At 64.2% G+C, this 57671-nt stretch carries 51 protein-coding genes and 2 pseudogenes (1 of these 53 running past the window's edge); 19 read left to right on the top strand and 34 right to left on the bottom strand.

All coding sequences use genetic code 11. From position 1 onward, the window contains the following. The 4 genes from BST28156_RS08315 to BST28156_RS08300 all read left to right on the top strand — a co-directional run. On the top strand, positions 1–5 hold the final stretch of the coding sequence (locus tag BST28156_RS08315; RefSeq protein ID WP_012217976.1) for a PRTRC system protein D. The gene continues 1000 nt to the left of window position 1, outside the view; the window shows 5 of its 1005 coding nt (coding positions 1001–1005); its start codon lies beyond the left edge, outside the window; its stop codon occupies positions 3–5. 9 nt (positions 6–14) lie between these two features. After that, positions 15–350 (top strand): hypothetical protein, encoded by a 336-nt coding sequence (locus BST28156_RS08310; RefSeq protein ID WP_012217975.1) that lies wholly within the window; start codon positions 15–17, stop codon positions 348–350. Positions 351–467: 117 nt separating this feature from the next. Then, a complete protein-coding gene (locus tag BST28156_RS08305) occupies positions 468–623 on the top strand; it encodes a hypothetical protein (protein WP_012217974.1) in 156 nt (51 codons plus the stop codon). Next, entirely contained in the window at positions 620–874 is a 255-nt protein-coding gene (locus BST28156_RS08300; RefSeq protein ID WP_038442103.1) for a hypothetical protein, read from the top strand. Before BST28156_RS08305 ends, BST28156_RS08300 begins: the two co-directional genes overlap by 4 nt. A gap of 45 nt (positions 875–919) precedes the next feature. On the opposite strand, the gene BST28156_RS08295 is transcribed toward BST28156_RS08300, so the two are convergent. From BST28156_RS08295 to BST28156_RS08270, 6 genes are all read right to left on the bottom strand, one after another. Then, a complete protein-coding gene (locus tag BST28156_RS08295) occupies positions 920–1123 on the bottom strand; it encodes a hypothetical protein (protein ID WP_232293954.1) in 204 nt (67 codons plus the stop codon). A gap of 116 nt (positions 1124–1239) precedes the next feature. Continuing rightward, entirely contained in the window at positions 1240–2382 is a 1143-nt protein-coding gene (locus BST28156_RS08290; RefSeq protein WP_012217972.1) for a DUF7146 domain-containing protein, read from the bottom strand. Positions 2383–2777: 395 nt separating this feature from the next. Then, positions 2778–3332 carry a single-stranded DNA-binding protein gene (locus BST28156_RS08285; protein WP_012217971.1) on the bottom strand — a complete coding sequence of 185 codons (555 nt, stop codon included), beginning with the start codon at positions 3330–3332 and terminating at the stop codon, positions 2778–2780. Positions 3333–3343: 11 nt separating this feature from the next. Next, the gene (locus tag BST28156_RS08280; RefSeq protein ID WP_012217970.1) at positions 3344–4177 is read right to left on the bottom strand and encodes a hypothetical protein; all 834 of its coding nucleotides are present in this window, start codon (positions 4175–4177) and stop codon (positions 3344–3346) included. Beyond that, positions 4165–4614 (bottom strand): hypothetical protein, encoded by a 450-nt coding sequence (locus BST28156_RS08275; RefSeq protein ID WP_012217969.1) that lies wholly within the window; start codon positions 4612–4614, stop codon positions 4165–4167. Before BST28156_RS08275 ends, BST28156_RS08280 begins: the two co-directional genes overlap by 13 nt. Positions 4615–4727: 113 nt before the next feature. Further along, positions 4728–5087 (bottom strand): hypothetical protein, encoded by a 360-nt coding sequence (locus BST28156_RS08270; RefSeq protein WP_012217968.1) that lies wholly within the window; start codon positions 5085–5087, stop codon positions 4728–4730. A 422-nt stretch (positions 5088–5509) separates the two neighbouring features. Between BST28156_RS08270 and BST28156_RS08265 the strand changes: the two genes are divergently transcribed. The 6 genes from BST28156_RS08265 to BST28156_RS08240 all read left to right on the top strand — a co-directional run bounded on the left by BST28156_RS08265 (position 5510) and on the right by BST28156_RS08240 (position 10729). After that, the gene (locus tag BST28156_RS08265) at positions 5510–6211 is read left to right on the top strand and encodes a nuclease-related domain-containing protein (protein ID WP_012217967.1); all 702 of its coding nucleotides are present in this window, start codon (positions 5510–5512) and stop codon (positions 6209–6211) included. Between the two features lie 229 nt (positions 6212–6440). After that, complete coding sequence (locus tag BST28156_RS08260; RefSeq protein ID WP_012217966.1) at positions 6441–7673, top strand: hypothetical protein; 1233 nt, start codon at positions 6441–6443, stop codon at positions 7671–7673. A gap of 52 nt (positions 7674–7725) precedes the next feature. Then, entirely contained in the window at positions 7726–8931 is a 1206-nt protein-coding gene (locus tag BST28156_RS08255) for a FlhC family transcriptional regulator (RefSeq protein WP_012217965.1), read from the top strand. Next, positions 8915–9109: a hypothetical protein gene (locus tag BST28156_RS08250; RefSeq protein WP_012217964.1), complete on the top strand. Its 195-nt coding sequence runs from the start codon at positions 8915–8917 to the stop codon at positions 9107–9109. The genes BST28156_RS08255 and BST28156_RS08250 overlap by 17 nt, the downstream gene beginning before the upstream one ends. Before the next feature lie 7 nt (positions 9110–9116). Next, positions 9117–9482 carry a hypothetical protein gene (locus BST28156_RS08245; protein WP_012217963.1) on the top strand — a complete coding sequence of 122 codons (366 nt, stop codon included), beginning with the start codon at positions 9117–9119 and terminating at the stop codon, positions 9480–9482. 224 nt (positions 9483–9706) lie between these two features. Next, entirely contained in the window at positions 9707–10729 is a 1023-nt protein-coding gene (locus tag BST28156_RS08240) for a CAP domain-containing protein (RefSeq protein WP_012217962.1), read from the top strand. Between the two features lie 66 nt (positions 10730–10795). Here BST28156_RS08240 and BST28156_RS08235 read toward each other — a convergent pair. From BST28156_RS08235 to BST28156_RS08165, 15 genes are all read right to left on the bottom strand, one after another. Beyond that, a protein-coding gene (locus tag BST28156_RS08235; RefSeq protein WP_088931535.1) for an IS3-like element ISBmu6 family transposase occupies positions 10796–12156 on the bottom strand; the annotation gives its coding sequence in 2 pieces (ribosomal slippage) (positions 10796–11694 and positions 11694–12156; 1362 coding nt in all). An 890-nt stretch (positions 12157–13046) separates the two neighbouring features. Next, positions 13047–14249, bottom strand: coding sequence for a hypothetical protein (locus tag BST28156_RS08230; protein WP_012217959.1), 1203 nt, complete (start codon positions 14247–14249; stop codon positions 13047–13049). A gap of 9 nt (positions 14250–14258) precedes the next feature. Next, entirely contained in the window at positions 14259–14852 is a 594-nt protein-coding gene (locus BST28156_RS08225; protein ID WP_012217958.1) for a type 4 pilus major pilin, read from the bottom strand. A gap of 11 nt (positions 14853–14863) precedes the next feature. After that, positions 14864–15997, bottom strand: a complete 1134-nt coding sequence (locus tag BST28156_RS08220) for a type II secretion system F family protein (RefSeq protein WP_012217957.1) — start codon at positions 15995–15997, stop codon at positions 14864–14866. Next, complete coding sequence (locus BST28156_RS08215; RefSeq protein ID WP_012217956.1) at positions 15994–18306, bottom strand: ATPase, T2SS/T4P/T4SS family; 2313 nt, start codon at positions 18304–18306, stop codon at positions 15994–15996. Before BST28156_RS08215 ends, BST28156_RS08220 begins: the two co-directional genes overlap by 4 nt. After that, entirely contained in the window at positions 18303–18884 is a 582-nt protein-coding gene (locus BST28156_RS08210) for a hypothetical protein (RefSeq protein ID WP_012217955.1), read from the bottom strand. Before BST28156_RS08210 ends, BST28156_RS08215 begins: the two co-directional genes overlap by 4 nt. Then, positions 18871–20199, bottom strand: coding sequence for a type IV pilus inner membrane component PilO (locus tag BST28156_RS08205; RefSeq protein WP_012217954.1), 1329 nt, complete (start codon positions 20197–20199; stop codon positions 18871–18873). The genes BST28156_RS08210 and BST28156_RS08205 overlap by 14 nt, the downstream gene beginning before the upstream one ends. A gap of 4 nt (positions 20200–20203) precedes the next feature. Continuing rightward, on the bottom strand, positions 20204–21808 hold the full coding sequence (locus BST28156_RS08200) for a secretin N-terminal domain-containing protein (protein WP_012217953.1): 1605 nt from the start codon (positions 21806–21808) through the stop codon (positions 20204–20206). 5 nt (positions 21809–21813) lie between these two features. After that, a complete protein-coding gene (locus BST28156_RS08195; protein WP_012217952.1) occupies positions 21814–22365 on the bottom strand; it encodes a toxin co-regulated pilus biosynthesis Q family protein in 552 nt (183 codons plus the stop codon). A gap of 2 nt (positions 22366–22367) precedes the next feature. Next, positions 22368–22793, bottom strand: coding sequence for a lytic transglycosylase domain-containing protein (locus BST28156_RS08190; RefSeq protein ID WP_012217951.1), 426 nt, complete (start codon positions 22791–22793; stop codon positions 22368–22370). Beyond that, positions 22790–24058, bottom strand: a complete 1269-nt coding sequence (locus BST28156_RS08185; protein WP_012217950.1) for a TrbG/VirB9 family P-type conjugative transfer protein — start codon at positions 24056–24058, stop codon at positions 22790–22792. The genes BST28156_RS08190 and BST28156_RS08185 overlap by 4 nt, the downstream gene beginning before the upstream one ends. Continuing rightward, a complete protein-coding gene (locus BST28156_RS08180) occupies positions 24055–24861 on the bottom strand; it encodes a transglycosylase SLT domain-containing protein (RefSeq protein WP_012217949.1) in 807 nt (268 codons plus the stop codon). The genes BST28156_RS08185 and BST28156_RS08180 overlap by 4 nt, the downstream gene beginning before the upstream one ends. Further along, complete coding sequence (locus tag BST28156_RS08175; protein WP_012217948.1) at positions 24858–26132, bottom strand: TraB/TrbI/VirB10 family type IV secretion system protein; 1275 nt, start codon at positions 26130–26132, stop codon at positions 24858–24860. The genes BST28156_RS08180 and BST28156_RS08175 overlap by 4 nt, the downstream gene beginning before the upstream one ends. 7 nt (positions 26133–26139) lie before the next feature. Beyond that, positions 26140–27015, bottom strand: coding sequence for a TrbG/VirB9 family P-type conjugative transfer protein (locus BST28156_RS08170; protein WP_012217947.1), 876 nt, complete (start codon positions 27013–27015; stop codon positions 26140–26142). Continuing rightward, a complete protein-coding gene (locus tag BST28156_RS08165; protein WP_012217946.1) occupies positions 27012–27728 on the bottom strand; it encodes a VirB8 family type IV secretion system protein in 717 nt (238 codons plus the stop codon). The genes BST28156_RS08170 and BST28156_RS08165 overlap by 4 nt, the downstream gene beginning before the upstream one ends. Before the next feature lie 401 nt (positions 27729–28129). Between BST28156_RS08165 and BST28156_RS08160 the strand changes: the two genes are divergently transcribed. Next, positions 28130–28768, top strand: a complete 639-nt coding sequence (locus tag BST28156_RS08160; protein WP_012217945.1) for a hypothetical protein — start codon at positions 28130–28132, stop codon at positions 28766–28768. A 412-nt stretch (positions 28769–29180) separates the two neighbouring features. Here BST28156_RS08160 and BST28156_RS08155 read toward each other — a convergent pair whose 3' ends face one another. The 4 genes from BST28156_RS08155 to BST28156_RS08140 all read right to left on the bottom strand — a co-directional run bounded on the left by BST28156_RS08155 (position 29181) and on the right by BST28156_RS08140 (position 38058). Beyond that, on the bottom strand, positions 29181–29510 hold the full coding sequence (locus tag BST28156_RS08155) for a hypothetical protein (RefSeq protein ID WP_174901967.1): 330 nt from the start codon (positions 29508–29510) through the stop codon (positions 29181–29183). Between the two features lie 1037 nt (positions 29511–30547). Continuing rightward, the gene (uvrA, locus tag BST28156_RS08150; protein WP_012217942.1) at positions 30548–36472 is read right to left on the bottom strand and encodes an excinuclease ABC subunit UvrA; all 5925 of its coding nucleotides are present in this window, start codon (positions 36470–36472) and stop codon (positions 30548–30550) included. Between the two features lie 171 nt (positions 36473–36643). Continuing rightward, a complete protein-coding gene (locus BST28156_RS08145) occupies positions 36644–37645 on the bottom strand; it encodes an SDR family oxidoreductase (protein ID WP_012217941.1) in 1002 nt (333 codons plus the stop codon). Positions 37646–37767: 122 nt separating this feature from the next. Then, positions 37768–38058, bottom strand: coding sequence for a hypothetical protein (locus BST28156_RS08140; RefSeq protein ID WP_012464936.1), 291 nt, complete (start codon positions 38056–38058; stop codon positions 37768–37770). 525 nt (positions 38059–38583) lie between these two features. On the opposite strand from BST28156_RS08140, the gene BST28156_RS08135 reads away from it, so the two are divergent. Both BST28156_RS08135 and BST28156_RS34980 read left to right on the top strand, forming a co-directional pair. After that, complete coding sequence (locus tag BST28156_RS08135) at positions 38584–40866, top strand: hybrid sensor histidine kinase/response regulator (RefSeq protein WP_012217939.1); 2283 nt, start codon at positions 38584–38586, stop codon at positions 40864–40866. 113 nt (positions 40867–40979) lie between these two features. After that, on the top strand, positions 40980–41108 hold the full coding sequence (locus BST28156_RS34980) for a hypothetical protein (RefSeq protein WP_006413432.1): 129 nt from the start codon (positions 40980–40982) through the stop codon (positions 41106–41108). 137 nt (positions 41109–41245) lie between these two features. Here the strand turns inward: BST28156_RS34980 and BST28156_RS08130 are convergent, their stop codons facing one another. From BST28156_RS08130 to BST28156_RS08115, 4 genes are all read right to left on the bottom strand, one after another. Beyond that, positions 41246–41410 (bottom strand): zinc ribbon-containing protein, encoded by a 165-nt coding sequence (locus BST28156_RS08130; RefSeq protein ID WP_006413433.1) that lies wholly within the window; start codon positions 41408–41410, stop codon positions 41246–41248. 67 nt (positions 41411–41477) lie between these two features. Beyond that, positions 41478–41813: a DUF2934 domain-containing protein gene (locus tag BST28156_RS08125; protein ID WP_012217938.1), complete on the bottom strand. Its 336-nt coding sequence runs from the start codon at positions 41811–41813 to the stop codon at positions 41478–41480. Then, the gene (locus BST28156_RS08120; RefSeq protein ID WP_012217937.1) at positions 41813–42238 is read right to left on the bottom strand and encodes a CBS domain-containing protein; all 426 of its coding nucleotides are present in this window, start codon (positions 42236–42238) and stop codon (positions 41813–41815) included. Before BST28156_RS08120 ends, BST28156_RS08125 begins: the two co-directional genes overlap by 1 nt. A gap of 92 nt (positions 42239–42330) precedes the next feature. Then, positions 42331–43041, bottom strand: coding sequence for an MgtC/SapB family protein (locus tag BST28156_RS08115; RefSeq protein WP_012217936.1), 711 nt, complete (start codon positions 43039–43041; stop codon positions 42331–42333). Between the two features lie 448 nt (positions 43042–43489). On the opposite strand from BST28156_RS08115, the gene BST28156_RS08110 reads away from it, so the two are divergent. The 5 genes from BST28156_RS08110 to BST28156_RS08090 all read left to right on the top strand — a co-directional run bounded on the left by BST28156_RS08110 (position 43490) and on the right by BST28156_RS08090 (position 49900). Beyond that, positions 43490–44599 carry a glycosyltransferase family 9 protein gene (locus BST28156_RS08110; RefSeq protein WP_012217935.1) on the top strand — a complete coding sequence of 370 codons (1110 nt, stop codon included), beginning with the start codon at positions 43490–43492 and terminating at the stop codon, positions 44597–44599. A gap of 33 nt (positions 44600–44632) precedes the next feature. Continuing rightward, complete coding sequence (locus BST28156_RS08105) at positions 44633–46411, top strand: DUF4254 domain-containing protein (protein ID WP_012217934.1); 1779 nt, start codon at positions 44633–44635, stop codon at positions 46409–46411. Then, entirely contained in the window at positions 46398–47477 is a 1080-nt protein-coding gene (locus BST28156_RS08100; protein ID WP_012217933.1) for a glycosyltransferase family 9 protein, read from the top strand. The genes BST28156_RS08105 and BST28156_RS08100 overlap by 14 nt, the downstream gene beginning before the upstream one ends. Positions 47478–47528: 51 nt before the next feature. Then, positions 47529–48740, top strand: coding sequence for an NO-inducible flavohemoprotein (gene hmpA, locus BST28156_RS08095; RefSeq protein WP_012217932.1), 1212 nt, complete (start codon positions 47529–47531; stop codon positions 48738–48740). 476 nt (positions 48741–49216) lie between these two features. Then, positions 49217–49900 carry a type 1 glutamine amidotransferase domain-containing protein gene (locus BST28156_RS08090; protein ID WP_006415147.1) on the top strand — a complete coding sequence of 228 codons (684 nt, stop codon included), beginning with the start codon at positions 49217–49219 and terminating at the stop codon, positions 49898–49900. 140 nt (positions 49901–50040) lie between these two features. On the opposite strand, the gene BST28156_RS08085 is transcribed toward BST28156_RS08090, so the two are convergent. From BST28156_RS08085 to BST28156_RS08075, 3 genes and pseudogenes are all read right to left on the bottom strand, one after another. Further along, on the bottom strand, positions 50041–51282 hold the full coding sequence (locus BST28156_RS08085) for a saccharopine dehydrogenase family protein (RefSeq protein ID WP_012217931.1): 1242 nt from the start codon (positions 51280–51282) through the stop codon (positions 50041–50043). Between the two features lie 20 nt (positions 51283–51302). Next, a pseudogene (locus BST28156_RS08080) lies at positions 51303–51581 on the bottom strand (hypothetical protein); the annotation flags it as partial. A gap of 337 nt (positions 51582–51918) precedes the next feature. Beyond that, positions 51919–52062 (bottom strand): annotated as a pseudogene (locus BST28156_RS08075) (peptide transporter); the annotation flags it as partial. A 1238-nt stretch (positions 52063–53300) separates the two neighbouring features. Between BST28156_RS08075 and gcvA the strand changes: the two are divergent. Beyond that, a complete protein-coding gene (gene gcvA, locus BST28156_RS08065) occupies positions 53301–54221 on the top strand; it encodes a transcriptional regulator GcvA (protein ID WP_038442094.1) in 921 nt (306 codons plus the stop codon). Between the two features lie 42 nt (positions 54222–54263). On the opposite strand, the gene BST28156_RS08060 is transcribed toward gcvA, so the two are convergent. Then, positions 54264–55160 carry a DMT family transporter gene (locus tag BST28156_RS08060; protein WP_012217926.1) on the bottom strand — a complete coding sequence of 299 codons (897 nt, stop codon included), beginning with the start codon at positions 55158–55160 and terminating at the stop codon, positions 54264–54266. An 882-nt stretch (positions 55161–56042) separates the two neighbouring features. After that, positions 56043–57671 (bottom strand): efflux transporter outer membrane subunit (locus tag BST28156_RS08055; RefSeq protein WP_174901966.1); only part of this gene is annotated, 1629 nt, incomplete at its 5' end.

Genomic DNA, 57671 nt, shown 5'->3' with positions numbered 1-57671 from the left:
GCTAAGGAGCCGGCATGAGCGACAAGATCGAGATGACCATCACGATCAACGAGCTCGTGTCGCCGCTGCTGTTCGAGCGGCTGAGCGCGTGTTCGTCAGCGCGCCGGCGCGCGGCCCTGCTTAAAGCGCTGGCGGAATCAGCGTTGCGTCACGAAATGACCGGGCGCTTCGTTGCCGCGCCGACGACAGCCGGGCGGGTTGCTGAGCTCGCCTCCCGACAGGACACGCCGGCTCGCAGCCTCAGCGCGGTCGAGAACGATGAGTTTAAGGTGCTCAGCGTCGGCGACGGCAGCGACGACAGAACGACCTTCGATGAGGCCCTGCACGACCAGCTTGGGGCGTGGATGTGATTCGCGGCCAGCGCGCTAGATCGCGACTTGCTTTTCGCGCGGACCTGAGAAAATGGCAGTACTAGGCGGGTGTCACAACGCACTCGGCGTCCTACACCGAACAATACGGAGAAGAACATGCTGGAACTCATCGGCTGGATTCGCAACGGAGAATTGATCCACAAGCTCGCCTCCCCCTACTTCTGGCTCGCTATGGCGGCCACCGCGATCGCCGCTGAATATTGCGTCGCAGCGTGGCAGACCTACATGGTCAACGCCAAGGAGGATCAATGAACGCTATTAGCACCACCGCATCTGCCGTGGTTGTCGGATTCCGGGCCCTTCCGTCTTTTTTGCGCCGCATTCTCCTCGTCTTTGGGTTCTCGTCGGCGTTTGCCGCCGGTGCCTTCATGCACAACCATGGCGCAGGCGACCTCGCCTCTCTGTTTCTCCTCGTTGGCGGAATCGGTACCTTGTGGGCGAGCGGCGCATGGCGGATCGTCAAATTCGGGCTTCTGCTGGCCCTGATCGTCTCGCGCGATTGACCAAAAAAAAAGCGGCTTCCCGAAGGAAGCCGCTTGTCGTCAGTTTTAGTGCTTTTTGCTCTTCGCCTTTTCGTCGAGCCACGCAATACAGAAATCGACCGCCGGCTGAAATGCCTCATCCCGCAGGATATAGCGATCGTCGCCCTCCAACAGCCGATCGATGACGTCGAAGCGCGGCCCCTCGCAAAGGTCCGCTGCACCCTCAGGCACGGCTGCAGCCGCTACCTCGACCACTTCAAACTCATCCAATACAAGTCGAAACGAGCCCATCGTTCACCCCGTGATGTGGCCCGGCGCAATACGGCCCGGGGGGACGTATCCCCACCGGGTAAGAAAAAAGGTGCCGGCGAAAGCCGGCGTCAAAATTACAATGCTGCAGTCATCGCGCTCCCGCGGATGCGCGCCAGGTTGCGTTTGCGCGCTTCTTCGCGCGCCAGTTGCCTGGCCCGCAGTCGGTCGCGCTGTTGCGCTCGCCGCTGGTACTGCAGCTTCCAGACGTCGCAGAAATCGACGCCGTCGACCACAGACTTTACGATCGAAACGCGCTTGCCGTGTCCGCGGATGCGATCCGCGAGCAACTGCGCATGGTGTTCGCCCGGCCTGAAACCGCGCCGGCTGTCCACCTTGTCACGATCAGCGTAGATGATCACGCGGTCGTAGTCGTTCCAGTTGATATCGGCATGCTCGAGGCCGCCGCAATTCAGCAAGCAGCGGACCTCGATGCGATTCTCGTAGCGCGCAACAACCGCGAATCCAGTCTCGGCACCCTCCACCACCGCCAGCGTGCGAGAACGCGTCGTGTTGAGCAGAACCGACGATCCGAAACTGCCGGCCGGCGCGCTCATCTCCAACTTCGCGCGCGACTTCCCTTTCTTCGTGAGAAAAGGAACCTTCTCGCCAGCGGCCGTGAGAAAGGTCCGATGGACCCGTCGGGGCTTACCTGCCTGCGACCGCGCGCGCAGAAGCATGACCGGAAACCTGCCCTGCTTCTTTCCGAATGCGTCCACGTACTCCATGCCCGGGTGGCAGCGCACATCGCGGCCAATCCATTCGGACCGAAGGCCCGGAATCCGCGTAGACAGGTATGTCCAGACCGGCGAGCCGACCGTCACCGGAGCGGCACTGTCCCACGCGGCCTGCATCTCGCGACATTTCTGCTCGTCGCTTTTCTCAGGCCGGACCGGGACAGGTTTCGCCTTGAGCGCCACCGCGGCGGGGATCCTCCCGTTGTAGTTGCCGGTCTCGAGCTCGTAGTAAATCTCGCGATAGGGCTTGCCCGTCACCTCGTGGATCAGCTGCACGCCCGTACCACCCTTCAGACAGCGGGCGCAATGCCAGCCACCGCTGCGGTCCTTCTCGGCCGGAAACAGCCGGAAGGTTTCCTCGCCATCGCAAAGCGGACAGGTCCACCACCGCCCCTTTCCACTCAAAAATCGGGTGTCGATGTAGTGCGGAAATATGTTCGTCCAGTCCAGGTTCGAGAGAACCAGTTTTTTCAGCTCACGCATGATTCGTCCTCCTTTCGCCCGACGGCGGAAACGCGCGCATTCGCCATCACACGGATAGCCAGCGCAGATGGATCACCAAAGCATTCGTCCGCAGTCTTCAACGTCGCGTCGAATCGACGCGACACGGAGATACTCGAGCTGGACGAAAGCCGAAAGCACTTCACGTTCACGATTTTCTCCAGTTGGACTGCGGGTTTTTCGATGCCTGAGACAGGCGCAGAAACGCTTGCTCAACGAAGCCGCGCGCGGTGCGTCGGCTTGGTTCAGCAACGTCAGCGAAACAGGGAAATGCAGGAGAAAAGAAAGACGGCGTGTGGCGCGCCAAGGCGCACGCCACACGCTAAAGGTGAGAAAAAACGGGAGTGAAAATCGGGATGGTGAGCTCTTACGGGAAGTCAGAACGGAATATCGTCATCCATCTCGTCGAAGCCACCACCACCGCCATACGACTGCGTCTGTGCCGGCCGCGGCGCCGAGTGCTGCGTTTGCGCACGGGTATTTGCGGGCGGTTGGCCGGATGCTTGGCGCGCGGCCGGGGCGGTAGCCTGTCGCCGGGAGCCCTGCTCGAAATCGCCGTCACCGCCGTGACCGTCGCTGTCCCCGCGGCCGCCGCTGTTGCGGCCACCGAGCATCTGCATCTGGTCCGCGACAATCTCGGTCGAGTAGCGATCCTGACCGTCCTGTCCTTGCCATTTGCGGGTGCGGATCTTACCTTCGACGTAGATCGAGCTGCCCTTCCTCAGGTATTCACTCACGATCTCAGCCAACCGACCGAAGAATGAAACGCGATGCCACTCGGTGGTTTCCTTGTACTCGCCGGTCGCCTTGTCCTTATAGCGATCGGTCGTCGCCACACGGGCGTTGGCGACTGCGTCGCCACTGGGCAGGTATCGCACTTCCGGATCGGCGCCGAGATTGCCGACGATGATCACTTTGTTGACAGATGCCATCTAGAACTCCTTCATTTGGTAATCGACCATAGCCACTTGTCCCACATGACCTGCTGGCCGTCTTTGTAAATCGGTGAGCCATCTTCCTTGCGGAAGGCCGGCACCTTGATCTTGCGAAGGCGCTTCACCGAGACGATATCGCCGACACAGCAGCCACACTCGTTAATCGCTTCCTTCAGGCCTTCGCCCTGTAACACCTGCTCTCCATCTCGCGTCTCGAGGCGAAGCGCGAACGAACGATAGGAGCCCGACTTGCCCGGTCGGCGGTCCGGGAAGGTTTCTTCGCCCCAACCGGTGATCGAGCCTTCCACCACGGACGAACGTGACGAGTCGTCGCGGCGACCACGCTGATACTGAGTCCGGCTGGATTGCGGTGTCGGTGACAGGCCACGTCCATCGTCTTCATCGTGCGATCGCGCTTTCGGCACGTCCGCCGGCTGCAGGGTCCATAGGTCCGCCGCATCAGGGGCCGAAGCCGTATTCAACGCGGGCGATGCAGGCACACTTTCGCGGCGGATCGCAGCTGCGATCGCGTCCTTCAGCGAGGCCGAGTACTCGTGCGCGAGCGCCCAATGTGGCGCCAGCGCCGGCAGAATCTTCGTGCCGAACATCGTGTCGCCGGGAGCATCGTCGAAGGCGGGTACGAATTCGACGACGCAGTCGCCTTCATCCACGAACAGATGTGCGATTCCGTCGATAGTCACGAACGTCTCGTTGGACGCGCCGGTGCCCACCGTTCGTTCAGCTTGTCGAGACGTCGACGGCGGATCTGCCGTCGACACTCGGGCGCCACCCGGGAATGCCTGCGCGAGTATGCGCGTGAAAAACATTGCTACGCCACCCATTGCGCCTCCAGCGACAGTTGACCGCTGCACCAGCGGTTGAGTCGGTTGAAATCGTAGTTGAGCAACGGAATGTCTCGAATCGCGTCCTGCATGGCGCGCGGACGCACCCGGCCAAGAGCACAGACGACCTGGTACGGGATCGCGCCCGTCCAAAGTTCCATGATCCAGCCGAGCGTTGCGTAGTAGTCGCCCTTGTCGACCGGGCGATTGCACAGCCGTTGATGCAGCATCTCGGCGCAGTCAATCAGGGCTTCGGGGACGTTGTCGCTATGTCTGCTGTCAAGGGCGAAAAATACGACTGCTTCGGCGAGCTTTTCTCGTACGTGCGGCTCCCAAAGCTCGGGATCTGGCAATGGGTCTGGCTTAGGACGGGTGACGAGAATCGGCGACGCGCTGCCGAAGATGTCGAGCTGCCAAGCAGCCACTTGCTGTTCCATGAGCGTGCTCCGGGTAACGACCGGGCACCTCATTCCCCTTACCGGGAACGTGGTTCCCGGTGGGAGATAGGGGCGACCGTGCGAATTGCTTCGCACGGACGGAAAGGGCCGATTTACTTCGTGCCTGTCTTCATAGTTTCGACGGCCGGGTTTATCGCCGGCTTCAGGGGAATGACAACAGCCGACTTCGCGTACTGACGTTGCGGAGTCGTCGATGCCTTCACGTCGGACCGCGCTGCGGTGGCTTGGGCGCGATTCGCATGCTGCGGATTCTCGTCGCGATCGTGACGGATCGCAGCGTCGCGCTCCGCGTCACGACGCGCAGTCTTCGCAGCGTTCTTGAAGTAGTGGAAACCTGCGATCGCCAGGAAGACGGACACGAGAATCGAGTGTGCCGCGAGATAGACCGCGAAACACAAAGCGAGGAACTTGCCGGGCGATTTAAACGCGCCGCCGATCAGGGACTGCAACATGTTTCTCTCCAGAGAAATTTGAACAAGGGGATATCGGGACAATGCCCGGTGGTTTCGATGCTCGGGACGAGCAAGGAAAACGGCGCGAAGCGCTTTCGTCCGCGACCACGAGGTCGGCGCACAAAATCGCTCAGGGCAGGTGAAGGGAAATCGCGGGCGTGCCGCGAGATGGGGGAGCCGGTAGGCTCAGGAGGGTCGATGCGTCAGGAACGCTTGATAGAGGTAGGGTACGCCGTGCGGATGAGAGGGTCCCGCTGAATGCTCGCCAAACCCGTACAGCTTAGGCCACATAGCCTCGACGCAACCGGTTGAGGGACCAAACCGAAAATGCTCCAGAAAATCGTATAGCTTTCACCGGAACTTGACTTCGAAAAATCCGAGGCAAACTGGACACGTCACTTCAACAAACGAGGCGTATCCACATGATCTTGACAATCATCCTTCTCTGCGGCGCCTGGGCGTTGTACAAGCAGTACGCCGATTCGCACCGCGGTCAGAGATCCACACGTCCGGTGACACGGAGCCAAGCATCGGGCGATGCCGGAGAAGCACGCGTGAATGCGGAGCTGCGCCGCGTCCTTGCTCACCTCTGTGGAAGCGACTTTTACGTCCACCCCACTGCGCTCTTGCTACTTCATGCGCCCGGTACCGAGTTCCCGACGGCGGAGGTCGACCATCTCGTCGTCACGCCATTCGGCATTTTCGTGATCGAGACGAAGAACTGGGCCGGCACGATCCTCCCCGGCCAGACTGCCGATCAGCTGGTTTGCCACCTTCCGAGCGGCAGGTTGGAGGAACGTCGCTCGCCCATCAGCCAGAATCGCGCGAAGGTCGCATTCCTGCGCGGCACGCTGCCGGCGACGTGGAACGTGCAGGGACTCGGTGTCTTTTCTCACGACGCCTGCACCCTATCCGCCGGGCTACCGCTCGCTCTCGTCAACCTTCGCGACCTCGGCTACTGGTTGCGGACCCAACGAGATCGCCATGCCGAATCCGGAAATCCCAACATCAACGTCTCGGCTGCGTGGGATGTCGTGCGTCGCCTGAGCGTCGACGATCCGACCGGATCGGCTATATCCGCACATCGTCATAAAGTTGCACGAAATTCATCCGTAAACATATGACCACCGGATTACATTTTATTACATTCTGTAACGTCTAGTTTCAGGTTATCGGCGAGCCACGTTCCACGAAAGACACATTGTTTCGTGCAGCTTTCGGCCTTTGACGCCGAAATGCGCCGCGTAAGCTGGTGCACAGCCCCAAGTCTCGCTTGCGTCCGATGGGTACACCCCGATCGAACCAGCAGCCGCAACCCGTGCCAGGGAAGGCCACTTAAAACTGGAGAGGATTTTGTCCAAGAAGCCGCAGAAGCAATCCCAAGTTGAAAGCTTCAACCCGACTGTTCCGGATCATCCGACGTCGGAAGCCGATGCAGTCGACTTGCCCGCCACCTTCGCGCACGTTCCAGACAAGCTCGAACTCAGCACGACCGCACGTGAGATGTTCGGCGACCTGCCTGAGAACCTGATTCGGAACATCATCCACGAGACCGAAGAGGTCGCGCACTCTACCCGCAAGATTCTGCAGGAGCATATGCGGATCGGCGGCAACTTCGCGCACATCCACGCCGCCGTCATCGGGCACTACGTCAGTACGCAAGGCGACACCCGACAGGTCAGGAATACGGCCGCAGAGCTTGTCTACTCGTTTCTCACGAAGCTGTTTCGGAAATCGAAGTCATCGGTCAGTCTTTACATCCGGTGCTACAACAAATTCTCGAACAATATCGGCGCGGTCGAAATGCTGACGATCAGCGACATGTCACTGCTGGTCCACAACAACATCAGCGACGAGATTGTCGAGAAGGTGATCGATGCGAAACGCGAGGATCCCACCCTCACTAAAAGCCAAGTTACCGCTTTGATCAATTCCCTCAAGGAGCAGATCGCAGGAAAGGACAACAGTATCGAGGAGGCGACTTCCCAGCTCACTACCGCCGTCGGCAAACTCGACGACGCCCAACGGGAAATCGACCGCCTTTCGGCTGAACTGGCCAACGTCCGTCAGGAGCAAGCTCGGGAGAAAACCAAAGCGCAGGAAACTCAGGTTTCGCTTGCCTCGGCCGGCAAGCAGGTGAGCACGTTGCAACACACAATCGCAGGCAAGGAGCGCGAGGTTGAGCAGCTCACGGCTGAAATCGCGAAACTGAAAGCGAACCCGACCAAGGTCGAGGTAGAGGTACCGACCGTGCCATCTTCCTACGCAACCCTTGAAGATGCCGTGGCGGCAAAACTGGCCGAACACACTGCCGTTAAGGCCCAGCTTGAACAAGCTCAAGCCGAGCTTGCGGAGCTCGAGGCACGCGCGCAGGAGCATCGCGCCGCGATCGAGGCAAGCGAGGTGCTCGAGAAGAAGATCCGCGGGCTGATCGACACGTTCAGCTCATTCGTCCACGAGTATCACAGCGCCCAGTTGCTTGCGACCGCTGACGGAAATCCGGGCCGCTTCAAGCCACTGTTTCAGGCATTCGGTGACCTGATCGGCAAGTTCCATGGCGAAGTGATGGCAGCCGCACGGGCTTGATTTCAGCAGGCCACGCAGTTTTGCTGTGTAGTTGAAGAGAGACAAAAAAAAAATGGAAAAGAAGAACTCGCGAGAGACCTATCGATCGATTGAACGACTGTACGTACCGGACTGGTTGGCCGATCGCATCCGTGAGACCAATTTCGACTTGGTCGACCAGATGAGATGGCTCTTGGAAATGGATGGCGCCTTCAACGACATCCTCGCGGTCGAGCGCAAAGAGATTGATCACGTCAAGCACAACGAGGCGTCGTTGCGGAACCTCCTTCGCGCACCGTTCCTGATGGTCGCCCCTACCTTGGAGTCCGTGGAAGACTGGCGCTGCTTCGTCGATGATACGGCGACGACCGTCGCAGTCGACCGGTTGATCCGCAAGCTGCCCCCGCTGGACGCGCTTGCGAAGATGTCGGTCGAACATCACAACCGGGTGTTTCTGGATTTGGTCACGAGCGTCATCCACATCAGCGTGTTGGCGGCTCCGCTTCTCGGCATTACGACCGAAGTTGCCTCGTATCTCGTTTCGGTGCCCACCTACAAGCTGAGAATTGCGCTCGGGAAAATGAATGGTCTACCGCTGTTCCGTTGGCGCTTCAACTCGCCGACGTTCTGGTATCAGTTCACCGCGAGCAACTTGACCGACGAGATGGTCGCGCACCAAATCATGGCCACGTCGCCGATCCGGATGAACAGCGCGCCGGGCAAGGCGGGCTGGAGCGAATTGCGCTTGCCACGTGACAGGAACGAGACCTACGCCAGTGCCTTGATGGCATACGGTTGTCGCGCCTCGACCGCAGCCAGCCTGTTTCGCTTGAATCAAAACGCTATGCGGCAGCGGTTTTTCGAGATGCACGGCACAAGCTCGCCATGTGGTAACACTCCGAACTCGCTCTCCTGGTTTGTCGAGACCCCGACGAATCGGCTGCACGGAACGATCTTCACATGGCTCTACCGCGCAGCGCTCGCCGCCGGCGCCAACGCACCGCAAGCCCTGATCGCAACCAACGACGTCTATCAGCAGATCTTCGGCGGCCAGCACGCGATCTCCGTCGACCGTGGCTGCAACCTCACCCGGGCTATGGCCGCAGACAATCGCCTCACCATCGCTCCGTGCCGGTCCTGTCGCACGGAATACCTCGTCAGCAACAACGAGACGAAGATCGAGATGCACCATAGCTTCGACTGCCCGGCATGTACGGGACAGCTCGGTCCCAAGCGGCGAGGCACCAAAGCGAGGGCGCGCAATGACGCACAGCAATGATCGTTCGGTCAATGCCCTGCCCGATCTGCCGGCAAGCCTGATCGTGATCAATGCGGACTATCGTCCGCAATTCGCGTGGTACGACGTCGAGACCGAGCAGTACTACTCGGAGGCCGACGGAAAGGTCATCGTCGACGTCCGAGCGGCTATGCCTTGGGCAGCACTCTACGTCCACTAGGTAGTCTATGGACGATCTCGCCTACCTCGTTGCCGATAGCAGCGCAGCTTGGCTCGACGGCCGCGGCGACGGCCGATTTGAGCGATACGAGCGGTTCTACAGATCCGAGCGTGAGAAGTTGGCCGATGCGTTCGAGCTGGAGCAGGTCAACGAGGCCTACGCAACTTGGATTGGAAGCCAGCCGTCGCGAGTACTTGGCGCGCTCTCCAGGCCGTGGTTCGGGAAAGTACTGGTCGCGCTTACGTGCATGTATGTCGGTGCGCAGGTCGTGCCGGCCGTGTCTACCGCAATCCCGTACAAATCGACGGTACTGTTGGGTGTCGCTTTCGTCGGGCTGCGGATATTTCATCGGAAACGCCGGCGCGCAAGATGAGCACCCAAAACTCGATTCCCGCCCCACGGCGGGATTTTTTTGCGCGATGACCGTTAAGTCGGACAAAATCCGTCCGTAATTTAGAATTGGCGTTTTTTCGGCTCGCTCAAGCCAGTTCAAGAAATTGGGCGGCCGGTCGTGCGAACTTGACATCGGCACCGCGTCGGTAGGATGAAATTAAGGGTTCGCAGGGTGCGCACCCACCAACAACATAAGGACCAGAGATGCAGAAAATCACAACCACCACCGTTTCCGCGCTCGCGGCTGCAGCCGTTCTCGCGCTCGCTGCGTGCGGCGGTGGGGGGGACGGCGGCAGCACGAACACGGGGTCGACCGGCAACAATCCGAATCCGCCCAACCCGGGCAACGCGTCGGCGACCGTCCCAGGCACCGTCGAGATCCCTCAATACGCGGCCGGCAGTGCGCAGCTCGCAGCACTGACTCTTCTGAATCAGTACCGCTCGCAATGCGGTTTCCCAGCACTCAAACAGAACACCGTGCTCGACCAAGCTGCGCAGAACCATGCAAAATACATTGGCGAGAACAATGCCGTCACGGACACTGAGGTCCCAGGGAATGCTGGCTACACCGGTGCAACCTACATTGATCGAGCAGTCGCCGCGGGGTTTCCCGGTGGAGTGATCGGGATCGGCGCGAGCGGAGCGAATGCAGTATTCACGAATAACTTTAATGCTACGGTGGCGGGCCAGCAATTCGTCGGATCCCTTTTGGGTGGCGCATATCATGCCGTCGTAGCGACTTTCCCTGTCGACTTGGTCGGTTTCGGCGAATCGGAAACGCAGACTACCTCCGGTTCCTACACATTTACTGAGTCGTGGCAATCGATCAGCATGTACGCGGCCAAGCCGCAAGCGCTTCAGGGTGGCCCGAAGACGTTTCCGTGCGATGGCGTAACCGGCGTCCCCTACCGAGGCATCGGCGAAGTCCCCACCCCGCCGAATGTGTCTTCCTCCGGATGGGGCACACCGATCACCGTGATGGGCAACCTCACCGACGTAATCAACATGCAGTCGGCGTCCGTCACCGGTCCGTCCGGAACCGTCGATGTTCAAATCCTCAACTCCGACTCGGACCCGAACAAGTTGCTCGGCAAGTACCAAGCGGTCGCCTATCCGACTTCGCCGCTGCAGCCGAACACGACTTATAGTGTGACAATCAACGGAACGGTAAACGGCGCAGCATTCTCGCGAACCTTTAGCTTTGCGACGGCCAATACCGCAGGCTGATTGAGCACCGGTCGAACGAAAAAAGCGCCCTTTTGAACTGACCCCGCAAAGTTGGACGGTTAAACACTAGGCGCCCAAGGGCTGAGTTCTGTATTGCACGGGACTCAGCCCTTTCAATTTGAGCTTGATGCGTTCGTGGTTGTAGTAGTGGATGTAGTGGTCCAGCGTGTCGCGCAATTGCTCTACACAAGTGAAACAATGCCCGTTGTAGCACTCAGACTTGAGCGTGCCGAAGAAGCTTTCCATCGCGGCGTTGTCCAGGCAATTGCCCTTGCGCGACATGCTCTGGGTCAGCTTGCGCTTCTTCAGTTCCCGGCGATACGCCGGCATCCGGTATTGCCAGCCTTGATCCGAATGCAATAACGGTTTGTCCTTGCGCCGCAGCTTGGCCAGCGCCTTCTTCAGCATGCCGCTGACCAGTTCGAAGCTTGGACGTTGATCCATCTGGTAAGCCACGATCTCGCCGTTGTATAGATCCATCACCGGCGATAGATACAACTTCTGCCCGCCGACGTTGAACTCCGTCACGTCCGTTACCCACTTCTGGTTGGCCTGCGTGGCACTGAACTGACGTTGCAGCAGATTGGGTGCGGCCTGCCCGATCTCACCTCGCCAAGAGCGATATTTCTTCGGGCGCACCAGGGACTTCAGTTGCAATTGCTGCATCAGCCGCTGCACGGCCTTGTGGTTGACGAGATACCCGGCTTGCCGGATGGCAGCCGTCACGCGTCGATAGCCGTAGCGTCCCTTGTGATGTTCGAACACCGTCCGGATCTTTGCCTTCAGATCAGCGTGGCGATCGTCGGCATTCAGCGTCCCCAACTGGTAATAGAACGTGCTGCGCGCCAAACCGGCCACCTTCAGAAGCGCTGCCACCGGATGATGCTGTCTGAGCTCGCGCACTATTTGCGTTTTTTCTTTTGCGCTGCCTGCTTCTTGGCCAGCAGCGCATCGAGCTTTTTTAGGTATGCCACCTCCGCACGCAGATACTCGTTTTCCTTGAGCAATTCCTCGCGCGAGCGTTCATCCGGTGTGCCGGCTTCGGTGGGCTTGGGTGGAAGTGATGTGACCATCTTTCGGGGGCGCCCTCGTGGCCGAGGCGTCAAAGCGTTTATACCGCCTTCATCATACAGACGCGCCCAGCGGGCCACACTTCCCGCATCACGAATGTCATACAGCGCCGAGACTTCACGCAGGGACAGCTCATCGCGCTGCATGTGCTGCAACACCCGCAGCTTGAACCGTGCATCGTAGCTACTGTATTTGCTCTGCAGTCCCGCACGGCCATGCGCGCGATACGCGGCAACCCAACGCTGCAACATTCCGGAATGGATGCCGTGACGGGCTGCCAGTGCGTCAAAACCACTATCGCCACGCAAATATGCGCTGACCACCCGTTGCTTGAATTGCTCGTCGTACTTCGTCATGAAAAACACCCCAAAGGTTGGATCGGTATCCAACTTTTGGGGTGCAGTTCAAAATACCGCGCTTTTTATTTTATTGGTGATCCCTGCCTAGTGATTGCATTGACCATTACCAGCACCCGCCGTATTGACCCACAAGAAATCCACGGCACCATTTGATGGGTTGACGTAGCAGTAGGTCGCCCAGGAATTCTGCTGAGTGCATGCAAGCTGCTTGTTGTACCATGGTCCGGTCCAGGTGCCGGTGAACACCTTGTCACCCTTGTAGCCGGCAATTCCGTACGGCCAATCAGGGTTCACGCCAGGGAGCGTGCTCCAGTCTCGCCATTGGGTCTTCTGTTGAAACGGGGCGTCCCTCGTAAGCGTTTGCTCGATACTGTTGAATACTTGCATATCAAACGCGCTCAATTTGTGACTGCTTGCTGCGGCCGTACAAGCGACGTCCGGGTCTATTACCACTGGCGGGGGTGGCGTAAATTTAACGCATTCAGGCTGAGTCCAGCCTGAGCCGGTCCATGAAGACGGAACTGAAGTGTCGAAGCCAGCCGGACACTGCGGTTGTGCCGAATAGCTGCATTGTGGGTCGGACCATCGGGATCCTTGCCAGACTGCACTAGAGACTGTGACCCAGCCCGCGCCTGTTTGGCATTGCGGCTGTGGAATCGCACCGTTACGTAGCGGCGCCGCACACGTCGAATCCTGGTAGCCGGACGTGCACGGGATCGGCGCGCACGCCTGGCGCATACCAATATATGCCCCTGTCTTGTCGTAGAACGGATACGACCGGAGAGTGAACCCTGACTGGCACGATCCGTCCGCAAACGCGGCGCCCACAGCAACCGACTGCAGCACCGCCACAACCCGCTTGATCCAGCGTTTCACTCCCTTCTCCCTCAATACGAACAATATGTTTCAACGACAGCAGTACCAGTGATCCCGTTTCCGTTGCCGTCAGTAATGAACACCGTCCACGGACCGCTGCCCGATGCCGAGACATTGACCGTCGCCGTCGGATTCACGTAGAAGGTCACGGGACTAAACACGATTTGTGGTGTTCCGCCCGTCGCGCAGTTTGGTGCCGGAACCCCCCAACCGTTTTGGACCATGAAGTACCCTTGCCGAAGCGCTGGACCACCGATTGGCAACCAAGCGTGGTCCTGACAGGAAAGCAACTGCCCACGCCCGTCGCTGTTTTGTGCCATTGCGCCATTTACCGGACACCAAGCGCGCGGTGTTGCGATCGCGCCTGGTGTGATGGTCTGCGTCACTTGGAGCTGGCCGTTCACGGTACTATCGCCCGTCGAGATCGGCGCGGGCGCCGTGCCTGCGGCGTTCTGTACGAGCAGAGTTCCGGGACTCCGGACTGCGTTGCTGACCGCTACGTTCGACGCGGCCAACGTCGGCGCACCGATCGTCCCCGTCGCGTCGATATTGCCCACGTTATGCAGGTCGACGCCGTTGACGTCCTGACTTCCTGTCCACTTCAGCGAGCCATCACGCCGGATGAAAACTGAGTTCCCATCAGACGACGGGCCGTTCGTTGCCATAACGACGGCCGCAGGTGCTCCTGGCACCGGATTAACGGCCTGCCATCTTCCGCTCAAGCCCTTGATCGTTACGGGATTCTGGCTGGTCGAGAAGCCGAAGTCATTGCCGGCCGCCTGTGCCACAACGCCGGCGCCCGAGACGTCCGGCTTCCCGAGTCGAGTCACGGGTTGCGACGAATAGAAGACGTAGGACACTTGGCAGGAGCCCGACCCGGTGGAACAGTTGTCCGGACCGACACTCATCTGAATCATGTAGGTGCCGCCCCAGATCGGTCCGGTCGCGTAATCCGCCTTCAGATATCCGCCGGCGCGCAAATCGGCCAATGTCGGCGGCGTGACAGCCGTCGCTTTCGAGCCGACCATCTGTGCGACCAACAAGGCGTACTTGTCCGTCACCCATTTCGACAGCGCGGCGTTGATCACTGCCTGATTCTTCCCTTCGACGCTCAGCACGTCTCGCCGGCGCGTTTCTACGTCGTGCTGGATACCCTGCAACGTCATGAGTGCAGTGGCAACCAGCACAATCACGGCTTCAATGATGCTGAGCATCGTCGTTCCTTAGTTGCCCTTGGTCGCGTACATGATCACGCTCGCAGTTCCGCCTGCAGAGGCGCACGCCGCGGCGGCCGTACCTGAGTCGAACGTCGTCGACGGCCCCGAGATCGTGGTGTTGTTCACCTTGACCTGCGTATAGGCCTGCGAAATCGAGTCAGCAGACAACGCACACACCTTTGCCGGAATCGGGTACGTCACTGCAATCGCGTCGTTCGTGGCCGTCACGGTGGCCGGCGCCGCGGTCACCGCGCCCCCGAAGATGCCCGTCAGCGCGCCGGTGGACTTGTTCAGACGACGTCCGGCGGTGTCGAACGCGCGGTTTTGCGTAAGCGACAGCATGGTGACGCTCGAGAAATCGATCTCGCCCGCTGTCGCATCTTGAATGCCACTCACGAAGTACTGCGCTTCGCTCTTGAATTGCATCGCGTGGATCCGATCCATCACATAACCGCGGCCCATGTAGACGACGAGCGCGATCAGTGCAGCCGCCGCCATCACGCCCGCGGCTTCGACCAACGAAAGCTCCCCCTTCTGTCTGCGGCGCCCTTTGCCAACGTACAGTCGTTTGGTCTTGTTCATTTGGTTGAACTTCTTCATGTAGGTTACTCCTAGAATTTCTGGTTGAGGGATGTGGACACCCCGTCGAATGCGACTGCACCCGTTGCGAAATAAGACCCGAGGCCAAACACAAGAAAAAGCAGTACCGCCCCACCCAACAACACGTAATGAGTGATTTTCGCGTTCCGTTTTACTGCGTCGACGACACGGGACAGGGAATGCTGACCAAGCTCCTTGATCGACTCCACGAACTGATCCCGTCCAGCCGCGTCGGTCATGATGTCGATAGTGGTCTCCGAGAAAATTCCCGTATCGAGCGCCTGCATTGGCTTGTCAGGATTCGCGGTCAGTCGCGTACTCATCCGGCGCAGATGCCAACGCATCCACGGATCAGACATCTTCATCAATCTGTCCAGTGCCGCGCGCAGCGTCAGCCCCGAGTCGAACAAACCGGCCAAGGACACGATCAGCAACGCGGCACGAAGGTCGCGCCGATTGCGCCACATCAGGGGCATGGCATCGACCTTGTTTCTGAATTTCCCCGTCCAGCGCTTCAGCGTTTGGAAGTAGCCCAGAATCAATCCCGCTACTACCGAACTCGTGAGCCACCAGTAATCGGCACAGAACGTGTCGAAGGCGTAGACGAACCTGCCGAACGCCGACCATTTCTCGAGCGGCTGTACATCAAGGGTCGCCGGGAGAATTTCAGAGCCAAACAGCACGCAAAATGCGTACAAGTAGACGATCAGGAAGGCTGGGTATGCCATCTGCATCGAAGTCGTCGCCGACAGCACGCCCTTTGCGTGTGCCGCCATCTCGGCAAGCTCGAGGCCGCGGATCGCCGCGTCATCACGAGGCGATTCGCTTGCGAGCTCAAGGAGCACAAATTCATCGTTCGGGATGAACGGCTTCATCGCGGTCGCGAAATCGTCACCCGCCCGCATGCGTTGGGCGATCTTCTGGAACGCCAACCACGACATGTTTTTCCGCTTGCGATGGCGCTCCGCAAGCGTGTCCAAACGCTCAAGGAGCGTTTCGCTGTTACGCAGGCCCTTCTTCGCGACGTCGAGGCGCGTTTCGCGATAGAACATCTCCCGCATTGCCTTGAAGCGCCATGTGGAAACGCGCAGCCGCTCCTTTAGCGGAAGCACCCTAAAGAGGGTATAGACGATTGACTTGATCACGACGGGCTACCCCCATGCGCGTCGGGAAATAGGCGATAGGCTTCGAATGCACACATCGATTCGTCGATGAACCGCGGATCGATCAGGCCTTGCGACGCCTTGTAAAGCGCATGCTCGTAGACGGTCTTTCCCGTCATATCCGCGTTTGCGAAATCCGTCTTTCGGCTCGTGCGCCATACGTGCTCCGCACCACGCCAGTCTCGGGCCGCGACACATGCGAGGAACTCCGGCGTCGGCCGGTACAGCTCCATCGCCAACGTCTGCCCTTTGATGCCGGCCGCAACCTTGCCGTCGCGCGTGAATAGCCCGGGTCGCCGGCAATGCGCACAGCCATTCTCATCGCGGCACGCCATCATCGACGTGTCGAGCGCGAACTTGCGCTCGAGCGTCGCCACCTGAGTGGCCGACAGCACGTCGCGCGCAGGTCGCTTGCAATGTGGGCAGAGCTTCGGAATCAGCTTCTGATTGCCGACCGCGTTCAGGAAGCTACCCGACGCCACCTCGTCCATCGGCAACTTCAACCGCCCACCAACCAAACGCATCACCGCACCGAGGATGCTGTTGCCGTGTAGCGTCGTGCGAACGGGGTGACCGGTCAATGCGAGCTCGGCAACCAAACCGGCCAGCACCGAATCCCGCACCTCGCCGATCGTGAGATCGTCAGGGTCCATTCGCATCAGCGTGCGGACCACTTCGACGATCTTTCGGTTCGCGTCCTCTTCGCTCTCGTTTGTACGACGTTGGATAGAGATGTCCGACAGCCAGGGCGCGGGCACCTCGGAGGGTTCATTCACAGCGAACTGCTTGATGCGATCGCGATTCGGGACGAGATACGACATCGCGCGGAGCAGCGTCGTCTTCGCGGATCCCGTTTCGCCAGTAAGGAACGTCGCTCCTCCCGTCACCTTGCCAAGGCTTTCCAGGATCTCGATCTGACTTTTTTCCAGGCCCATCTCGTGTGGCATGAGCACCCGCACGCGGCTGAAATTGCCGTCGAGCAAGCGCAGCGCGACGTCGAACCCTCCCACGAGCGGTGCGCTTTGCCAGCGGATGTTGATGATATCGGTGTGCGCCACGAGCGGAATCATCGCGGACTGCGGCGCAGTCATCTGGAATGATTCGCCTGAATTTGTGTTGCGCTGGACGAGATCCTGATACGACGCCGACAGAGCTTTTCGGACCATCGGCTTGGGCAACTCGCGATACGAGTACATTTCTCCGTCGACACGAAGGCGCAGCGCGACGTTGTCCGAAAAATCCCGATACTCCCAGTGGACGTCGCTCGCATCGTACGCGTGCGCGGCCTCGATCACGTCTCGGAACAAGCCGATCGCACGAGATGATTCTGGAACAACTGACGCCGCTCGTTGTTTCTCCTTGCCGTAGAGCGAGGCAATAACCTCTTCGTCCGCGACCATCTCCTCGTGGACCGAGATGTCTGCGCGGGCGAGGTCCTTCAGATAGGTCGCATACAGTTGGCTTTCGTGGAAACGCTGGGTCGCCACCACGATCGAAATGCCGGCCTGCAGCTCGACCGCGATAAATTCGCGGCGGGCCGCCTCGGTCACCGCGAGGGCCGCGTGCTCGTCCCGTTGGCACAACACGCGCTTGAAGCTGAGAGAATCAGCGTGGACCAGACGCGGTCGCCCACCCTCAATGGCAATCTCCGAGGTCTCGGTTACATCCATCCCGATACGCCGTACGGTCGGCGGGACGTCGTAGCCTGAGGTCCATTGCGAAGCCGCGTCAACGCTCGGTGTGGTCGTCGCTTGAGCAGGCGCCGGCGGCTCGGCCACGCCTGCTCGTTCCTGCGGCGATTCGGTCGCCGGATCGGCGGGCACGTCGGCAACATGTGCCGGCGTCGCCGAGATATTCTCGCCCACCGCCGCCATTGGGACCGCCGCGCTGGATTTTGCCGAAGCCCGGCCGTCATCTGGTTCTTGTTGCGCTAGCGCGACTGCCACGTCGATCTCGGCTTTCGCGGGCCATTCCCCATTGCGTGCCTCGCCAATGATCGCGACGTCCTCTGCTTCTTCCTGTGCGCGTCGCAGCCTCATTCCCATTGTCATTGGCTGACCGTGGTCGCCTTGCCGCGGATTCACCGGCTTGCTCGCCGACTTGAAGCGCGGCTCCCGACCACCATTCGGTTCAGCCGATACCGCAGGATCGCCAGTGTCGGTCGGCTCCCGTCCAACGATCGGCATCGCCGACGACGCACTATCCGTAAAGCCTGCCGTGAACGCCTTGAGCCTGCCGAGCAAACCACGCTTCGCCGGCTCCGGAGTTTCGAGTTCCGCGAAGAAGCTCATTGCGTACCTCCAAGCGAAATGCCCGGCAGCGGTACGCCTGAAGGCAAAGGCGAGTTCAGATCCACGAGCGATCGTACGGCGGCCGTCGCCGGCGACATCTGGATTGGGGCGACGCCGCGGATCGGCTCTTTCCAGATCCGTTTTCCTTCTGCAACCGTGACTGCATACCCGTCGACACCCTTGACGTTCCAGCCATTGAGCAGCGTCGAGCCAACGCGGGCGGGGTAGATCGCGTCGCGGTACGAATACAGGACGTGCGCACCGGCCTCGTCGTTGAATGCACCGAGGAAGGCCACCGATTCTGCATGCGCGCGCGGCGGGCGAATGGGCTTTTCGACTGGTTTGGGCGGCACCTCAGCTGTGACGCCGCTCGCTGCTATCCCTGGTTGGGGCTGCGTCATTGCGCCGGGCGGCAGCATCCCCGGCGCGGTCGCGGCTCCCCCCAAGCTTCGGACGACGCTTGCGCGGGCCAGCTGATCGATATCGTCGATCGAGAGCTTGGCGCCGACCGGTTCGGCGTGCGCGGACACGGCGAAGCCGACGCCCGCCGCGATGAGTGCATGCTTAATTGAAGACATAGTATTTGCCCTTCGCGGTGAAGTGGACGCCATAAGGCGAATCGCCCGTTTCCTTGTCGGCGTTCGCTGGTGCGCCCTCATTGAGGCGCAGCTCGACCTTGAGGGATTCGAGCGCCATGTTGGGTGGCAGCTTGGCGAGCAGGGGCGACTGCCAGCGGAACCCTTCGATCGTCCAGTCACCCTGCTTAAGCATGCGTCCGACTTGCGCCCCGTCGACCGCACCCGGCGTCGTAACGAGCGGGCGCGCCTCGCCGAGGTTGACCGTATAGCCGTAGGCACGAAGCTCGAGGGGCTGGACCGACATGCGCTGCGGTGGCGTCTGTAGCATGTCAATGAAGGCTTGCTCAGAAGGCCAGCTTTTGGATTCGCTCTCCATGAGCGGAGCTGCTTTTGGAACTGCGGGCCCTCGCGAAGTCAGCGTGCGGCCGTCTCGGGCGAAGCTTAGCGGCCGCATATCCGCTGTCGCGGCTTCATCGAACGCGGCAAAAGTGCCCCCGTTCCGACGAAACGTCATCGTGCAGAACCCCGACGACGGACAGTTCGCCTCCTGAAATAGCCACCCCTTCCTCACCGATTCCTTTGCGCCGACGGCAGTAAGCAGCGCCGGCGCTAGCTCCGACGCTCGCGGCTGCATACGCGCGAACACGTCGCGAACAGCGACGGCGTACTGCTCGGCGAAAGTGGGCGGCCGCGCAGGCGGAGGCGGCGGCGAAAGCATGTCCGCGATCTTGGGCACACCAAAGAAGGCACCAACCACGATGGCGAGTACCGGAATGGCGGTCGGCAACGAAATGGGCGGCCGGCGGAGAAGCCCGACCTTCCGGTTCGCGAGTAGCTCGCTTGCTTGAAAAGCTTCGTCAACGCCACCGATGCGGTCGCCCGTACCGAGCGTATCGAGCGAAAGATTGCTCTTCAGGCACGCTTGCTCGATCTCAAGACGGCGCGACTGCGCCTGCTCGAGTGTCAGCACCTCATCGCTACGGACCGCGCCGCGCACGACGAACACGAAGTAGACGCGCGGCCCGTCCTGCAACAGTACAAGCGCGGCGGACCGATTCTTGATCCGTTCATGCTGCGCGACGCGAGCCGCGCCCGAAAAAAGGCGCGCGCCCTTAATCTCCGACATGTCAGGCTCGGCAAACCCGCCGATCAACTCGGTGCCGACCTTGAACTCGACGAAGTGGGTCGCATTGAACGCGTCGGTATAGCGGCGGCGCTCGGCACTGCCCCCCTTCACCGGGTAGGCCCGCCAGTCGATGCCGAACACCAGGCGCGCGCGCTTGTCGGTCGGCAGGGGTTCTGTGATGTGCATCATCTCGTCACATCGACGGAACAACCGTCGCCTTCAGCATGATGACCTGGAATGTCTTCGACTTGTTCCAGCTGCCAGTGAGGCCGGCAATACCGGTGTTCGTCGTGCTGTCAGCCTGATCGGTAATCGCGCCATACAACACCACGGTCTGACCGTCCGACAATGCGATCGTCTGGTCATCCTTCGTACCGACCGTATGCGCGAGCTGGATCTGCTGCTGCGTCTGACCTGACCCGGCACCCGCGCTCGTAAAGGGACCGTTGAGCTTTGAGCTGTCGGCCCAGTACGCCAGCACGATCTGGTTATGGTCGTTGACCGCCGGCAGCACGTTCACGAAGTCGCCCGTCGTGATGGTGCCCGGTGTCAGGCCCGGCACCCCGCCCGAAGTGGCCGTCAGCGATCCCGACGACGGCGTTGTCGATCGAAGGTAGTCATCGCTCTTGAACGACGCGACCGAGACCGGCAACCCATTGAGGGTCATCTTGGTCATCGTATTGTCCTGCACCGTACGGCCGTACTGATTCAGCGCATTCACGACCGCGTTCGTGCCCGAGAAAGGCGCATCCGGACGCAGCACCGACACGCCTACCGCGCCACCGCCTGTCGCGAGCGATGTCGGCGACGTGAAGCTGATCGCGTAGCGAGCAAGACCAGCGTGCATCGCGTTAAACACAACATCGGCATTCACGCCTGCCTGACTGCCCTTGTTCAACGCAATTTGAAGCGTCCGAACCGTAATCGCCACCTGACGTGTAGAGATCGCGTTCTCATGCTTGAGCAGCTTGCCGATGTTGTCCGCCGCTTCCTTGGTGTCGTAGACCATCACCAGCCGGCTTTGCGGATTCACGCTCACGCGTCCCATCGGCGATTTCAGCTTTTCGATCTCAGCCGTGATCGCAGCGATCTGGTCGAAGTCGCCTTCCCGTCCGGTCGACGTCTGGGCGGAGAACGAACCGGTATTGCCGCCGGAGCTGCCGCCACCGCCGTTGCCGGACTGATTGCCGGTCGACGTGTCCATCCCCTTGCTCATCGTCGACTTGATCGATACCTTGCCCGGGATCGCCGCGATCTGATACATGCGGGTGACGAACCGATTCACGTTGATCGTGCTGCCATCGAATGACCAGTCGAGCCCCAGGTCGGTCGTCATGTTCCGCATGTACATGCCGGCCTTGCCGGAAAACGCCTGTCGGTAGACCGGCTCTTCCGTTCGCGCGGCGTTGATCTGCCCTTTCGACTCCGTTTGGCCAGGCACCAGCGAGTCGCGCGGCACGAACACGTCCGGGCTCAGGTGCACGGGATAGCCCGTCGCTGTCGAAATGAGCGTGGCGATCTGCTTGATGCCGAGGTTGGCGGGCAGCGTGACAGTCTTGTCGCGGAACACGGCAGGCAGCGTCGCCTCGTACGCGAGCGGCACCAGCCGATCGCCGAGGAACGCGGTGGGCACGTCCTCCACGAGTGCCATCGGAGCGGGTCCCTTGCCGAGCGCGTCGGAGATCGTGCGGTGTGCGGCATCGTAGCTGTCGTTGACGTCCTGCTGCGTCACGGCGCAGCCTGCGGCCATCAGCGCGGCCGCAATCGCGACGCCGGATTTCAAAAGGTGAACACGCATGGTTCTCAATCCTGGCAATTGCCCGCGCGTGCAATCACGCGGATGACATTGTTTGTGTGGCGACACGCGCGCGTCGGCGTGCGCATGTGGTTCGTCGCCTTCATCACCTGCTGCAGCACCGAGGTGAAATCGCCGGTAAAGGAGGCGTTGAACTCCAGCGGCAGGTCGTCGTCGATCTTCCAGGCGAGTTGCCAGCCTTGCTGCTGCAGCCAGCGGTCGAGCGCGTCGCGCAGATTCACGTCGGCCGGCGTCACTGAGAACGTCAGCGTGCCGCTCGCGGCTGCCGCGCCCGCGCCCGGCAAGACGACGGCAGCGACGTCGGCGGACGGGGCGGCGGTTGCGCTCGTCGGTGCGGGCGGCAACAGCGCTTGGTTCGGCTTCGGGCTCTCCGCAGTTGCCGGTTGTGCCTTCGGCGCCGAGGCAAGCACCTGCCAGCCGTCGGCGTCGATGGAGTTCGTAACGGGATCGACCGCGGCGTGTGCCGCGAGATGCAACACGGCCAAGCCGCCGGCGACGAGTGCGCGAATCCGCGCCTGATTCGAATGTATCTTGTGCATGGTTACCGGCCCTGTTGCATAAAGCGGCGATAGATCGCGCTGGCGTAGACCAGCTGCTTGGACGGCGTGACCGCGTTGTAGGCGCCGACGGCCTTCCAGTTCGGCCCGAAGCGGCGCACATTCGACGCGAGGATCCACGCGCCGACGTAGGCGCTGACGCACCCGTTAAAGAGATGCTCACGACGAATGCCGTAGCGCGCCAGCGTGGGGAGCCACGACGTATTGATCTGCATGAGGCCGATGTCCTCGCTGCCGTTCGAGTTCCTGTTCACGGCATTCGGGCGCATTCCGGACTCGTGCTGCGCGATGACCCGCAGCAGCCGCGGATTGACGCGATGGAAGGCGGCTGCGTCGTCAAGGCAATCCGCACGGCTCGGTAGTGCAATGAATGCCAACACGGCCGCGACGATAGGTGCGATGCGAATCACGGCGTCGGTCCTCCGCTCGCCTGCAGCGGGGCATCCGGCACTTCGCGGTAGACAACTTCCTTGCGGCGCTTCACATGAATCGTGTTGCCATCAGCTGTCACGGTGAACATGTCCGACGTGCCTTCAAACATGAAGTAGCGCCCCTTCTGCTCGCCGATACCCAGATTCCGCGTGTCGGTCACGCCGACCCTTACGACGGACCCAGCGAACTTGAAATAGGTACGGCCGTCTCGATCGAACACCGCCTCGAGCTTCGCCGCGTTCGGTTGGTCAAAGTCGTACACCGTCTTAGCGTCACGCGTTACTTCGACGCGATTCGTCGCGTCGGCCACGATGAAACGCTCGGCGCGATCGATCGTCATCACGCTCTTGCTTTCATCCCAGCTGGTGCGCAGCTCCTTCCCGTCCGGCGTCTTGAACGTAACGGTCTTCGCCGGCTTCGACGTGAAGCGAATCTGCATGTGCGAGTCGTCGCTGTCCCGAATTGCCTGCGCGCCGAATCGTTCGGCCAGCCTCGAGACCGGCGGCGCTTCGGCCGTCACCCGTGCAACGACTCGGTTCAACCCAGCCTCGTCAGCATCTCGGCTCGTCGACGCGTAGTTCAACGCCGCGGATTTCGGTGCGTCACGATGTAAGCGCACGTGGCGCGCAGTGAAGTCCACGTCCGCGTACAGCCCGGCTTGTGTCATCAAACGGTCCAGCGCCTGCATCCAGTTTTCGCCGTCGCGCGTGGCAAAGTTTTCGGGCGTCGTCAGGTCAACATCCTTTTGGGCCGATCCTGTCCAGCCTTGCGGGACGAGCGCCTTGACGAAGCCACCAACCGTCATCGACGCATGAAGCCGGCGAACTGGCTCGAGAGCGGGACGCGTGCCGATCATCACCAGGCGGTTCGTGAAACCATCGAAGCCGGCTGGCTGATCGTCCTTCATGGCCGCCGTTCCCCCTGCGGCGGCACCGATGAACGTGTTCGCCTTCTTCCAGCGGGCCGTGGCCGAATGGGCACCAACCTTGTACGTGATCGATGACGGCGTGCCCTCCACAACCACGTACGGGCCCTCGGTATTGCCCCCCTCGGCGACAATGACCTGGCCAGCACGCGGCTGGATATACGTCTTCTCGCCGTCGTTGAAGATGAGCGCCGGCCGCTCGGAAATGCCTCCGAGGATGTCGTAGTCGAAATCGAAGGGGTCGGTGTTCGCTGCGGATGCGGTAGCGCATACGATCGCGGACGTGGCGCACGCGAGAAACTTGATCGTGTGCTTCACAGGCCTGCCTCGATCATGGAAAGGTGTTGGACGAACCGTGCGAGGTATGCGCGCCCGGGATTGGGGTTCGCGCTGTGGTAGTACGCGACAGCCTTCGCAACCGAGTCAGTGCGCGCGAAATTCTCGGTGAGGATCGCCTCGGCGACCGCGACATTTGTCGCGGGCGCGAGCGCGTCCCATGCGGACCTAAAACGCTTGCCGTGGTAGCACCAGTTCACCTGCATCAGCCCGACGTCGAAATCGCAGCGATCGCGCGCGAGCAAAGACTCGATCGCCTTGTACGCCTCTTCGCGAGACTTGAAGAAGTAGCCCTGCCCAGCGACGTTGAGCGTCCAAGGCCATGCACGGCCGCGGTAATTCGATTCGTTCAGCGCGATCCCGGCGAGAATCTTTGGATCGACGTTGGTGTGCAGCAACTCGAACGGTACGACAGCACGCGAGCACGCCCATCCGCCGCGGCGCTCGACAAGCGCCGCCTGCGCACCGTCATCCAGCACCGGCGGTTGTAGCCAGCCACGGTCGATGAACAGATCGTCCAGTGCGACGTCGCGCCCATCGATCGACACCGTGATGCCCGTCTCACGGGAGCTGCGAACAGGTTGTCCGACTAGCGGCGACGCCCATTCGATGAAAGCGTCGAGGCCGCAGTAATAGACCGGCTTGCCGGGTAGCATCGCGACCCGACGTGACTGTCCGTCTTGAATGACGACGCTTACCGGGCTGATCACCTGCGCGATCACGGCCGACTGCGCGTATGAGGCCGCCAGCGCGAATGCGAGGGCAAAAGCCGCGCGCGCGATCATCGCGCCCCCCGATACTCTTCAAGCACCATGTCGCGATTGACCTTGAGCATGAAGTGCCGCTCACCCGGCGACGACGTGATCGTCGGCGGGATGTTCTTGTAGCGATCGAGCACTGACTGCGCTGTCTGCGCCGCGATCTGTCCTGCCGTGCTGCCTGCTTGGGTGACACCGAGCGGGCCAGTCGTCGTGCTCTGATCGCTATTGCTGAAGGCACGGACCAGAATCGCCGTCAGGAACGATGTCGAATAGATCCTGAGGAAGTGGTTGTTCACGTGACCACTGAACCCGGCCGCGCCATTGCCGTCAGCACCCTGCGCGCCGTACAGCGGCACGTGCTTTCCGTTCGGCAGGCGCATTTCCGCACCGGCCACGAGAATTGATTCCTGGCCGGGTTGAATATCGGCGCTGTACGGCGCAACGATCGTCGTGCCCCAGGGAATCACCAGGCAGCGACCATCGCCGTTGTTCGCGTACACGTCCGTCTCTACGGTCAAAGAAGCCGTGCCCGGGCGATCCGAGTTGAGCGCCTCGTTGGAGAGGACGGGAATCTTGGCGGGTGGCGATAGCGTACAGCCGTGCGACTGACCGACGAAACCGGCGCGCGCGAAATCCTTGTCGCCTTCGCTCAACTGCGCAACGTCGTGCATGAAAGCGCTATCGCGCTGCTGGCTGGTCATTGGACTCGTGCCTTGCGCACCCCGAGCCGCCATTGCTGCCTGTGCGATCGAATCTTTCATCGCGGCGTCTCGCGCGGCCGCCTGTTGGAGCAGCATCTGCTGCGGCGTGACGATCCCAGGAGGTCCTTCCGGCTGCTGCGCTTGCCCTTCCTTGATCTTGATACCTGCGCGGAAGATCGGCGAGACGAAGATGCTGTCCTGATCGTTCGAAGCTTTGATTTCTGTGGTATTGCCGGTCGGCAAAACGGCATCTGCCGACAGCGCCGGCTTCTTCACGTTCGCGGCCGCCGCTGCGCTGGCCGCCGCAGCGGCTTCGGCGGCTCGTCGACGTGCTTGTGCTTGCTGCTCCTCTATGATCTTATCGACATCGGCCTTGTTGCCATTGCTCTTGTCGACCGCTTCGGCCGCACGTTCACGTTTGGCTTTGAGAGCCTCCTCTTCTGCCTTGTTTGCTTGTTGCGTTTGCGTGTAAAAGCCCAACGCCCCGATAGCTACGGCAGCAATCGCGCCGACCGCGATCATGACGTTACGCGGCACTTTCCCTTTGAACAGCGCTTTCTCTTCCGAACTGGTCGGATCTGTATTCTTTGCCATACCGCCCTCAGAACCCGAACAGGCCGCGCCGGCCGCGCGTGATCGTCACTTCCTCGCCGGGTCGCGTGAGCTTGACCTCATCGGCCAGTCGCTGAATGACAATGTATGGACCGCGGCGGATAAAGTTCGGGCTGACGACGTCACCGCCATCCTTGATGGTGGGCACGGCAAACGGCGTGCGAGGCGGCATCCGGATCCAGATGAACGTGCCGTCGTCGAAGACCGTCTCGGGTTTGAGTGAGTTCGTCCCCGAGACGGTGTACTCGAAGTTCAGCTTGTCAGGCGATACGCCGATAGGACCGGAATCGGATGGGGCGCCTTGGTCAGTATCGTGTTCTTCCCCCGTTGCGTTGCCGCGTGCCCGCACCTTCGCCATCAGCGAGTTCGCGTAGCTGAAGCGCACGTTCTGATAAAACAGGCCACCCAACGGGGAGGAAACGAGCGTCAGCTCGTACTCGCGCCGGTTTGTGCTCAGGTGCAGCGTGTTGACGAGGCCCGGCTTAGTGGGCTTCACGTAGACGTGATTTGCGCCGTCCGTATCGAGAACCCACTGCACGGAGTCGCCCATCGCTGGCTCGCTGACCAAGGTCTCGCCGCGCTCGAGCTCAATTGTCGTGAGCTTCAGCGGCGCAGTCATCACCCGAAAGATCTTGTCGCGGCTATACGTGAACACTGCCATGCGTGCATCGCCCGGCATCGTGATCGGATCCGCGCCAGAGTTGTAGGGATTCACCGGGCTCATCGCATCGCCGATGATGCTGCCGACATCGAAATTCGGGACGGGGGCAATCGGGTTCGCTGCAGATTTGGCTGCGAACGCATTGGCCGATGCCGCGATCACCGCCAGCGCGCCCCAGCCCAGGAGGGAACGTGTTCGTTTCATGCGCCAGTTTTCTGCAGGGTGAAGAACGGGTAGTAAAGGCCGTAGGGATTCGTGCCCAGCACGTCTTCCGCAGTCGGGGGGATGATCTGGTAGCGCATCGTCAGCGCGAAGCGCACCTCGACGGGCTTGTCAGCCGGGGATTGTCGAGTCGATGTTGTGAACTCGACCACAACCGTCGAGTCCTCGAGCAGTGAGACGTTGGTGACCTTGGGTTCACGCACCAGCTTCGGGTTGGTCGTGATCTGGTCGAATGGCTTGTCATCGCTGATCCAGGACGCGAACTGGTTCTTCGCGTTACCGATCATCTTCGCCTTCACTGCATTGATGTTTTTGGCGAGGCGCGACGTACGGATATCGTCTGTCAGGACCGGCTCGATCGTGAACCAGTGCTCGACGTCCTGTTTGATTGCAGTGCGCTTTGCCTGGTCGTCCGGGTTATACGCCGCCAGTTGCTTGACCAACGGATTGCCGCCGGCGTCAGAAGAGACGCCGTACGAGCGCACGACAGACGGCGGCGGCTGACGGGTGTAGACGGCTCCGCCCGCAATGATTGCGAGGATGAAGCAGAAGGTCTTCCAATGATTGGCTTCGACGCGCAGACGCGTCCCCTGATCGAAGATGATCTTTTCGGGATCGTCGTTCGAGTAGTGGCCGGGCGCCGCGGACAAGGCGACCTGCTTCTTGCTACGGGGAAAGAGTCGGGGGAATCGCATCACGGAGTTCCAATTGGGACGGATCAATTGGAACAGCCGAGGCGACGACGGCACGTGGGAAAAGAGCCGTCATTTCGGGGACCTTTTCGCGATGCCCGCAAGCCGTGACCCACGGCGCCACTGCGCGCAACCGGTTGCAGGGTGAACGGCAAAAAGCCCTATGAAAATCGCGAGCTTTTCGGACTTGCATTTCCGTCTACAACGATACAATCGGCGGACGGTTGTTGCACGCGTTGCACGCAGCGCTTTGGTGGCATGGGGACAACGACGATCCGCAAGTTATTGTTTTTTCATGAATCTTCACGAGTTCCTTGTTTGATGCCTCTGGAGGCCACCCTCAACCGGTTGAGCGGCATCTCTCATAACCGCCAACAATTGACGACTACAGCTGGTTGGCTCTGATGACCCATTTCGATTCGTGCAATGGTTCTGCCATTGAAGCGTCAGACATCTGTCGGGACCGCCTGGCTGCGATCGAACGACATGAAGATCTTCGCCGGGCCGGCTCTCCGCCCATTGTGCTAGGCGAGTTCTATCGCAAACAATTAGACCGGGAGCTTTGGCCGAGTCAAGCAAAACTTGCCGCCGATCTAAACATGTCGAAACCGCTCGTCACACGGTCTATCCAAGCATCTTTGCTTCCTCCCGAAGTGGTGGCGGCATTCGGCGGTCCGTACCACATCTCCTACCGGACGGCAGGACTGGCGATGCGATTGATTAACTCGGTCGGAAGGGCCGTTGTCGTTCAGAGGGCACTGACAGTGCCGAACACAACTCCTTCAGCGAAAAAAGTAATTTCGATACTGGCTACGGGCGTCGTACAAACCGATGATGCTGCCAAGCTGAGAATCTCGCTCGGAGCGAACGGCAAACATCTAATAATCGACGGGCCACATATCGACCGCGTGATTCCCCACCTCGCCCTAGTCCAGCGTTTGCTGAACGTTATGCTTCCGTCCGTGCTTCCGCCATGCGCTGACGGTATTCTCCTCGCTGGTGATCGCGGTTTAACCGGGAAGCGCCTGCGACGCGAACGGTGACATCTTCCGACCGGACGCAGCACCCGCGAGCCTAACGATGACGAATTCCGACCTGCAGTGCTTAGGTGACGGATTCCGACCGCGACTTATGCGATGATCTGTTGTTCGAGGACCGGGCGCCGGCCTACACGCTGCTGACGTATGTGCATGACGCGACGAGCCGATTAATGATGCTGCACTTCGCGCATTACTTGATCAACTGCATCCCTGCGACCAGGGCGGCCGCCACATCGAAGGTATCTGTGTACTCACAGTTGGCTGCATAACCGGAACGCTCGATCAGGCAGTCTGCAAAATCCGCCTTTGAAGATGCCGCGTACACGCGAAGCGCTTTCGCACCGTGTCTGCGGCTTCAATGACAAGTTTCTAGGTGCTGATCATCGAGTCGATGATGCCCTTCATCTGCTCACCCTCACCGCCATAGCATCGCCCGAGTACCCACACAACTTCGACGCCGCCGAGTACCGGCATCCGGACCGTCTGCCGACATTCCTGCGAATACGCGTTGATTGCGCGCGCGGCGGCGGCCGGGCCTGTTGACCGATCTCGCCGAAATCGAATGGCAGGTCGCGCTGCCGGGCGACCGGCTGACCGCGCGCGAAACCGAGGTGTGTGCGATCGTCGCGGCGACGGTTGTGCCGCTGATCCCGAGATCGGCATGAACTGCCGCCGTCACCACGACGCCGTAGTCGCGCGCCGCACCCGCTACGCTGACGTATTCGTCGCGCACGTCGGTCAGCACGCGGCCTCGTCACCTCGTTCGCGCGTAACCCCTTCGCGGGCTGGGTCGTCACGCTTTTGGGCTGCGCTTTCACCGACCGCGAAGCCTTTGCGTCGCCTGTCGGCACGAGTTTCAAACTGGCTTGGGTCAGCGTCTTATCCGGCGTGGGTATTTCGCTCACGACCTTGGCCCGGCATGATCTCCAGGAGGGGTTTGTCTTTATCGTTCAGTTCCTTCGCCCGATTACGGCTTCGGTCAATGAAGTCTTTCAGGTCCGGCCCCGCCAACATCGCGCGATGCATCGCTCAGTCTTTCATTTTCCAAACAGGAGCGAATTGTATCTCAAAATAATGCGGTGATTTTAAGCCGGTTGGACGAACGGGATTTCGGTGATTTAGCGAAGGATTTGCATTTAATCGACCTGTTTTTACCGTCATCGACGCAGCGACTGGCAACGGCACCACTCGACACTGCGCGACAAGCACAGGTCGGCATCACGGAATCCGTATTGTCAGGCGTCTCTCCGCTGCGCTATGATACGCGCCGACCCGCCGGTGAAACGTTTGCGTCGCACGGCGTTCGCGACGGGTTCGACAGCGGAACACGGGCTCGTCCCGCGGTTCCGCAAAAAGTTGCGCCGTTCGAACACGAGACGAGACGGCGCTTAAAGGCATCCGTTCTTGGCACGAGGAAGATGCACTTCAATACATGGAGTGCGGCGCGATGGTGCGAAGCATTCAGAACAGACAATCCGCCCGATGCGGGACTGCGCGGCTTCATTGATGACTGTGCAGTGTGCATACCGTGCGGACGCCATTGCACCGTGGACTCCGTTGAACCCGCATCATGCGGGTTTTTCTTTTTGGCGCACGCCGAACCGCGCGGCCGGCGCGGATTAACGTCTCCTTAATCGCAAGCAAACGAACGATCGAAAAGTACAGCTTTCGATCGTCGACGGCGCAGCGCAGGTGAACCGCACTCGCGCGCCGGCACGTCATGCGATGTCGATGCCGAAACCGACATCGACACCCGCATCGACACACCGCGCCGCAACGCCGTCAGTCCCCGCCCGCCTCGTCCGCACGCTCGACCTCGCGCGACTCATCGTGCCGCTGCCCCTGCCCGTGCTCGCGCGCGAGCACGGGCGCAAGCGCGCGCCCTGTATGGCTCGCGGCCACCTCGACGAGCGCCTCCGGCGGCGCAGCGGCGACGATCGTCCCGCCGCCGACGCCGCCTTCCGGGCCGAGATCGATGATCCAGTCCGCCTCGGCGATCACGTCGAGATCGTGCTCGATGACGACGACGCTATGCCCACCGTCGACGAGCCGATGCAGCACGCGAATCAGCTTCGCAACGTCGGCCATGTGCAGGCCGACCGTCGGCTCGTCCAGGACGTACAGCGTGTGCGGCGCCTTCTGGCCGCGCCGCGTGATGTCGTCGCGCACCTTGCTGAGCTCGGTCACGAGCTTGATCCGCTGCGCCTCGCCGCCGGACAGCGTCGGCGACGGCTGACCGAGCGTCAGATAGCCGAGCCCGACGTCCTTCATCAGTTGCAGCGGATGCGCGATCGTCGTGATCGACGCGAAGAACTCGACTGCCTCGTCGATTTCCATCGTCAGCACCTCGCCGATGTTCCGGCCGCGCCACGTGACGGCGAGCGTCTCAGGGTTGAAGCGCTGCCCGTGGCACACGTCGCACGGCACCTTCACGTCCGGCAGGAAGCTCATCCCGATCGTGCGCACGCCCTGCCCTTCGCATGCCGGACAGCGGCCGTCGCCGGTGTTAAACGAGAACCGCGACGCGGTATAGCCGCGCGCACGCGCTTCGAGCGTGTCGGCAAAAAGCCGGCGAATCGCGTCCCACACGCCGATATACGTGGCGGGACAGGACCGCGGCGTCTTACCGATCGGCGTCTGGTCGACTTCCAGCACGCGGTCGATATGCTGCCAGCCGTCGATCGACTCGCACCCCTGCCAGACGTGCGCGACGTTCAGCGCGGGCCGCGGCGCACTGCGCGCGAGCACGCTCGCGCGGCGGTTCGCGGCCGGCGCGTCCTGCGCGGCGCTCTTGCGCGCGCGCCGCACGGCCGGTGACGACAGCACCGAGCGGCCCACCGCGTCGAGCAGGTTCGTCATCAGCACGTCGCGCGCGAGCGTCGACTTGCCCGACCCGCTGACACCCGTCACCGCGACGAGCCGCGCGAGCGGAATGCCGACCGTCACGTCGCGCAGGTTATGCAGGTTCGCGCGATGCACGGTCAGCCAATGCCCGGGCACCGCCTCGGCGTTCCTGCGGCCCGGCGCGACGACGCGTCGACGCGGCTGCAGCGGATGGACCATCGGCTGCGCGAGCAGGCGCCCCGTCAGCGACGACGACTGCGCGGCCAGATCGGCGACCTTGCCCTGCGCGACGAGCGTGCCGCCGCGCTTGCCGGCGCCGGGCCCGATGTCGATGATGTGATCGGCGCGCCGGATCGTGTCCTCGTCGTGCTCGACGACGACGAGCGTATTGCCCTTGTCGCCGAGCTGACGCAGCGCATTCAGCAGGATCTGGTTGTCGCGCGGATGCAGGCCGATCGTCGGCTCGTCGAGCACGTAGCACACGCCCTGCAGATTGCTGCCGAGCTGCGCGGCGAGCCGGATGCGCTGCGCTTCGCCGCCCGACAGGCTCGGCGCCGCGCGATCGAGGCTCAGATAGCCGAGCCCGACCTCCTCGAGAAACGCGAGCCGGCTACCGATCTCGCTGACGATGTCGCGCGCGATCTGCGCGTCGCGGCCGACGAGCCGCAGCCCGTCGATCCAGCGGCGCGTATCGGACACCGTCCACTGCGCGACCTCGACGATCGGATGCCCGTCGAACGTGACCGCGCGCGCGGTGGGGTTCAGCCGCGTGCCGCCGCAATCGGCGCACGGCTCTTCGCCGACGCCTTCCGGTTCCTGCTCGTCCGACGGCAGCGTCTGTTCGCGGCCGCGGCCGTCTTCGGCGAATACCGTGTCGTCGTACGCGGCGCGCTGTTCGCGCGTGAGCGCGAGCCCGGTGCCGACGCAGGTCGTACACCAGCCGTGCTTGCTGTTGTACGAGAACAGCCGCGGGTCGAGCTCCGGGTAGCTCGTGCCGCACACCGGGCACGCGCGCTTGACCGACAGCACCTTGACGTCGCCGACCCGCGCGGTGGAATGACCGTTGGCGATCGCGTGATGCAGATCATCGAGCGGCACAAGCAGATGCATTACGCCCTTGCCGATCTCGAGCGTCTCGTCGAGACGCTGCCGCAATTCGGCCTCGTCGTCCGGCGACACGACGAGGTCGGCGACGGGCAGTTCGATCGTGTGTTCGCGGAAGCGATCGAGCTTCGGCCACGGATCGACCGGCACGAACTCGCCGTCGACGCGCAGATGCGTGTGACCGCGCGCCTTCGCCCATTTTGCGAGATCGGTATACAGCCCCTTGCGGTTCACGACGAGCGGCGCGAGCAGCCCGACGTGCTGGCCGCGATGCTCGCGCAGCAGCTGCGCGGCGATCGATTCGACCGACTGCGACGCGACCGGCGTACCGTCGTGCACGCAGTGCTGCAGGCCGAGCTTCACGTACAGCAGCCGCAGGAAGTGCCACACCTCGGACGTGGTTGCGACCGTGCTCTTGCGGCCGCCGCGCGACAGCCGCTGCTCGATCGCGACGGTCGGCGGAATGCCGTACACCGCGTCCACTTCGGGGCGGCCGGCCGGCTGCACGATCGAGCGCGCGTACGCATTCAGCGACTCGAGATAACGGCGCTGCCCTTCGTGGAACAGGATGTCGAACGCGAGCGTCGACTTGCCCGACCCCGACACGCCGGTAATCACGTTGAACTTGCCGTGCGGAATGTCGACGTCGAGCGCCTTCAGGTTGTGCTCGCGCGCGTTCACGATGCGCACGACGTCCTCGCCTTCGATCGCGCGCCGCGCACGTGCCGCGTTGAGCGCGGCCTGCAGCGGCACGCCTTCGTCGGCCCGCTCGGCGGCCGACGCATCCATCGCGCGCTCGTAATCGCGCAGCGCCGCGCCGGTATGCGAACCGGCACACGCCTTCACGTCGTCCGGCGTACCGGCACACAGCACGAGGCCGCCGCCGTCGCCGCCTTCCGGACCGAGGTCGATCAGCCAGTCGGCCGCACGGATCACGTCGAGGTTGTGCTCGATCACGATCAGCGAATGGCCGGCCGCGAGCAGCTTGCCGAACGCCTGCATCAGCTTCGCGATGTCGTCGAAGTGCAGGCCGGTGGTCGGCTCGTCGAACATGAAGAGCCGCGATCGCGCGACGCGCGCCTCCTGCGTGACCACGCGCCGCCCGTTGCCGGCCGCCGCCGATTCGGCGAGAAAGCCCGCGAGCTTGAGCCGCTGCGCTTCGCCGCCCGACAGCGTCGGCACCGGCTGGCCGAGCTTCACGTATTCGAGGCCGACGTCGACGATCGGCTGCAGCACGCGCAGCACGTCCGCGTCGCCCGCGAAGAACGCGGCCGCCTCGCTGACCGTCAGGTCGAGCACGTCGGCGATGTTCAGCGCGCGGCCGTCGCGGGCGATCCGCACTTCGAGCACTTCGGCGCGATAGCGCCGGCCGTCGCAGTCCGGACAGCGCAGATAGACGTCGCTCAGAAACTGCATCTCGACGTGCTCGAAGCCCGAGCCGCCGCAGGTCGGGCAGCGCCCGTCGCCCGAGTTGAAGCTGAACGTGCCGGCGCCGTAGCCGCGCTGCAGCGCGAGCGGCGCCTTCGCGAACAGCTTGCGGATCTCGTCGAACGCGCCGACGTAGCTCGCCGGGTTCGACCGTGTCGTCTTGCCGATCGGCGACTGATCGACGAACACGACGTCGCCGATTTGCTCGGCGCCGGACAGCGCACGGTATGCGCCCGGCGATTCGGTCGGGCGCCCGAGCTGGCGCGCGATCGCCGGATACAGCACGTCCTGGATCAGCGTCGACTTGCCGGACCCCGATACGCCCGTCACGCAGACGAGCCGCTGCAGCGGAATCTCGACCGTGACGTCGCGCAGGTTGTGCTCGCGCGCGCCTTCGAGCACGATGCGCGGCGTCTGCGCGTCGACCGGCCGGCGCGCCCAATGGGACGCATGCGCGACCTGCCGGCGGCCGCCGAGATACTCGCCCGTCAGCGTGGCCGCGCCGCGCACGTCGGCCGGCGTGCCGTCGTAGACGATCGTGCCGCCGCGCTCGCCGGGGCCGGGGCCCATGTCGATCAGCCGGTCGGCCGCGAGCATCACGGACGGATCGTGTTCGACGACGACCAGCGTGTTGCCGGCATCGCGCAGCCGCTGCATCGCCTCGACGATCCGGTTCAGGTCGCGCGGATGTAGCCCGATGCTCGGCTCGTCGAGCACGAACAGCGTCTTGGTCAGCGACGTGCCGAGCGCGGTCGTCAGGTTGATGCGCTGCACCTCGCCGCCGGACAGCGTGCGGCTTTGCCGGTCGAGCGTCAGATAGCCGAGCCCGACGTCGCACAGATACTTGAGCCGCGTACGCACCTCGGCCAGCAGCAGCTTCAGCGCGTCGTCGAGCAACGCGCTCGGCAGCGTCAGCGTGTCGAAGAAGCGGCGGATGCGGTCGATCGGCAGCAGCATCAGGTCGTGCACGGTGAGCCCCGACAACGCCTCGAGCTGCGCGCGGCTCCAGTCGACGCCGTGCGGCATGAAGCGATCGGCCGGCGCGAGCACGGCGTCGGCGTTCTCCTTCGAGCCGAGCCGCCACAGCAGCGATTCGGTCTTCAGCCGCGCGCCGCCGCAGGTTTCGCACGGCGTGTAGCTGCGGTACTTCGACAGCAGCACGCGGATGTGCATCTTGTACGCCTTCGACTCCAGATAGCCGAAGAAGCGCCGCACGCCGTACCACTGGCTCTGCCAGCTGCCGGTCCAGTCGGGCGAGCCGTTGATCACCCAGTCCTGCTCGGCCGGCGTGAGCTCGGACCACGGCACGTCGCGCCGGATGCCGGCCTTCGCCGCGTAGCGCATCAGGTCGTCCTGGCATTCCTTCCACGCGGGCGTTTGCATCGGCTTGATCGCGCCGCCGCGCAGCGTCTTGCGCGCATCGGGAATCACGAGGCCGAGATCGACGCCGATCACGCGGCCGAAGCCGCGGCACGTCTCGCATGCGCCGTAGGCGGAGTTGAACGAGAACAGCGCGGCCTGCGGCTCCGCATAGCGCAGATCGCTTTCCGGATCGTGCAGCCCGGTCGAAAAGCGCCAGACCTCCGGTTCGCGCGCGACCGCGCCGTCGCCTTCCGGCGCCTGCGCGAGCACGTAGACGTTCACGCGCCCGCCGCCGCGCTTCAGCGACGCCTCGATCGCCTCGACCGCGCGCGCCTTCTCGACCTGATGCAGCCGGAAGCGGTCGGCCACCACGTCGAGCACCTTGCGCGGGCCCGTCGGCGACGCGACCTCGCGCTGCGCCTGCACGCGCGTATAGCCGCTCGCCGACAGCCACTGCTCGACTTCCTCGTCGGTCACGCTATCGGGCAGTTCGACCGGAAACGTGATCGCGAGCCGCGGATCGTGCTCCGCCGTGCGCGCGAGCAGATCCGCATGGATCGTCTCGGGCGTGTCGTGCCGCACGGGCCGCGCGGTCTTGCGGTCGAACAGCTCGGCCGCGCGCGCATACAGCAGCTTCAGGTGATCGTTGAGCTCGGTCATCGTGCCGACCGTCGAGCGCGAACTGCGGACCGGGTTCGTCTGGTCGATCGCGATCGCGGGCGGCACGCCGTCGACGCGGTCGACCTGCGGCCGGTCCATCCGGTCGAGGAACTGCCGCGCATACGCGCTGAACGTTTCGACGTAGCGCCGCTGCCCCTCGGCATACAGCGTGTCGAACACGAGGCTCGACTTGCCCGAGCCCGACGGGCCCGTGACGACCGTCATCTCGCCCGTACGCAGGTCGAGATCGAGATTCTTCAGGTTGTGCTGGCGTGCGCCGCGAATGCGGATCAGGTGGCTCGATGACAATGGATTACCCGTCGGAAAGAGTTGGCCGGCGTGCGCGGCGCCGGACGGCGGCGCACGCTCGCGGCCGCGCGCGCGTGACGCGGCGCACGGCTCAATGTCGACGGATACTATACTGTATATTCATCCAGTTTTCCAAGACGCCCGCATTCATGGCGGCCTTCGCGCCTGCCGTCACGGCTGCCCCGCGCCGCCCGACGCGCCGTAGATCTGCCCGGTCACGTAGCTCGCCTGCGCCGACGCGAGCTCGACGTAGATCGACGCGATCTCGGCCGGCTGCCCCGGGCGGCCCATCGGCACCTGCTCGCCGAACTTCTCGACGTTCTGCTCGGTCTGCCCGCCGGTCACCTGCAGCGGCGTCCAGAACGGCCCCGGCGCGACGCCGTTCACGCGTATCCCGCGCTCGATCATCTGCTTGGCGAGCCCCTTCGTGAAATTCGCGATCGCGGCCTTCGTCATCGCATAGTCGAGCAGGTTCGCGGACGGATCGTACGCGTTCACCGAGGTCGTATTGACGATCGCCGCGCCGGCCGGCATCCGCGGGATCGCCGCGCGCGTGATCCAGAACATCGCGTACAGGTTCGTGCGCAGCGTCCAGTCGAACTGCTCGGTGCTGATGTCGAGGATCGACGGGTGGCTCTGCTGGCGCGCCGCATTGTTCACGAGGATGTCGAGCCCGCCGAGCGCGGTGGCGGCCTGCTCGACGAGCCGGTTGCACGCGGCCTCGCTGCGGATGTCGACCGGCAGCGGCACCGCCGTGCGCCCCGCACTGCGGATCAGCTGCACGACTTCGCGCGCATCGGGCTCCTCCTCCGGCAGATAGACGATCGCGACGTCCGCGCCTTCGCGCGCGAACGCGATCGCGACGGCGCGGCCGATGCCCGAGTCGCCGCCGGTGATCAGCGCCTTGCGGCCGGCCAGCCGGCCGCTGCCGCGGTAGCTGCGCTCGCCGTGATCGGGGCGCGGCGTCATGCGGCCGGCGAGCCCCGGCCACGGCTGGTGCTGCGCCGGAAACGGCGCGTGCGGATACAGCGGCCGCGGGTCGCGCGGCGCGGTATCGCCGGCGGACGGGGCGCCCGTCTGCGCGACGGCGGGCATCGCGACGCCGGCCACGAGCCCGGCGGTCGTGCCCTGCATCCATTTGCGCCGCGATTCGGAAATTTCATCGGATGACATGATCGAGACTCCATCGACCGCTCGGCGGGAACGGCCGTGTCGACAGCGCCCCGCGGCGCGCGCGCGACGCCTGGTGGGAATTCGGTTACCGACAGGCCGGATGCCGATCGGGCGCGTGCGCGCTACAGCGGCCGCGGCCGGTCGCCGGCGTCGTCGGGCCCGTCGTGCTCCTCGGGCCACGGCTTGTCGTTGGCCGGGTCGCGCACCTCGGTCTCGCGCGGATCGTCGGGCGCGACCTTGCCGACGTCGGCGTCCGGAATTTCGTCGAGCTCGCCGCCGCCCGGCGCATGGCCGGGCGGGCGGCCCGCCTCGGGACGATGCGGCGGCTCCGCCGGCTGCAAAGGCTGTTCGTCCTGCGTGCCGGGGCGCGTGCCGCGCGTGTCGTGGTCCTGCTGCTGTTTCGATTGCGTCATGGTTCTTTCCGGTAGATGCGGCTGCAACGGTACGTCGCCGCCGGAGCGGCGGCGGCCTGCAGCGTGGCCGCAAGCAAGCGCCATTCCGACGCGCGCGCATCGATGGCGTGCGACCATGCGACGAATTGGCGGGAATCCGCGGCGACCGGCCCGCCGCGCATGCCACCGCACGCGCCGCGGCTTGTCCGTCCGCTACACACGATGCAGAATTTACAAGCGCCGCACGCACGAGGGCCGACTCGCGCGCGGCGCGGCTGCCCCGTCCGGCGCGGCCAGGCGGTCGTCCGGGCGGTCGCCGGGGCGCGGCACGCGCATTGCTACGCCCGGCTACCGCATTGCGGCATCGTCACACTGCCGTGGTTTGGGGCAACGACAGGAAACGACTCGTCCGGTGTCGTGCGCGCATCGCCTGCCGGCGGCGCACGCAACGACCGGGAGGACGAGCACAGCCATGCGGCAGCGCGCGCGGTACCTCGGCGACCACCGTGCGCAACGCTTCACGGCAACCCGTAGCGAGATACAACAATGGTTTCTCCGCTGGAACCGGCGCCGAGCGGCGCCGACCATTTCGTCCAGTTCTACGATTCCGTCGAGCAATTGCTGCCGGAGGTCGTCGCGTTCGCCGGCGACGCGCTGCGCAGCGGCGGCAGCGCGATCGTGATCGTGCGCGCCGACCGCCTCGCCGACGTCGTCGAGCGGCTCGGCGCGCTGGTCGCCGCGATCGGCGAGCCGGCACGCCGGCGCGTGTTCGTGTCGGATGCCGAAGCGCTGCTCGCGCGCTTCATGGACGGCGACATGCCCGATCGCGATCGTTTTCTGCGCTCGGTCGGCGCGATAGTCGAAGCCGCGATCGCCGCGGGCCGGCCCGTGCATGCGTTCGGTGAAATGGTCGCCGTGCTCTGCGCGCGCGGCCAGCCGGACGCCGCGCTGCGGCTCGAGGCGCTCTGGAACGAGCTGATCGAGCGGCACCGCTTCTCGCTCTATTGCGGCTATCCGCACGACGCGTTTCCGGGCGCCGAGCAATCGACGCTGTTTCGCCACGTCTGTGCGCTGCACCGGCGCGTGCTGCCGGCCGCGTCGCTGCGCAACGACGAGCGCGAGCTACATCTGACGCTCGCGCTGTCGCAGCAGCGCTCGCGCGCACTCGGCGCCGAGATCCGCCGCCGCGAGGACGCCGAGCGCCAGCGCAACGGCGTGCTGATGCACGCGCCGCTGCCGATCGCGTTGCTCGCCGGCCCCGAACACCGCATCGTGCTCGCGAACCACCGGTTTTCGGCGATGTGCGGACGCACCGACATCGTCGGCCGGCCGCTCGCGTCCGTGATGCCGGGCGCGGACTCGCCGGCCGTCACGCGCGCGCTCGACGATGCGCGCGCGCACGGCGTGTCGACGACGATCGGCGAACATCGCGACCGCGCGACGCCCGAGGGCGCGCGCGTCTATCGGCTGCATTTCAACCCGCAGCCGCAAGCCGACGGCATCGGCGTGATCGTCAGCGCGGTCGAAGTGACCGAGCACGTCGCCGCGCGCGAGAAGCTGCAGGCGGCGAACGCGGAGCGCGACCGGCTGCTCGCCGAACTGCGCGACGCCAATCACGCGAAGGACCAGTTCCTCGCCGTGCTCGGCCACGAACTGCGCAATCCGCTGACGCCGATCTCGCTCGCGCTCGAGCTCGTGCGCAGCCGCGAAGGCCACGCGACGCCGAACGAGATCGCGATCATCCAGCGGCAGCTCGATCACATGGTGCGGCTGATCGACGATCTGCTCGACGTGTCGCGCATCACGCGCGGCAAGATCGAGCTGAAGAAGGAAGCGGTGCGGATCGGCGACATCGTCGATCGCGCGGTCGAAGTCGCGAGCCCGCTGCTCGAACAGCGCCGCCATCGGCTGCACGTCGACATCGATGCGGACGTCCGCTGCCACGGCGATCCGGTGCGGCTGTCGCAGGTCGTCGCGAACCTGCTGACCAACGCGGCGAAATACACGGCGCCGGGCGGCGACATCGGGCTGCACGTCGCGCGCAGCGACGGCGACACGATCGTCATCGAAGTGCGCGACAGCGGCGCCGGCATTCCGCCGGACCGGCTCGACAGCATCTTCGAACCGTTTTTCCGGCTCGGCGGCGAGCCGGGACGCATGGACGGCGGCCTCGGCATCGGTCTCGCGCTCGTGAAGAGCTTCGTGATGCTGCACGGCGGGACCGTCCGCGCCGATAGCGCAGGGCCTGGTCTCGGCAGTACGTTCACGGTGACGCTGCCCGAATACCGGCCGACCGCGCTCGACGCCGACGCGCGCGAACCCGAGCATCGGCCCGCCGCGGTGCCGGTCGGCACGCGCCGCCGCGTGCTGCTCGTCGACGACAACGAGGACGCGGCCGCGACGCTCGCGCAATGGCTGCGCGACGCGGGGCACGACGTCGCGGTCGTGCACGACCCGCTGTCGGCGCTCGGCGCGTTCCGCTCGCACGAGCCCGACGTCGCGATCCTCGATATCGGACTGCCGGTCATGGACGGCTATGAGCTGATCCGGCGGCTGAAGGCCATCGAGACCGACAAGCCCTGCACCTTCCTCGCGCTGACCGGCTACGGCCGGATTGCGGATCGCGAACGCTGTCTCGAAGCGGGATTCCGTCATCATCTCGTGAAGCCGGTCGATCCGGCCGCGCTGCACCGCGCGATCGACGACAGCGACCCCGTGCATGCGCCGGCGCCGCTGGCGCCCGCGGCACCCATCGCAGCCGTGGCGCCCGTGCCGGCCGCGTCGCCCGTTCCGCCGTTGCCGCAAGTCGACGGACAGCCGCAGCTGTGAGCGCTTGTAGCGGCCGCGTGCTGCTGCGTACCGTGTGCGGCGCATGCGGCACGCGCGATGCTCGTCCATCGTAACGGCCGATTCCGCGGCCGCAATCATCACGGAGGACGATCATGACCGGCACCCCGACCCCGCCGCAGGAACACGACGATACCGGCCGGCCGCCCGAACCGCCCGCGCCCGAGCGCAACGACGATCTGCCCGAATTGCCGGATCCGACGGAAGTCGGCGAAGACGGCTAGCGTCGCCGCGCGGTGCGCGCGGCACGGCGTCTGTGTGCACGGCGCGCCCACGCGGCGCGCGTTGCACGTCGCCCGTTGCACGGCACCCGCTGCACGGCGCCCCGCTCGCGCGTCGCGCGTGGCACCGCGCCGCTCCCTCATCCCTTGTTGCCGGGCTCGCGCGTGCGCTCGCCGTACGTGTCGTTGCCGCAATGCGGACACTTCGGAATCCGCTCGCCCTGACGCACGTGCGTCGAGCGATGGCACTTCTCGCAGCGGAAGTCGCCCGTCTTCTCCGCTTTTTCGCCTGCATGAGCCGTCATGTCGAATCTCCATGACGACGCGCGCACGCGCGCCGGCCGCACGCCGACGCGCTGCGGCCGTCGTCGTTCAGATGCGCCGCCGGTCGTGCGCGAGCTCGTCGGACAGCGCGGTATCGTCCTCCTGCAGCGGCTCGCCCGGAATCCGGCGTTTCGCCGACTGCTCGAGCGGCGGCTCGGTCGCGGCCGTCGCGCCGCCCTCCGCGTCGAGCTGCCGCTCGGCCATCAGCCAGTACGCTTCCGCGTTGCCGTCCGGCGAGCCGGCGTCCTGCCAGAGACGGTACGCGCGTTCCCTGATCTGCGCTTCCCTGTCGCCGTTCTTCACGTTCTGCTGATCGTCCATCACGTTCTCCCGATGATCGATGCGTTTGCTGCCCGTGCGCCGGGCCTTGCGCGGGGCCGCCATCAGCGCTCCGGCCGCGACGGCGACGAGACGGCACCGAGCGTCGACGACATGCCGCCGTCGGCCGAGGTCGCGAGATCGCCGAGCGCGACGATGCCGACCAGCCGCTTCTCGCGGTCGACCACCGGCACGCGACGGATCTGCGCGTCCTCCATCTTCTTCTGGACCTCCGCGATGTCGTCGTCCTCGTAGCACCAGTTCGCGGGTCCGCTGACGACGCCCTCGATCGACTCGTCGGGCGGCACGCCCATCGACACCGCCCGCACGACGATGTCGCGGTCGGTCAGCATCCCGATCAGCCGCGTTCCGTCGCACACCGGCAGCGCGCCGACGTTCAGGTCGTCCATCAGCTTCGCCGCATCGCGCAGCGTCTGCGTCGGCCCGATCGTCGCGGCGTCGCGCGTCATTACATCAGCCACTATCGTCATGGTTCACTCCTTCCAAAACCGGAAAACCGCAAAGCGCGGTGCGGCGAACGAGCATCGGGCGTTCCGCGCGCGGATTCGCGCGCCGGCGCGCGTCAGTTCTCCGCCGAACAGCGGATCGACTTCAGGCCGGCGGGGCCCGCCATGCCGGTGAGCCGGTGCACCATCGCGTCGTTGTCGGGCGTTTCGCGCCATTGCACGACGAAGGTTTCCTCGCGCAGCGACTGCGTCGCCGCCTCGTGAAACCCGCGCACGCGGCACTTGAAGCCCGCCTCGCGCATCAGCGCGAGCAGGCGGTCGCGGCTCGTCGACGCGATCTCGTATTCGACCGTCACGAGCGCGGTGCGCGTGCGCCGCAGCCGCTGCTCGACGTGCCGCAGCGGCCATATGACGACGAGCCCGACCGCGAGCCCGAGCGCGCCCAGCTGCAATTGCCCGCCGCCGATGCACAGCCCGATCACCGTGACGAACCACAGCGTCGCGGCCGTCGTCACGCCCGTGACGAGCCCGTCGCGATGCAGGATCGCGCCGCCGCCGATGAAGCCCATGCCGGTCAGGATCCCGAGCGGCAGCCGCATCAGGTCGAGCTGCGCGAAGCTTTGCGGCGTCTTGCCGCTCTGCCCGAGCAACGCATTCACCTGCAGCATCGCCAGGCACGCGGCGGCGCAGACGAGCATCGCCGTGCGCAAGCCGGCCGTCTTGCCGGCCTCGCTGCGATCGAAGCCGATCAGCGCGCCGGCGATCAGCGACAGTGCGACGCGGGCGAGGATGTCGCCCCATTGAAGAACGATCGGCATCGTGTCCATGTGCGCGCTCCGCGCGCCGACGCGCGATCGGCACGCCGTCGCGCGCACGCGGCAGCGCACGGCGCGCGCGGGATGCCGGCCGAAGACGTCGGCGGTTGCCCGCACCGCGGGGATCGCGGTGGATACGACCGATCAGCAAGTTCCGTCCCCGCTACACCGCCATGGGCGCACGCTGTCGTCGGACAAATGCGTCGTCGCTCGTAATCGGCTGCCGCGTGCGCCGTTCGGCCGTTCGTGCACGTGTAGAACCTGTCCGCGCGATTGTAGAAAGGTGTCGACGCAGCGCGGCATCCGCGCCGCGTGCACGCGCGCGCGTGGCACGGCCGCTGCACGGCGTGCCGCTCGCGCATGCCGGCGCCGCGCGGCGCGCGGCCCGCGAGGCAGGTACGGCCGATGCGGGCCCGCACGCCGTCGCGCCCGCCTGCGGCGCTTGCTAACCGCGTCCGTCATGTCCGTGATCCCGTTTGCCGCGTCGATGCAGCAGCGCATCGCCGATACACCGCCGCTCGCGCGCCCGCTGCGCTCGATCGTCGTGTTCCGTGCGCTGCGGCTCGGCGACATGCTGTGCGCCGTCCCCGCCTTGCGCGCGCTGCGCGACGCGCAGCCGGCGGCCGCGATCCGGCTCGTCACGCTGCCGTCGGCCGCGCAGTGGATGCGCCGCTACGATCGCTACGTCGACGACATCGCGGTTTTTCCCGGCGATGCGCGGCTGCCGGAGCGCACGGTCGACGAGGCGGCACGCGCGGACTTCGGCGCGACGCTCGCGCGCTGGCAGCCCGATCTCGCGATCCAGATGCACGGCGACGGCCGCGTGACGAACGCGATCGTCGGCCGTTTCGGCGCGCGGGCCGTCGCGGGCTTCACGCGCACCGATGCCGTGCCCACGACGCGTGCGTGGCTGCCCTATCCGGACCGCGGCCCCGAACCGCTGCGCCTGCTGCAGCTCGTACGCGCACTCGGCGCGTCGACACCGTCGGCCGACGCGTCGCACCTCGAATTTCCGCTTACGCCGGCCGACCATGCGGAACTGCGCGACAGCGGGCTGCTCGCACGGCTCGGCGACCGGCCGCTGCTCTGCGTGCATCCGGGCGCGAGCGCCGCACACAAGTGCTGGCCGCCCGACGCGTTCGCGCACGTCGCGCGCCATCTCGCCGCGTGTCACGGGCTGACGATCGTGCTGACCGGATCCGCGGCCGAGCAGCCGCTCGCGCGTCATGTCGCCGCGCGCACGGGCGGCGACACGATCGACGCGACCTGCGGGCTGTCGATCGGCGCGATGGCCGCGCTGATCGCGCGTGCGCGGCTCCTGCTTTGCAACGACACCGGCGTCTCGCATCTCGCGGCCGCGCTGCGCGTGCCGAGCGTCGTCGTGTTGGGCCGCGCGGACCCCGAGCGCTGGGCGCCGCTCGACCGCAACCGCCACGTATGCGTGCGCGACCCGGACGCGACGCGCGTAAACGACGTGCTCGAAGCGGGCTGCATGCTGCTGTCGCGCGATGCACGCGCACACGCGGCGGCCGCGCTATCGCCGCCGCGAGACGACGTGTCCGCGCGCTAGCGCCACGTGTCCGAACCGATCGAGGAGAGGCCGATGCAACCGATCCATGCCGCCGACATCACGTACTTCCACGATGCGGCGCTGCTCGCGCGCGTCGACGACGACTGCGGTGCGACCGTCGACGACGTCGGTCCCGCGTGGCGGCAGATCCATCGCAATCACGACTGCAATGCGTCGCTGTGGCGCCACGAGGACGAAGCGCGGCGCCGCGACGTGGCCGATCGCGCGATCGTCGAGAACAAGCGCGCGATCGATCGGCTGAACCAGCAGCGCAACGACGCGGTCGAGGCGCTCGACGAGGTGCTGCTCGCCGCGCTGCCGCCCGCGCACGCGGATGCGCGGCTCAACAGCGAAACGGCCGGCTCGATCATCGACCGGCTGTCGATCCTCGCGCTGAAGATCCATCACATGGGGCTGCACGTCGCGCGGGACGATGTCGACGCCGCGCATCGCGCATCGTGCCGCGCGAAACTCGAACGCCTGCGCGAGCAGCGCACCGATCTCGCCGCGTGCCTCGATGCGCTGCTCGCCGACGCGGCGGCCGGCACGGCGCGCTTCAAGGTGTATCGGCAGTTCAAGATGTACAACGATCCGGCGTTGAATCCGTATCTGGGCGGCCAGGTCGCGAACGATACGGCGGCCGCGAACGCGGGACCGGTCGCCTCGGCTGCAGCACCGACTGCTGCACCGGCCGAGCCGACGCGTGACGATGCGCCCGAACCGGCCGCACCCGACGACCCGCCGCCGACACGGCCGACCGACGACCCGCCGCCGACACGGCCGACCGATGTCCCGCCCGACATGCCGCCGACACCGCCGATGGACGTCCCGCCCGATGCGCCGCCGACGCCGCCGGGCCCGCCTCCCGGTGTGCCACGCGGCTCGGCCGCCGACGCGCACGCAGCCGCGTCGCGCCACGCAGCGCACGGCGCGGACGACATGCACGACACGATCGCCCGCCCATCGCCGACACAGCCGGCATCGCACGCCGTCGACGTGCTGATTCCGACCTGCGACCGCCCGCACGCGCTTGCCTTGACGCTGACGACCGTCGCGCTGCAAACGCACCGGCCGTTGCGCGTCGTCGTCTCCGATCAATCGGCGCTCGCGGCTGCCGACGATGCGCTGCTGCGTGCCGCCGTGCGCTTCGCCGGCGCGCAGGGCGTCGACGTGCAGCTCGAGCGCCACATGCCGGCAATGGGGCTCGCCGAACAGCGCGCCTTCCTACTGGCGCATGCGCGTGCGCCGCGCTGCCTGTTCGTCGACGACGACGTGATTCTCGAAGCCGATCTCGTCGCGCGCCTCGTGCACGCGCTCGACACGCACCGCTGCGGCTTCGTCGGCTCCGCGCTGCACGGGCTCAGCCATATCGGCGACGTGCGCGCGCACCATCAGCACGTCGAGTTCTGGGACGGTCGCGTGAGGCCCGAGGTGCTCGCGCCAGGCGGTCCCGAATGGGCGCGTCATCATCTGCACAGCGCGGCGAATCTGTACCACGCGCAATGCCGGCTGCGCGTGCCGCGCAACGCGTCGCGCGTCTACCGCGTCGCCTGGGTCGGCGGCTGCGTGCTGTTCGATACCGCGAAGCTGCGCGCGTGCGGCGGCTTCGAATTCTGGCGCGCACTGCCGGCGCGGCATTGCGGCGAGGACGTGCTGGCGCAACTGCGCGTGATGGCGCGCTTCGGCGGCTGCGGCCTGTTTCCGTCCGGCGCGTATCACGCGGAACTGCCGACGACCGTGCGCGAGCGGGACGTCGATGCGCCGTTCGTGCTCGCGCACCTGATCGACGAAGCCGCTCATGCGATCCGTTGACGGACATATCGGCGACGTCCGGTCCATCGCGGTGGTCGGCCCGGACGCGCTCGGCGACACGATGATGACGCTGCCGGCGCTGCGCGCCTTGCGCGTCGCCTACCGCGACGCGTGCATCGTCTATGTCGGGCTCGACTGGCATGCGTCGTTCTTCCGCGATCGGCCGGGCCCGATCGACGTCGTGCGCGTCCGGCCGGCCGCCGTCGATCCCGGCCGCCCGCTGCCGCCCGACGCGCCGCCCATTGACCGGACGTTTCGCGTGCGTGCCGACGATCCGCCGTTCGACGTCGCGGTGCAGCTGTTCGGCGGCGGCGCGCAGGCCAATCCGTTCACGCGCGCGCTCGGTGCGCGGATCGCCGTCGGTGCGTGCGCGCCGGGCGCGCCGCCGCTCGATCGCTGGACGCCCTACGGCCGCTGGCAGAACCGCCGCCTGCTCGCGCTCGAGATCGTGAGCCTGGCCGGCGCGACGCTGTGGCCGGCCGGCCCCGACCTCGCCGTGATCGAGCGCGACCGCCACGCGATGCGCGCAGCGCTGCCGCCCGACATCGCGGAGCAGCTGCACGAGCTCGTCGTCGTGCAGCCGTCCGCACGCGATCCGCGGCGGCGCTGGTCGCCGCGGCATTTCGCGGCGGTCGCCGACCGGCTCGCGGCACGCGGGCTACGCATCGCGGTGGTCGGCACCGCGCAAGAGCGGCCGATCGTGCGCGCGGTACTCGACGCGATGCACGCGCCCGCGCTCGATCTGGCCGGCGCGCTCGACATCGGCGGCCTCGCGGCGCTGCTCGAACACGCGGCGCTGATGCTGTCGAACGACACGGGGCCGCTGCATCTCGCGGCCGCGCTCGGCACGCCGTGCGTCGGTATATTCTGGTTCACCAATGCGCTGCAGGCGTTGCCGCTCGCGCAGGGCCGCTGTCGCGCGGCAGTGTCGCCGCGTATCGTCTGCCCGGTCTGCGGCGAGCCCAATTTGACGTCGCGCTGCGCGCACGACGACAGCTTCGTCGACGACGTAACCGTCGACGAAGTCGCGACGCTTGCCGACGAAGTGCTCGCCGAGCGCACCTAGCCGCACCGGCTTCCCCGAGCCGCTTCCCTGCCACTTGAAAGGAGTTCGCTCATGCTGACGCAGCAAACGAAGGACATCGTCAAGGCGACGGCCCCCGTGCTGGCGCAACACGGCTACGACATCATCCAGTGCTTCTATCGACGCCTGTTCGACGCGCACCCGGAACTGAAGAACGTGTTCAACATGACGCACCAGGAACAGGGCCAGCAGCAGCAGGCGCTTGCGCGTGCGGTGTACGCGTATGCGGAAAACATCGAGGATCCGGGTAGCCTCGCGGCCGTGCTGAAGAACATCGCGAACAAGCACGCGAGTCTCGGCGTGCGGCCCGAACACTATCCGATCGTCGGCGAGCATCTGCTCGGCGCGATCAAGGAGACGCTCGGCGATGCGGCCACCGACGAGATCATCTCCGCGTGGGCGCAGGCGTACGGCAACCTCGCCGATCTGCTCGCCGGGATGGAAAGCGGGCTGTACGAGCAGTCGGCGACGCGCGTCGGCGGCTGGACCGGCTGGCGGACCTTCATCGTCCGCGACAAGCGGCCGGAAAGCAGCGTGATCACTTCATTCGTGCTGGAGCCGGCCGACGGCCAGCCGGTCGCGAATTTCGAGCCGGGCCAATACGTGAGCGTCGCGGTCGACGTGCCGACGCTCGGCCTGCAACAGATCCGCCAGTACAGCCTGTCCGACATGCCGAACGGCCGCACGTACCGGATTTCGGTGAAACGCGAAGGCGGCGGCCCCTATCCGCCCGGCCATGTGTCGTGCCTGCTGCACGATCACGTGAACGTCGGCGACGAGATGCGCCTGGCCGCGCCTTACGGCTGCTTCCATATCGACGTCGATGCGAGCACGCCGATCGTGCTGATCAGCGGCGGCGTGGGGCTCACGCCGATGATCAGCATGCTCAAGCGCGCGATCCAGGATCCGAAGCGGCAGGTCGTGTTCGTCCACGGCGCGCGCAACAGCGGCGTGCACGCGATGCGCGACCGGCTGCGCGAAACCGCGCGCACGCATACGAATTTCAGCCTGATCGTGTTCTACGACGATCCGCTTCCGCAGGATCTGCCCGGGCGCGACTACGACCATGCGGGCCTCGTCGACGTGAATGCGATCAAGGATGCGATCCTGCTTCCGGACGCCGATTACTACATCTGCGGGCCCGTGCCGTTCATGCGGCTGCAGCACGATGCGCTGAAACAGCTCGACATTCCGGAAGCGCGGATTCATTACGAGGTGTTCGGGCCGGATCTGTTTGCGGAATGATGCGCGGCGCGCGGGAATCGCGATCGGGACCGTCGCGTGACGTCCCTGACGTTCGTGCGTATGCGCCGGTGCGGCACCGCAGCCGATGCGCTGCCGCGCCGACGCGAAATTTTCCCGAACATGGCGGGCGCATCACGCCGATATTCGCATTCATCGGGATAAGTTTTCTTATCATAACGACATCATTTTGATCCGTAACTTCGACTTTCAAAAACGCACGTCACTTCGCCACCGGTGAAACGCGCAGCATGCAACGCCTCACCGGGCACGCCGAGACCCGACGCGATCGTTCGGCCTTACATCGCCAACGACGCATCGACCGCAGCCGCGCAAACCGCTTGACCTTGAACTTCGCTTGAAGGTTATGGTTAATGTCCGCGCGCGCACCGAGGCCACCGGTCCGCGCCCTGCCCTGCGGCAAACCACGTCGCGCGACCCGCGACGGCCCGTGGCCGATCGCGACAGGACTACCGAACATGACCCGACGCATCCTCCACGTCGTCACGAACATCGCGCATTACGCCGACCCGTCGCAGCCGACCGGCCTGTGGCTCGCCGAACTGACGCACGCGTACGACATCTTCGCCGCGCGCGGATACACGCAGCAGCTCGTCAGTCCGAAAGGCGGCGTGTCGCCGCTCGAGCCGCGTTCGCTCAAATGGCCGCACGCGGACGCCGCCGCGAAAGCATGGCGCGCCGATCCGGCCCATCAGACGCTGCTCGCCAACACCGCACGCCCCGACGACATCGACGCGGCCGCGTTCGATGCGATCTACTTCACCGGCGGTCACGGCGTGATGTGGGACTTCCCCGACGATGCAGGGCTGCAGCGGCTCACGCGAGAAATCTACGAACGCGGCGGCATCGTCGCGGCGGTCTGCCACGGCTATTGCGGGCTGTTGAACACGCGCTTGTCCGACGGGTCGCTGCTCGTGACCGGACGCCGGCTCACGGGCTACGCGTGGATCGAGGAAGTGCTGGCCGGCGTCGCGAACAAGGTGCCGTACAACGTCGAAGAGGAGATGAAACGGCGCGGCGCGCGCTATGAGAAGGCGCTGCTGCCGTTTACGTCGAACGTCGTCGTCGACGGGCGCCTCGTGACGGGACAGAATCCGCAGTCGGCGAAGGCGACGGCCGAGCAGGTCGCGGCGCTGTTGTAGCCACCCGCGCGCGCGCAACGCAACGAAACGCAACGCATGCGCCGGCCGATCGGTGCCGCATCGGCCGGCGATTTCGCGACGCGTCGCGGCGGTGCGCGGCGGTGCCGCATCGGCACTGCACACGTCGTTGCGAAATCGGCTCAGATCGCGTCGAAACGCAGGCCCGCATGCCGGACGAGCCGGTCGACGAGACGCTCGCCGAACATCGTCGCGGGCGTCCAGAACCCGCCGCCGCGCGTGCCGTCGTTGCCTGCGCGGCAGTCGAGCGCGAGACAGATCGCCGCCTGCCCGAGCATCTTGCCCGTCGACCCGTAACCGGGATCGCGATCGCCGGTCACCTTCAGGCGCACGATCCGCCCGTCCGGTGCGTGACCGAAGAAGCGCAGATCGAAGCAGCCCGCGCGCTGCGCGGCGAGGCTCGGTCCTTCGCCGGGCTTCGGCAACAGGAAACGCTCCATCGCGCTGCGCACGGGCTTCACGAGCACGCCGGCCATGAATGCGCCGAGCGCGACGACGGTCGCCCGCGCAACGACGCTGCCGCGGATGCCGCGCCCCGTCACGATCGCTTCGTCGTAGCGGAAACCGCTGCCGTATGCGTCGCCGGCCAGCGCGTTCGAACGGTGTACGACGCGCTCGTTGACGGCCGCCATCACGAACGGCGCGATCCACGCGTCGCAATCGCGATCGAACTCGGCCGACCGGACCGCATGCTGACGCACCGTGAAGCGATGATCGCGCGGACACAGCGCATACGGATCGAGCAGCATGCGGCGCAGCGCCGGATCGGCCGCGGCCTCGCGAACGACATTGATCATGCTCGCGACCGTTCCACCCGACGCGCCGCCCTTCAAGGTCTTGACGCGCATCGTCACGTGCTCGGCCGGCGCGCCCCATTCGTGCCGCGCGCGTTGCTGAAGGACGTACACGCCAAGATCCGACGGAATCGAATCGAAGCCGCAACAATGCACGATGCGCGCACCCGACTGCGTGGCCGCTGCTTCGTATCGGTCGATCATGCGCTTGATCCACTGCGTCTCGCCCGTCAGATCGCAATAGTCGGTGCCGCTTTGCGCGCAGGCGCGCACGAGCGGCTCGCCGTACAGCGCATACGGGCCGACGGTCGACACGACGACGCGCGTCTGCGCGCAGAGCGCCTGGAGCTGCGCGTCGTCGGACGCGTCGGCGACGAGGATCGGCAGCGTGCGCGCCGCGTCGCCGAGCGAATCGCGCAACTGCGCAAGCTTCGCTTCGGAGCGGCCGGCGATCGCCCAACGCAGCGTGTCGGCGCCGCTCGAGAGATGCTCGGCCAGATGGCGCGTGAGGATCTGGCCGACGAAGCTCGTCGCGCCGAACACCACGAGGTCGTAGGAGGCTTGGGTCATCGATGATTCCTTGGCGACACGATGGGATAACGCGCGCTCAGCGCTGCGAGCGGCGCGACGAACAGCAGCTGCACGCTGCCGGAACGGTAGTAGAAATTCGGCGCCCGGATGGCGCCGACCGACGATTCCACGATGCGCTTTGGCATGCGCCGGAAGAAGTCGACATTGCCGGCGGCCGGGTCGCGTGCCATCTCGTCGAGTTCGGGATTCATCCGGAAGCGATCGTAGTAGCCGCCTGCGGGCACGTCGACCGTGGGCGAGCCGAGTTCGACTGGCGTGGTGCCGATGCGCATGTCCATGTCCTGCCTCTCCTCGCTGATTCGTCGCGGCAGGCGCCGCCTCGCAAGCCCGCCGGCTCAAAGAGCCTCAGCCGGCACTCTAGGCTTGAACTTCACTTCAAGGTCAAGGACCTGCATTAGAGGAACGCCTCGGCGCGCCTCGAGCACGCGCGCTATCGCGCGGCGCACGCTGGGCGCAATCGACATCGGTGGGCCGGCTGCCGTAGAGAAAATGGCTTTGTCATCGCTCGCGCATAGCGCGGCGAGCGGCGTGCACGAGAAACGCCGTCGACTATGGATCCTCGCCGGTCTCGCCTCGGACGACAGGAGGCCGAGTATATGGCTTGGCCTTTCATCGTCAGAGCTGTGCCGTGACCTGAAAACCGACCGTGACACGCGCCGTCGGAAACCCGGACGGTTTGTAGACCGGCGTACCGGCGAACAGGTCGTAGCCGTAGGCACCGAAGCGTGTCGCGACGCTGCCCTTCACGCCGAGCGCCGCAAGCTCATTGATCGGAGCGAGCTACTCGGTGCGCTGCCCACCACGACGAGGCAGTTTTGCTGAAATTGAGACACGATCCCAACCCAAGCCAAAGCGGCGGGTCAGCGGCGATGCTGATAGTGCCCAGATCCCACAAAGTTCTGATCTTCCGGATACGTCACGCGACAGACTCGATATCCACTGTTAGGCGCGGCGAGATTGCTCCGACCAATTGGTCTGCACACATCAGCCTAATGAAATTGACGTGAATCGAACCTGAAAGGAAAGCGGTTGCTTTTTTCTCACCGATCGCATTGCGCGCGACTATCTGCTCAGCGACATGCGAGCCATCCAATATTGTCGACGCATCGTCATCGCGTCCTGTGAGACCTCGTCATTTAGCACGGAGACCATGGTCATGAAGCGGGATTCTGTCCTGACGACTGCGGCTGGCGCTTGAACCGTACCGGTCATTAAAGTCATGGTTGAGCGGCTGATTGTTCCGATAGCCGTTCGCACCACAATCAATAACTATTATTTCTAAATCGACATTAATACCGATGTAGCATTTATTTCCGGTGCGCGTTGACAATTTTCGACCTGCCTGCTAGCTTTTCTCGATTGATGCCGAGTTTCATTGCGTCGGAATCTGTCGCGATGTAGCAGGCAATATTTTTAAATTGGTCTCGTAATTGATACTCGTTAAAATATCAATGTCAAGCGCACATGCGAGAAACCTGCAAATCGGCTACACGTCGGGCGAGGGACTCTGTGTTCCAGTCCCGCTATTTCGTTGGCCATGGAATCGACATCAGCATCGGAGACGATCGACCGTCTCGATCTGGTTATCACGGTCGACACACCCGTCGCTCATCTTGCCGGCGCAATAGGAAAGCCCGTCTGGATCTTGCTGTCGACGTAGGCTGATCGGCGTTGGGGTATACAAAGCAAGGTCTCGGCATGGTTTCCCGCCCAATCGCGTTCAACACCGTTTGCAAGCATAGACGGTCGCCGTTCGGCCCGGACGAAAACATGCGCGCGACGATATCCGGTCGCTTGACCGGTATTGTCCTCGGACTCGGGTTCAGTGTGACGGTCACGTCGACATTCTCTTAAAGCGGTTATGGACAACATAAGCGCCTATCCCGGTCAACCTTCGCACCGGCTCGGGTACGAGACGGTCAAAAACAATGCGGCTTTGCGGCGCTTCGCCGGAATGGTAGTACTGTCGCGCGGATCGCCGTCTGAACTCCAATAACATGAAACCTCCGAAGAGTCATTCCTCGTTGCCTTCGTTACGCGCCCTACGCTACTTCGTCAGTGTAGGCAAGCATCGAAGTATCAAAGCCGCCGCCGCGGAACTCCACGTGACCGCTTCGGCGATCAGCCAACAAATTCTCAAGCTCGAGGACGAACTCGGCGTGAGTCTGTTGCATCGCTCTGCACGAGGCATCGATATCACACCTCACGGGATGCGCTACATGCAGGAGCTGAATCAGGTATTCGACCGGATTCTTCGGGCGACAGATCGACTACGCAGCAATGCAAACCATACCGAGATCGTGACTGTCAGTTGCGCGCACAGCTTCGCGATGCAGTGGCTGGTGCCGCGATTGGCCCAACTCGCGATCGCCGAACCAACGGTAGATCTAAGGATCAGTACGACGAATCGCTACGCCGCGTTCGCAGAGGACCAGATAGACTTTGCAGTACGACACGGCACCGGACGCTATCACGGACTCCATTCGGAACTTCTACTTGACGACCCGCTGTCTCCGGTTTGCAATCCGCGCTTGATAAAGCAAATCGGGCCCTTCTCATCGTTTTCCGACCTTGTACGCACGACGCTGTTGCACGACGAGCGGCACAACGAATGGCTCGCGTGGCTGGAAAAGTATCGCGCCGATGGCATACGTGGAAATAAGGGAGCGATATTTACTGATTCGAACGGCGCGATTCATGCAGCCATGGCCTGCCACGGCGTCGCGCTCGCCAGGAAGTCTCTCGTCAGATCGGAGCTGGATGATGGTCGACTCACGATCCTGTTTGATGCGCCATTAACGCCGGAGTACGCGTATTACCTTGTCTATCCGAACGAGACGCTCGATAATCCGAGCGCCATCTTGTTTCGCAAGTGGATCATGAAGAACGTCATGCAGTCGCTTGCATCGTCCGGTTGACTTCAGTGCGTGAGCGGCCTGATAACCGTCGCGTCGGGGCCGTCATACTGGACGTTTGCCGACCAGCACCGAAGGTTTGAGCACACCACTCGCGAGCATCGTCCCCAGAATCACAACCCCGCATCCTGCAATCATCATCGGCGATATCGATTCATCCAGAAACAGCGTGCCCCACAGGAGACCGAAGATTGGCACGAGAAACGTAACGGATACTGCCCTTGCCGGCCCGGCCGTCGCGATCAGATAGAAATAGATAATGTAGGCAATTCCCGTACAGGCAACACCAAGCGCGATCACCGAGACCCATGCGGTCGTCGATATCGGCGTCGACGGCCAATATACAACAGCAAACGGCGCGAGAACGATCGCAGCGCCGATCATACTGCCCGTTGCGATTGCAAGCGAATCCACTCCGGCCAGGAATCTCTTCGTTGCATTCGCAGAGATCCCATACAGCAGTGTCGCGCAGAGAACCGCGATCGGTGCGATCGCGCTTTCACTGAACGACCGCAGCCCGCTCAGGTCTTTCCATACAAGAATCAGCACGCCGGCGAAGCCGATAAACAGGCCAGCCACGCGCGTCCTGCTTAATCGGTCTCCTATCCATACGAACGCAACGATCGCGGCCCACAACGGCGTCGTAGCGTTGATCACCGACGTGACTCCAGCAGGCAGCGTCAGCTCGGCATAAGCGAAGAGGCAGAAAGGCAGAGCTTGATTTAGCACGCCAATCGCAAACAGCGGTACGATCTTGCCGGACATCCTATGGAATCCCCGTTTCGATCCGAGGACAATAGCGAGAAAAACTGCGGCAATCAAAATTCGCACTGCCATCAACGGCACTGGTCCGAACTCGGGCGCACCAACCCGAATGAACAGAAATGACGCACCCCATAGTGCAGCAAGCGTCAACAAAAAAGCGAAATTGGTGGCATTCATGGCTGAGTTGGTCGATTTTGGGAGTTAAAAGAACCGTCGTTACTCTCGTACAGCCGCGGGATTGGCATTTGCACCGCACATGACGACTGCGACAAGCTCGCCGGGAGATGACACGTAGCGACCGTTATTGAACTTATGTCAGAACCGACTAAATCAGAAAGCGAACGTACGACCGATCCGTCCGTTCCATGCTACAAAAATGTTCATTTAGTTGGCTCAAACAGGCTGAGAATCAAAGACAGCGAATCCATGCTCCGCCGACATCACTATGTGGCGCGCCCACATCATGATCTCGTCACTCTTGTGAATAGGCTCTCTCATTCACCACAGCTTAAGTCTCGGTCGGCGAATCTTTCCCGTAAAAATTGAACTATCTACACACGACGCGGCAACCGTCTCAGCGTAGCGATGCGATTATTCCCGAGCAAGCTAGATTTATTTTTTTAGCATTAGAGAATCTAATTCATCGTGCCGCCATACCAACGACCGGCTCTTTTGTTTTGTCGGCTCATCCATTCGAGCAGAGATTGCTTCGCGAGCAGGCCATACTTCAGGTGTGAGCCGTCCGCCAGACCGCTGACGGCTTCGACGAAGGCGTCGAACACATCGAGAAAGCGAGAAACTTGAGCGTTTGGCGCCGCGAGCGCAGTTAGGCGAGTCCAACGGGACCGTTGACCCGGTTGTTATGTTCTTCTTCTCGTGCCGGCCACCATTGCCGGCAGGAGAAGCCCTTACGACGCTAGTGACCTACCTGCCAATGGGCGTGCAGGATATTCGCCGCTGCGCGCCGGTCGTCCAGCAGCATCGCCGATGCATGCAGCACGCGCCGGTATCGTCGCAGCATGACGCAGCGCGCGCCCCCGCGCTGAGCAGCGTACACGGCTACGGTTGCGCGGGCGCCTGCGCGTCGCGCGCCGCATCGGTTCGCGAAGCATCGGCACGCGCAGCATCGACACGCCGAGCATCAGCACGCGCCCCACCATCACGCCCACCCTCCCCCTCCCGCCACCCCCCGCCGAGCGCCTTGTACAGCGCGACGAGATCGGTCGTCGTCTGCAGCGCGCCCTGCACGGCCTGCTGACGCCCTTCCGACCATTGCCGCTCCGCGTCGAGCACGTCGAGAAACGGCGACAGCCCCTTGCGGTAACGATCGCGCGCGAGTTCCAGCGCGCCCTGCTCCGCGCGCACGGCATCGTCGAGCGCGGCCGCGCGCGTCTGGTCGGTGCGGCACACGGCGAGCGCATTGTCGACGTCGCGCAGCGCGACGAGCACGGTCTGCCGATACGCGAGCGCCGCCTCCGCCTGACGCGCCTGCGTGAGCCGCAGGTTCGACACCAGCGCGCCACCCGAAAAAATCGGCAGCGATACCGCGGGCCCGAACGCATAGAACAGATGCGACCAGTGCGCGAGCTCGCGCACATGCGTCGCGCGCAGCCCGACTTGCCCGGTCAGCGACACGTCCGGATAGAACTGCGCGACCGCGACGCCGACGTCGGCCGTCGCCGCGTGCAGGTCGGCTTCCGCGCGCCGGATGTCGGGCCGACGCCGCGCGAGCGTCGACGGCAGGCCGACCGGCACGGCGGGCGGCACGCCCGGCAGCGCACGCGGCGTGTCGAGCCAGTCGTCGAGCGCGCCCGGCGCGCCGCCGACCAGATAGGCAAGCCCGTTCTTCAGCAGCACGATCTGCTGATCGAACTGCGGTAGTTGCGCACGCAACTGGGCAAGCCGCGCATCGGCGCTGCGCACGTCGAGGTCGCTCGCCAGGCCGTGTGCAGCCTGCTCGCGCGTCAGATCGCGCAGTTCGCGCTGCGCGTCCACGAGTTCGTCGGCGAGCGCGCGCTGCGTCTGCGCACCGCGCAGCTGCAGATAGGTCTGGGCGACTTCGGCTTCGAGCGACAGCAATGCGTCGTCGCGGCTCGCGACGGCCGCACCCGCCTGCGCATCGGCGGCCTCTACCGTGCGCCGCACGCGTCCGAACAGATCGAGCTCCCACGACGCGTCGAAGCCGGCCTGCCACAGGTTGACCGGCGATTCCAATGCATCGAGCGCGCCGCGCGCACGCTGCTGCACGGCTGCGCCGGTGCCTGGCCCGAGCCGGTCGAGCGGCGAGCCCGGCGCGCCGAGCCGGTCGATTTGCCGGTCCAGCCCCTGATCTTCGACGAACCCCTTCAGGCCGAGCTGCTCGCGCTGATAGCTCGCACTCGCGCGCACGTCGGGCAAGCCCTGCGCGGCAGCCGCACGCACCTGCGCACGCGCCTGCGCGATGCGCAACACCGCGGCCTGCACGTCGAGGTTGTCGCGCGCCGCGCGTTCGACGAGCCGGTCCAGCAGCGGATCGCCGAACGCGCGCCACCAGCGCGGATCGGGATCGGCGTCCGTCGTCGGCGTGGAAGCCGGCGCGCTCGCGCCCGACGCGGGCGCGGCCGCGTCCGCGCGCTGCAGCGCATGCCAGCCCGCGGGCAGGTCCGCACGCGGCGGTGTGAAATCCGGCCCGACCGTGCACGCGCCCAG

Origin of the sequence: Burkholderia pseudomultivorans (genome assembly GCF_902499075.1) — a bacterium.
GTDB classification, from domain to species: Bacteria; Pseudomonadota; Gammaproteobacteria; order Burkholderiales; family Burkholderiaceae; genus Burkholderia; species Burkholderia pseudomultivorans.
Note: the sequence above shows the minus strand (reverse complement) of the source record. Positions and strands in the feature narration are given on the sequence as shown.

Excerpts from the sequence above, each read along its gene's own strand:
- BST28156_RS08130 (WP_006413433.1), bottom strand. The coding sequence starts at position 41,410 with ATGACGGCTCATGCAGGCGAAAAAGCGGAGAAGACGGGCGACTTCCGC.
- BST28156_RS08280 (WP_012217970.1), bottom strand. The coding sequence starts at position 4,177 with ATGGGTGGCGTAGCAATGTTTTTCACGCGCATACTCGCGCAGGCATTC.
- BST28156_RS08100 (WP_012217933.1), top strand. The coding sequence starts at position 46,398 with ATGCGATCCGTTGACGGACATATCGGCGACGTCCGGTCCATCGCGGTG.
- BST28156_RS08115 (WP_012217936.1), bottom strand. The coding sequence starts at position 43,041 with ATGGACACGATGCCGATCGTTCTTCAATGGGGCGACATCCTCGCCCGC.
- BST28156_RS08135 (WP_012217939.1), top strand. The coding sequence starts at position 38,584 with ATGGTTTCTCCGCTGGAACCGGCGCCGAGCGGCGCCGACCATTTCGTC.
- BST28156_RS08310 (WP_012217975.1), top strand. The coding sequence starts at position 15 with ATGAGCGACAAGATCGAGATGACCATCACGATCAACGAGCTCGTGTCG.
- BST28156_RS08305 (WP_012217974.1), top strand. The coding sequence starts at position 468 with ATGCTGGAACTCATCGGCTGGATTCGCAACGGAGAATTGATCCACAAG.
- gcvA (WP_038442094.1), top strand. The coding sequence starts at position 53,301 with ATGAAACCTCCGAAGAGTCATTCCTCGTTGCCTTCGTTACGCGCCCTA.
- BST28156_RS08090 (WP_006415147.1), top strand. The coding sequence starts at position 49,217 with ATGACCCGACGCATCCTCCACGTCGTCACGAACATCGCGCATTACGCC.
- BST28156_RS08170 (WP_012217947.1), bottom strand. The coding sequence starts at position 27,015 with ATGAAACGAACACGTTCCCTCCTGGGCTGGGGCGCGCTGGCGGTGATC.
- BST28156_RS08270 (WP_012217968.1), bottom strand. The coding sequence starts at position 5,087 with ATGTTGCAGTCCCTGATCGGCGGCGCGTTTAAATCGCCCGGCAAGTTC.
- BST28156_RS08240 (WP_012217962.1), top strand. The coding sequence starts at position 9,707 with ATGCAGAAAATCACAACCACCACCGTTTCCGCGCTCGCGGCTGCAGCC.
- BST28156_RS08165 (WP_012217946.1), bottom strand. The coding sequence starts at position 27,728 with ATGCGATTCCCCCGACTCTTTCCCCGTAGCAAGAAGCAGGTCGCCTTG.
- BST28156_RS08120 (WP_012217937.1), bottom strand. The coding sequence starts at position 42,238 with ATGACGATAGTGGCTGATGTAATGACGCGCGACGCCGCGACGATCGGG.
- BST28156_RS08245 (WP_012217963.1), top strand. The coding sequence starts at position 9,117 with ATGGACGATCTCGCCTACCTCGTTGCCGATAGCAGCGCAGCTTGGCTC.
- BST28156_RS08110 (WP_012217935.1), top strand. The coding sequence starts at position 43,490 with ATGTCCGTGATCCCGTTTGCCGCGTCGATGCAGCAGCGCATCGCCGAT.
- BST28156_RS08060 (WP_012217926.1), bottom strand. The coding sequence starts at position 55,160 with ATGAATGCCACCAATTTCGCTTTTTTGTTGACGCTTGCTGCACTATGG.
- BST28156_RS08250 (WP_012217964.1), top strand. The coding sequence starts at position 8,915 with ATGACGCACAGCAATGATCGTTCGGTCAATGCCCTGCCCGATCTGCCG.
- BST28156_RS08145 (WP_012217941.1), bottom strand. The coding sequence starts at position 37,645 with ATGTCATCCGATGAAATTTCCGAATCGCGGCGCAAATGGATGCAGGGC.
- BST28156_RS08205 (WP_012217954.1), bottom strand. The coding sequence starts at position 20,199 with ATGATGCACATCACAGAACCCCTGCCGACCGACAAGCGCGCGCGCCTG.
- hmpA (WP_012217932.1), top strand. The coding sequence starts at position 47,529 with ATGCTGACGCAGCAAACGAAGGACATCGTCAAGGCGACGGCCCCCGTG.
- BST28156_RS08230 (WP_012217959.1), bottom strand. The coding sequence starts at position 14,249 with ATGCTCAGCATCATTGAAGCCGTGATTGTGCTGGTTGCCACTGCACTC.
- BST28156_RS08085 (WP_012217931.1), bottom strand. The coding sequence starts at position 51,282 with ATGACCCAAGCCTCCTACGACCTCGTGGTGTTCGGCGCGACGAGCTTC.
- BST28156_RS08265 (WP_012217967.1), top strand. The coding sequence starts at position 5,510 with ATGATCTTGACAATCATCCTTCTCTGCGGCGCCTGGGCGTTGTACAAG.
- BST28156_RS08275 (WP_012217969.1), bottom strand. The coding sequence starts at position 4,614 with ATGGAACAGCAAGTGGCTGCTTGGCAGCTCGACATCTTCGGCAGCGCG.
- BST28156_RS08200 (WP_012217953.1), bottom strand. The coding sequence starts at position 21,808 with ATGCGTGTTCACCTTTTGAAATCCGGCGTCGCGATTGCGGCCGCGCTG.
- BST28156_RS08160 (WP_012217945.1), top strand. The coding sequence starts at position 28,130 with ATGACCCATTTCGATTCGTGCAATGGTTCTGCCATTGAAGCGTCAGAC.
- BST28156_RS08255 (WP_012217965.1), top strand. The coding sequence starts at position 7,726 with ATGGAAAAGAAGAACTCGCGAGAGACCTATCGATCGATTGAACGACTG.
- BST28156_RS08105 (WP_012217934.1), top strand. The coding sequence starts at position 44,633 with ATGCAACCGATCCATGCCGCCGACATCACGTACTTCCACGATGCGGCG.
- BST28156_RS08215 (WP_012217956.1), bottom strand. The coding sequence starts at position 18,306 with ATGAGCTTCTTCGCGGAACTCGAAACTCCGGAGCCGGCGAAGCGTGGT.
- BST28156_RS08195 (WP_012217952.1), bottom strand. The coding sequence starts at position 22,365 with ATGCACAAGATACATTCGAATCAGGCGCGGATTCGCGCACTCGTCGCC.
- BST28156_RS08300 (WP_038442103.1), top strand. The coding sequence starts at position 620 with ATGAACGCTATTAGCACCACCGCATCTGCCGTGGTTGTCGGATTCCGG.
- BST28156_RS08285 (WP_012217971.1), bottom strand. The coding sequence starts at position 3,332 with ATGGCATCTGTCAACAAAGTGATCATCGTCGGCAATCTCGGCGCCGAT.
- BST28156_RS08210 (WP_012217955.1), bottom strand. The coding sequence starts at position 18,884 with ATGTCTTCAATTAAGCATGCACTCATCGCGGCGGGCGTCGGCTTCGCC.
- BST28156_RS08140 (WP_012464936.1), bottom strand. The coding sequence starts at position 38,058 with ATGACGCAATCGAAACAGCAGCAGGACCACGACACGCGCGGCACGCGC.
- BST28156_RS08225 (WP_012217958.1), bottom strand. The coding sequence starts at position 14,852 with ATGAAGAAGTTCAACCAAATGAACAAGACCAAACGACTGTACGTTGGC.
- BST28156_RS08180 (WP_012217949.1), bottom strand. The coding sequence starts at position 24,861 with ATGATCGCGCGCGCGGCTTTTGCCCTCGCATTCGCGCTGGCGGCCTCA.
- BST28156_RS08175 (WP_012217948.1), bottom strand. The coding sequence starts at position 26,132 with ATGGCAAAGAATACAGATCCGACCAGTTCGGAAGAGAAAGCGCTGTTC.
- BST28156_RS34980 (WP_006413432.1), top strand. The coding sequence starts at position 40,980 with ATGACCGGCACCCCGACCCCGCCGCAGGAACACGACGATACCGGCCGG.
- BST28156_RS08125 (WP_012217938.1), bottom strand. The coding sequence starts at position 41,813 with ATGGCGGCCCCGCGCAAGGCCCGGCGCACGGGCAGCAAACGCATCGAT.
- BST28156_RS08290 (WP_012217972.1), bottom strand. The coding sequence starts at position 2,382 with ATGCGTGAGCTGAAAAAACTGGTTCTCTCGAACCTGGACTGGACGAAC.